This is a genomic window from Ornithinimicrobium flavum (assembly GCF_004526345.1).
Taxonomy (GTDB): domain Bacteria; phylum Actinomycetota; class Actinomycetes; order Actinomycetales; family Dermatophilaceae; genus Ornithinicoccus; species Ornithinicoccus flavus.
Genome location: NZ_CP038213.1, coordinates 1 through 55321 on the forward strand (window position 1 = coordinate 1; position 55321 = coordinate 55321).

53 protein-coding genes, 3 tRNA genes and 4 pseudogenes (1 of these 60 cut by a window edge) are annotated in these 55321 nt (G+C 73.3%); 31 read left to right on the plus strand and 29 right to left on the minus strand.

Going from position 1 to position 55321, the window contains the following annotated elements; translation table 11 throughout:
* Positions 1–99 precede the first annotated feature (99 nt).
* From dnaA to E3Z34_RS00040, 8 genes are all read left to right on the plus strand, one after another.
* Positions 100–1422, plus strand: a complete 1323-nt coding sequence (gene dnaA, locus E3Z34_RS00005; protein WP_238695265.1) for a chromosomal replication initiator protein DnaA — start codon at positions 100–102, stop codon at positions 1420–1422.
* Positions 1423–1966: 544 nt separating this feature from the next.
* Entirely contained in the window at positions 1967–3100 is a 1134-nt protein-coding gene (gene dnaN, locus E3Z34_RS00010; RefSeq protein ID WP_134774641.1) for a DNA polymerase III subunit beta, read from the plus strand.
* A 70-nt stretch (positions 3101–3170) separates the two neighbouring features.
* Positions 3171–4247 (plus strand): phosphogluconate dehydrogenase (NAD(+)-dependent, decarboxylating), encoded by a 1077-nt coding sequence (gnd, locus tag E3Z34_RS00015; protein WP_134771946.1) that lies wholly within the window; start codon positions 3171–3173, stop codon positions 4245–4247.
* 30 nt (positions 4248–4277) lie between these two features.
* The gene (locus E3Z34_RS00020; RefSeq protein WP_134771947.1) at positions 4278–5513 is read left to right on the plus strand and encodes a DNA replication/repair protein RecF; all 1236 of its coding nucleotides are present in this window, start codon (positions 4278–4280) and stop codon (positions 5511–5513) included.
* A complete protein-coding gene (locus E3Z34_RS00025) occupies positions 5506–6117 on the plus strand; it encodes a DciA family protein (RefSeq protein WP_134771948.1) in 612 nt (203 codons plus the stop codon). Before E3Z34_RS00020 ends, E3Z34_RS00025 begins: the two co-directional genes overlap by 8 nt.
* A gap of 290 nt (positions 6118–6407) precedes the next feature.
* Positions 6408–8546 (plus strand): DNA topoisomerase (ATP-hydrolyzing) subunit B, encoded by a 2139-nt coding sequence (gyrB, locus tag E3Z34_RS00030; protein WP_134774642.1) that lies wholly within the window; start codon positions 6408–6410, stop codon positions 8544–8546.
* Positions 8547–8590: 44 nt separating this feature from the next.
* Positions 8591–11290 carry a DNA gyrase subunit A gene (gene gyrA / locus E3Z34_RS00035; protein WP_134771949.1) on the plus strand — a complete coding sequence of 900 codons (2700 nt, stop codon included), beginning with the start codon at positions 8591–8593 and terminating at the stop codon, positions 11288–11290.
* Positions 11287–12021 carry a DUF3566 domain-containing protein gene (locus E3Z34_RS00040; RefSeq protein WP_238695266.1) on the plus strand — a complete coding sequence of 245 codons (735 nt, stop codon included), beginning with the start codon at positions 11287–11289 and terminating at the stop codon, positions 12019–12021. Before gyrA ends, E3Z34_RS00040 begins: the two co-directional genes overlap by 4 nt.
* 102 nt (positions 12022–12123) lie before the next feature.
* Here the strand turns inward: E3Z34_RS00040 and E3Z34_RS00045 are convergent, their stop codons facing one another.
* The 3 genes from E3Z34_RS00045 to E3Z34_RS00055 are packed head-to-tail and all read right to left on the minus strand — an operon-like array spanning position 12124 to position 14148.
* A complete protein-coding gene (locus E3Z34_RS00045) occupies positions 12124–12318 on the minus strand; it encodes a helix-turn-helix transcriptional regulator (RefSeq protein WP_202976987.1) in 195 nt (64 codons plus the stop codon).
* 46 nt (positions 12319–12364) lie between these two features.
* Positions 12365–13222: an ABC transporter permease gene (locus E3Z34_RS00050; protein ID WP_134771951.1), complete on the minus strand. Its 858-nt coding sequence runs from the start codon at positions 13220–13222 to the stop codon at positions 12365–12367.
* Entirely contained in the window at positions 13219–14148 is a 930-nt protein-coding gene (locus E3Z34_RS00055; protein WP_158288541.1) for an ABC transporter ATP-binding protein, read from the minus strand. Before E3Z34_RS00055 ends, E3Z34_RS00050 begins: the two co-directional genes overlap by 4 nt.
* Positions 14149–14289: 141 nt before the next feature.
* Between E3Z34_RS00055 and E3Z34_RS00060 the strand changes: the two genes are divergently transcribed.
* The 3 genes from E3Z34_RS00060 to E3Z34_RS00065 all read left to right on the plus strand — a co-directional run bounded on the left by E3Z34_RS00060 (position 14290) and on the right by E3Z34_RS00065 (position 14732).
* Positions 14290–14366, plus strand: a tRNA-Ile gene (locus E3Z34_RS00060).
* Positions 14367–14417: 51 nt separating this feature from the next.
* The gene (locus tag E3Z34_RS18360) at positions 14418–14549 is read left to right on the plus strand and encodes a DLW-39 family protein (protein WP_219977601.1); all 132 of its coding nucleotides are present in this window, start codon (positions 14418–14420) and stop codon (positions 14547–14549) included.
* 110 nt (positions 14550–14659) lie between these two features.
* Positions 14660–14732, plus strand: a tRNA-Ala gene (locus E3Z34_RS00065).
* Positions 14733–14869: 137 nt separating this feature from the next.
* Here the strand turns inward: E3Z34_RS00065 and E3Z34_RS00070 are convergent.
* The 3 genes from E3Z34_RS00070 to E3Z34_RS00080 form a co-directional block, all read right to left on the minus strand.
* Complete coding sequence (locus tag E3Z34_RS00070; protein ID WP_202976988.1) at positions 14870–15919, minus strand: Fic family protein; 1050 nt, start codon at positions 15917–15919, stop codon at positions 14870–14872.
* 265 nt (positions 15920–16184) lie between these two features.
* Positions 16185–17498: a HipA domain-containing protein gene (locus E3Z34_RS00075; RefSeq protein ID WP_134771954.1), complete on the minus strand. Its 1314-nt coding sequence runs from the start codon at positions 17496–17498 to the stop codon at positions 16185–16187.
* Positions 17495–17761 (minus strand): helix-turn-helix transcriptional regulator, encoded by a 267-nt coding sequence (locus E3Z34_RS00080; RefSeq protein WP_134771955.1) that lies wholly within the window; start codon positions 17759–17761, stop codon positions 17495–17497. Before E3Z34_RS00080 ends, E3Z34_RS00075 begins: the two co-directional genes overlap by 4 nt.
* Positions 17762–17967: 206 nt before the next feature.
* Between E3Z34_RS00080 and E3Z34_RS00085 the strand changes: the two are divergent.
* The 5 genes and pseudogenes from E3Z34_RS00085 to E3Z34_RS00105 all read left to right on the plus strand — a co-directional run bounded on the left by E3Z34_RS00085 (position 17968) and on the right by E3Z34_RS00105 (position 20881).
* A pseudogene (locus tag E3Z34_RS00085) lies at positions 17968–18608 on the plus strand (SDR family NAD(P)-dependent oxidoreductase).
* A 465-nt stretch (positions 18609–19073) separates the two neighbouring features.
* Positions 19074–19358 carry a ribosomal protein L7/L12 gene (locus E3Z34_RS00090; RefSeq protein ID WP_158288542.1) on the plus strand — a complete coding sequence of 95 codons (285 nt, stop codon included), beginning with the start codon at positions 19074–19076 and terminating at the stop codon, positions 19356–19358.
* Positions 19359–19560: 202 nt separating this feature from the next.
* Entirely contained in the window at positions 19561–19926 is a 366-nt protein-coding gene (locus E3Z34_RS00095; RefSeq protein ID WP_134771956.1) for an arsenate reductase family protein, read from the plus strand.
* Positions 19927–20060: 134 nt separating this feature from the next.
* Positions 20061–20657: a DUF2975 domain-containing protein gene (locus tag E3Z34_RS00100; protein WP_134771957.1), complete on the plus strand. Its 597-nt coding sequence runs from the start codon at positions 20061–20063 to the stop codon at positions 20655–20657.
* Complete coding sequence (locus tag E3Z34_RS00105; protein WP_134771958.1) at positions 20657–20881, plus strand: helix-turn-helix domain-containing protein; 225 nt, start codon at positions 20657–20659, stop codon at positions 20879–20881. Before E3Z34_RS00100 ends, E3Z34_RS00105 begins: the two co-directional genes overlap by 1 nt.
* A 2-nt stretch (positions 20882–20883) precedes the next feature.
* Here the strand turns inward: E3Z34_RS00105 and E3Z34_RS00110 are convergent, their stop codons facing one another.
* The 8 genes from E3Z34_RS00110 to E3Z34_RS00145 form a co-directional block, all read right to left on the minus strand.
* A complete protein-coding gene (locus E3Z34_RS00110) occupies positions 20884–21411 on the minus strand; it encodes a peptidase (RefSeq protein ID WP_134771959.1) in 528 nt (175 codons plus the stop codon).
* Between the two features lie 130 nt (positions 21412–21541).
* Positions 21542–22096, minus strand: coding sequence for an NYN domain-containing protein (locus tag E3Z34_RS00115; protein ID WP_134771960.1), 555 nt, complete (start codon positions 22094–22096; stop codon positions 21542–21544).
* A gap of 69 nt (positions 22097–22165) precedes the next feature.
* Positions 22166–23344, minus strand: coding sequence for an alpha/beta hydrolase (locus E3Z34_RS00120; RefSeq protein ID WP_134771961.1), 1179 nt, complete (start codon positions 23342–23344; stop codon positions 22166–22168).
* Positions 23341–23772: a hypothetical protein gene (locus tag E3Z34_RS00125; protein WP_158288543.1), complete on the minus strand. Its 432-nt coding sequence runs from the start codon at positions 23770–23772 to the stop codon at positions 23341–23343. The genes E3Z34_RS00120 and E3Z34_RS00125 overlap by 4 nt, the downstream gene beginning before the upstream one ends.
* Positions 23703–24341, minus strand: coding sequence for a hypothetical protein (locus E3Z34_RS00130; protein WP_134771963.1), 639 nt, complete (start codon positions 24339–24341; stop codon positions 23703–23705). The genes E3Z34_RS00125 and E3Z34_RS00130 overlap by 70 nt, the downstream gene beginning before the upstream one ends.
* Positions 24331–25548 carry an ATP-grasp domain-containing protein gene (locus tag E3Z34_RS00135; RefSeq protein ID WP_134771964.1) on the minus strand — a complete coding sequence of 406 codons (1218 nt, stop codon included), beginning with the start codon at positions 25546–25548 and terminating at the stop codon, positions 24331–24333. The genes E3Z34_RS00130 and E3Z34_RS00135 overlap by 11 nt, the downstream gene beginning before the upstream one ends.
* A gap of 304 nt (positions 25549–25852) precedes the next feature.
* Positions 25853–28246: an acyltransferase family protein gene (locus E3Z34_RS18045; protein ID WP_202976989.1), complete on the minus strand. Its 2394-nt coding sequence runs from the start codon at positions 28244–28246 to the stop codon at positions 25853–25855.
* Between the two features lie 245 nt (positions 28247–28491).
* Entirely contained in the window at positions 28492–29925 is a 1434-nt protein-coding gene (locus tag E3Z34_RS00145) for a hypothetical protein (RefSeq protein ID WP_134771965.1), read from the minus strand.
* A 136-nt stretch (positions 29926–30061) separates the two neighbouring features.
* Here E3Z34_RS00145 and E3Z34_RS00150 point away from each other — a divergent pair, with 136 nt between their 5' ends.
* Positions 30062–30577: a peptidylprolyl isomerase gene (locus tag E3Z34_RS00150; protein WP_134771966.1), complete on the plus strand. Its 516-nt coding sequence runs from the start codon at positions 30062–30064 to the stop codon at positions 30575–30577.
* 22 nt (positions 30578–30599) lie between these two features.
* Positions 30600–31514: a rhomboid family intramembrane serine protease gene (locus tag E3Z34_RS00155; protein WP_134771967.1), complete on the plus strand. Its 915-nt coding sequence runs from the start codon at positions 30600–30602 to the stop codon at positions 31512–31514.
* Between the two features lie 76 nt (positions 31515–31590).
* On the opposite strand, the gene E3Z34_RS00160 is transcribed toward E3Z34_RS00155, so the two are convergent.
* The gene (locus E3Z34_RS00160) at positions 31591–31854 is read right to left on the minus strand and encodes a cell division protein CrgA (RefSeq protein ID WP_134771968.1); all 264 of its coding nucleotides are present in this window, start codon (positions 31852–31854) and stop codon (positions 31591–31593) included.
* 63 nt (positions 31855–31917) lie between these two features.
* Here E3Z34_RS00160 and E3Z34_RS00165 point away from each other — a divergent pair, with 63 nt between their 5' ends.
* A complete protein-coding gene (locus tag E3Z34_RS00165) occupies positions 31918–32673 on the plus strand; it encodes a DUF881 domain-containing protein (protein ID WP_134771969.1) in 756 nt (251 codons plus the stop codon).
* Between the two features lie 9 nt (positions 32674–32682).
* On the opposite strand, the gene pknB is transcribed toward E3Z34_RS00165, so the two are convergent.
* The 9 genes and pseudogenes from pknB to E3Z34_RS00205 form a co-directional block, all read right to left on the minus strand.
* On the minus strand, positions 32683–34785 hold the full coding sequence (gene pknB / locus E3Z34_RS00170; RefSeq protein WP_134771970.1) for a Stk1 family PASTA domain-containing Ser/Thr kinase: 2103 nt from the start codon (positions 34783–34785) through the stop codon (positions 32683–32685).
* Positions 34782–35726, minus strand: a complete 945-nt coding sequence (locus E3Z34_RS19620; RefSeq protein ID WP_338043758.1) for a penicillin-binding transpeptidase domain-containing protein — start codon at positions 35724–35726, stop codon at positions 34782–34784. The genes pknB and E3Z34_RS19620 overlap by 4 nt, the downstream gene beginning before the upstream one ends.
* Before the next feature lie 171 nt (positions 35727–35897).
* Positions 35898–36239: pseudogene (locus tag E3Z34_RS20010) on the minus strand (penicillin-binding protein 2); the annotation flags it as partial.
* A gap of 7 nt (positions 36240–36246) precedes the next feature.
* Positions 36247–37635, minus strand: a pseudogene (locus E3Z34_RS00180) (FtsW/RodA/SpoVE family cell cycle protein); the annotation flags it as partial.
* Entirely contained in the window at positions 37626–39215 is a 1590-nt protein-coding gene (locus tag E3Z34_RS00185) for a PP2C family protein-serine/threonine phosphatase (protein ID WP_134771972.1), read from the minus strand. The pseudogene E3Z34_RS00180 and the gene E3Z34_RS00185, both read right to left, overlap by 10 nt.
* 3 nt (positions 39216–39218) lie before the next feature.
* Positions 39219–39686, minus strand: coding sequence for an FHA domain-containing protein FhaB/FipA (locus E3Z34_RS00190; protein WP_134771973.1), 468 nt, complete (start codon positions 39684–39686; stop codon positions 39219–39221).
* Positions 39686–40597 (minus strand): FhaA domain-containing protein, encoded by a 912-nt coding sequence (locus E3Z34_RS00195; RefSeq protein WP_134771974.1) that lies wholly within the window; start codon positions 40595–40597, stop codon positions 39686–39688. Before E3Z34_RS00195 ends, E3Z34_RS00190 begins: the two co-directional genes overlap by 1 nt.
* A gap of 198 nt (positions 40598–40795) precedes the next feature.
* Positions 40796–40879: transfer RNA gene (locus E3Z34_RS00200), tRNA-Leu, on the minus strand.
* Between the two features lie 101 nt (positions 40880–40980).
* A complete protein-coding gene (locus E3Z34_RS00205) occupies positions 40981–41931 on the minus strand; it encodes a diacylglycerol/lipid kinase family protein (RefSeq protein ID WP_134771975.1) in 951 nt (316 codons plus the stop codon).
* 87 nt (positions 41932–42018) lie between these two features.
* Between E3Z34_RS00205 and mgrA the strand changes: the two genes are divergently transcribed.
* Complete coding sequence (gene mgrA / locus E3Z34_RS00210) at positions 42019–43050, plus strand: L-glyceraldehyde 3-phosphate reductase (RefSeq protein WP_134771976.1); 1032 nt, start codon at positions 42019–42021, stop codon at positions 43048–43050.
* On the opposite strand, the gene E3Z34_RS00215 is transcribed toward mgrA, so the two are convergent.
* The 5 genes from E3Z34_RS00215 to E3Z34_RS00235 form a co-directional block, all read right to left on the minus strand.
* Positions 43051–44001, minus strand: a complete 951-nt coding sequence (locus tag E3Z34_RS00215) for an NAD(P)/FAD-dependent oxidoreductase (protein ID WP_134771977.1) — start codon at positions 43999–44001, stop codon at positions 43051–43053.
* Between the two features lie 43 nt (positions 44002–44044).
* Positions 44045–44530 (minus strand): SRPBCC family protein, encoded by a 486-nt coding sequence (locus E3Z34_RS00220; protein ID WP_134771978.1) that lies wholly within the window; start codon positions 44528–44530, stop codon positions 44045–44047.
* Between the two features lies 1 nt (position 44531).
* Complete coding sequence (locus E3Z34_RS00225; protein ID WP_134774645.1) at positions 44532–44825, minus strand: ArsR/SmtB family transcription factor; 294 nt, start codon at positions 44823–44825, stop codon at positions 44532–44534.
* A 136-nt stretch (positions 44826–44961) separates the two neighbouring features.
* On the minus strand, positions 44962–45846 hold the full coding sequence (locus tag E3Z34_RS00230; protein ID WP_134771979.1) for a hypothetical protein: 885 nt from the start codon (positions 45844–45846) through the stop codon (positions 44962–44964).
* Between the two features lie 32 nt (positions 45847–45878).
* Positions 45879–46322 (minus strand): MarR family winged helix-turn-helix transcriptional regulator, encoded by a 444-nt coding sequence (locus tag E3Z34_RS00235; protein ID WP_238695268.1) that lies wholly within the window; start codon positions 46320–46322, stop codon positions 45879–45881.
* Positions 46323–46452: 130 nt separating this feature from the next.
* On the opposite strand from E3Z34_RS00235, the gene E3Z34_RS00240 reads away from it, so the two are divergent.
* From E3Z34_RS00240 to E3Z34_RS18380, 11 genes and pseudogenes are all read left to right on the plus strand, one after another.
* On the plus strand, positions 46453–47082 hold the full coding sequence (locus tag E3Z34_RS00240; RefSeq protein WP_134771980.1) for a maleylpyruvate isomerase family mycothiol-dependent enzyme: 630 nt from the start codon (positions 46453–46455) through the stop codon (positions 47080–47082).
* 162 nt (positions 47083–47244) lie between these two features.
* Positions 47245–47751: a serine hydrolase domain-containing protein gene (locus E3Z34_RS00245; RefSeq protein WP_158288544.1), complete on the plus strand. Its 507-nt coding sequence runs from the start codon at positions 47245–47247 to the stop codon at positions 47749–47751.
* Positions 47748–48521 (plus strand): serine hydrolase domain-containing protein, encoded by a 774-nt coding sequence (locus tag E3Z34_RS00250; RefSeq protein WP_158288545.1) that lies wholly within the window; start codon positions 47748–47750, stop codon positions 48519–48521. Before E3Z34_RS00245 ends, E3Z34_RS00250 begins: the two co-directional genes overlap by 4 nt.
* A gap of 62 nt (positions 48522–48583) precedes the next feature.
* Complete coding sequence (locus tag E3Z34_RS00255) at positions 48584–48973, plus strand: DUF2237 family protein (RefSeq protein WP_134771983.1); 390 nt, start codon at positions 48584–48586, stop codon at positions 48971–48973.
* A gap of 96 nt (positions 48974–49069) precedes the next feature.
* Positions 49070–50095, plus strand: a complete 1026-nt coding sequence (locus E3Z34_RS00260; RefSeq protein WP_238695269.1) for an exodeoxyribonuclease III — start codon at positions 49070–49072, stop codon at positions 50093–50095.
* A gap of 148 nt (positions 50096–50243) precedes the next feature.
* The gene (locus E3Z34_RS00265; RefSeq protein WP_134771984.1) at positions 50244–50666 is read left to right on the plus strand and encodes a hypothetical protein; all 423 of its coding nucleotides are present in this window, start codon (positions 50244–50246) and stop codon (positions 50664–50666) included.
* 124 nt (positions 50667–50790) lie between these two features.
* Positions 50791–51333, plus strand: a complete 543-nt coding sequence (locus E3Z34_RS00270) for a pyridoxamine 5'-phosphate oxidase family protein (protein WP_134771985.1) — start codon at positions 50791–50793, stop codon at positions 51331–51333.
* Between the two features lie 34 nt (positions 51334–51367).
* Positions 51368–52714: a glycosyltransferase gene (locus E3Z34_RS19325; RefSeq protein WP_134771986.1), complete on the plus strand. Its 1347-nt coding sequence runs from the start codon at positions 51368–51370 to the stop codon at positions 52712–52714.
* Positions 52711–54033 carry a glycosyltransferase gene (locus E3Z34_RS00280; protein ID WP_134771987.1) on the plus strand — a complete coding sequence of 441 codons (1323 nt, stop codon included), beginning with the start codon at positions 52711–52713 and terminating at the stop codon, positions 54031–54033. Before E3Z34_RS19325 ends, E3Z34_RS00280 begins: the two co-directional genes overlap by 4 nt.
* A gap of 179 nt (positions 54034–54212) precedes the next feature.
* Positions 54213–54665, plus strand: a pseudogene (idi, locus tag E3Z34_RS18375) (isopentenyl-diphosphate Delta-isomerase); the annotation flags it as partial.
* A gap of 335 nt (positions 54666–55000) precedes the next feature.
* Positions 55001–55321, plus strand: partial view of a polyprenyl synthetase family protein gene (locus E3Z34_RS18380; protein ID WP_238695270.1) — the start only. 567 nt of this gene lie beyond the right edge of the window; only the first 321 of its 888 coding nucleotides appear in the window; the start codon lies at positions 55001–55003; its stop codon lies beyond the right edge, outside the window.

Here is a 55321-nt window from a genome sequence, read left to right on the forward strand (position 1 = left end):
CGAGCTCGAGGAGCACGGCACGGCCTGCCCGCTCGGGAACGGGCCTTCCTCCGCCTGACGCGACTGGTCGGTCTGCTGGACTCCACCGCCCTGCTGGCCGTGCCCTACGAGCACACCAAGGACATGCTGGAGACCACCCTGCGCGCCCCGATCACGGAGGCGCTGTCGCGGGAGATGGCCCAGGAGGTCCGGCTGGCGATCACCGTCGACGAGGACCTGCGTCGCACGGTGGAGGACGAGGCCGCCGAGCCCGGGCTGCCGGGCGGCGAGGCGGAGCCGCACGGGAACGGCATACCCCCGGACGCCGTCGAGGCTGGCTCCGATCTGCGCCCCCCCACGATCCCCACCACCCCCGCGGGCCCGGCCGGTCCGGCGGTCACCGGCATCGCCGACGAGGCCCGGCTGAACCCGAAGTACACCTTCGACACCTTCGTCTCCGGCGCCTCCAACCGGTTCGCCCACGCCGCGTCCCTCGCGGTCGCCGAGTCGCCGGCCCGCGCCTACAACCCGTTGTTCATCTACGGGGAGTCGGGCCTGGGCAAGACCCACCTGCTGCACGCGATCGGTCACTACGCCCGCAAGCTCTACCCCGGCGTGCGGGTGCGCTACGTGAACTCCGAGGAGTTCACCAACGACTTCATCAACTCCATTCGCGACGACAAGGCCGGCGCCTTCCAGCGCCGCTACCGCAACGTCGACTTCCTGCTCGTGGACGACATCCAGTTCCTCCAGGGCAAGGAGCAGACGCTGGAGGAGTTCTTCCACACCTTCAACGCCCTGCACAACAGCGAGAAGCAGGTCGTCATCACCTCCGACCAGCCGCCCAAGCGGCTGGGCCTGCCCGAGCGGATGCGCTCCCGCTTCGAGTGGGGGCTGCTCACCGACGTGCAGCCGCCCGACCTCGAGACCCGGATCGCCATCCTGCGCAAGAAGGCGGCCCAGGAGGGGATGCAGCTGCCGGACGAGGTGCTGGAGCACATCGCGACACGCATCACCACCAACATCCGCGAGCTCGAGGGCGCGCTCATCCGGGTGACGGCCTTCGCCTCCCTGTCCTCCCAGACCGCGGACACCGACCTGGCCGCCCACGTGCTCAAGGACATCGTGCCGGGCGACACCGCCCAGATCACCGTGCCGACGATCATCCGCGAGGTCTCCGACTACTTCCAGATCACGGCCGACGAGCTGTGCGGGCAGTCCCGCTCCCGCACCCTGGTCAACGCCCGCCAGGTCGCGATGTACCTCTGCCGCGAGCTCACCGACCTCTCCCTGCCCAAGATCGGCCAGGAGTTCGGCGGTCGGGACCACACGACCGTCATGCACGCCGAGCGCAAGATCCGGGCCCAGATCGGGGAGCGACGGGCTCTCTACGACCAGATCGCCGAGCTCACCGGCCACATCCGCAAGGCCTCCGCACGCTGAGCGGTCCCCCTCCGTCGTCCACAGCTGTGGATAACTCTGTGGGTTGTCACCCATCCTTCACCTTCGTCACATCCGGCACTCCCGCCGGCGTCGCTCCGGGCTGCCCGGGACGCCCGCAGGGGCTGTGCACACCCTGTGGGCGGGCTGCGGATCCGTGCAGGTCAGCATGGGGACGAGCGGTGGGCGGACGCCACGCTGCTGGGGATCCGCCGGCGCCGTCCACAGCCGGGGCCCGCTCGTCCACCGGGATGTCCCCCGCGTGCACACAGGATGACGGGAGGGTGCGCCACGCCGTCCCACCTGCGCCGACGACCCTCTTCTCCCCCGGTTGTCCACAGGATCCACAGGCCCTACGACGACGACTAACCTCTCTCTCCCAGATTCAGCTCGTCCTACATCCCTGCGGGCCGACCCCCTCGATCCCGGACCAGGAGCACGACGACCCTTCTGCACAGGGAGCGCACGCCCCGGAGCACCTGGAGGGAGGACGTGGCATTGTTGTCCTCCCATCCCCATGTCCGCATACGCCGAAGGGCCGAAGATCGTGAAGTTCCGTGTCGAGCGCGATGTGCTCTCCGAGGCGGTCGCCTGGGTCGTCCGCGGCCTCAGCAACCGTCCCCCCGTGCCGGTCCTGGCCGGTGTCCTGCTGACGGCCGACGAGGAGGGCACGCTGACCTTCTCCGCCTACGACTACGAGGTCTCCGCCACGGTGACCGTCGAGGCGGACGTCGAGGAGGGCGGGCAGGTGCTCGTCCTGGGGCGGCTCCTGGCCGACATCGCGCGCAACCTCCCGGGCCGGCCGGTCGAGGTGGCCACCGAGGGCGCGAAGGTGCAGATCACCTGCGGGTCGAGCCGGTTCTCGCTCATCCAGATGCCGGTCTCGGACTACCCGCAGCTGCCCAGCCAGGCCGACCCGAGCGGCTCGATCGCCGGCGACACCTTCACCCAGGCGGTCCACCAGGTCTCGATCGCCGCCGACCGTGGCGACACCCTGCCGATCCTCACCGGGGTCCGGGTCGAGATCGACGGCGACAAGGTCTCGATGCTCGCGACCGACCGCTACCGCCTGGCGTTGCGCGAGCTGACCTGGAGCCCCGGCTCCCCCGACGCCAGCCACGTCTGCCTGATCCCGGCGCGCACGCTGTCCGAGACGGCCAAGTCGCTCGGGGCCGCCGGCTCGGTCGACATCGCCTTCGGTGACGCCTCCCGCAGCGACGGCCTGGTGGGCTTCGAGGCGGGCCAGCGGCGCACCACGACGCGGCTGCTCGACGGTGAGTACCCCAAGGTCACCTCGATCTTCCCGACCTCGGTCGACACGGTCGCCGTGGTCGACACCCAGGCGCTGGTCGAGGCCGTGCGCCGGGTCGCCCTCGTCGCCGAGCGCAACACCCCGGTCCGGCTCCGCTTCACCGACGGGCAGGTGGCCATCGAGGCGGGCACCGGCGACGACGCCCAGGGCAGCGAGGCGGTGGAGGCCACCCTGACCGGGCCGGAGATCGAGATCGCCTTCAACCCGCAGTTCCTGCTCGACGGGCTCGGCGTGCTCAACGCGCCCTTCACCCGGCTCGCCTTCACCCAGGCCTCGCGGCCGGCCGTCATCTCGGGCCAGGCGGAGGCCGACGGCGAGTCCGACGAGTCCTACCGCTACGTCCTGATGCCGGTGCGGTTCGCCGGCTGACGACAGGCACCACCACCTGGTGGCCCCCGGCCGCCGAACGTCATACCCACCCACGCAGGAGGAGCACGCGATGAAGATCGGCATGATCGGCCTGGGCAAGATGGGCGGCAACATGCGGGAGCGGCTGCGCCGCGCCGGCCACGAGGTCGTCGGCTTCGACCTGGACGAGTCCCTGCGCGACGTCGACTCCGTCGAGGCGATGGTCGAGGCGCTCGAGCCCCCGCGGCTGGTGTGGGTGATGGTCCCGCACGGCAAGCCCACCCGCTCGACCGTCGAGACCCTCGGCGAGCTGCTGTCCGAGGGCGACCTGGTCGTCGAGGGCGGCAACAGCAAGTTCACCGAGGACGTCGAGCTGGACGCGATCCTGGCCCCCAAGGGCATCGGGTATGTCGACTGCGGCGTCTCGGGCGGGATCTGGGGCCTCGACAACGGCTACGGCCTGATGTGCGGCGGGCGGCCGGAGCACGTGGAGGTCGCGATGCCGATCTTCGACGCGCTGCGCCCCGAGGGGCCACGCGAGGAGGGGTTCGTCCACGCCGGCGAGGTCGGCGCGGGCCACTACGCCAAGATGGTGCACAACGGCATCGAGTACGGCCTGATGCACGCCTACGCAGAGGGCTACGAGCTCCTCGCGGCCAAGGACATCGTCACCGACGTCAAGGGCTGCTTCCAGGCGTGGAGCCGGGGCACGGTCGTCCGCTCGTGGCTGCTCGACCTGTCGGTCAAGGCGCTGGAGGAGACCCCGGAGCTGGAGGGGATCAGCGAGTACACCACCGACTCCGGGGAGGGCCGCTGGACCCTCGAGGAGGGCATCGAGATGGCCGTCCCGATGCCGGTGCTCGCCGCGGCGCTCTTCGCCCGCTTCGCCTCCCGGCAGGAGAACTCCCCCGCCATGCAGATGGTCGCCGCCCTGCGCGGCCAGTTCGGCGGGCACGCGGTGCGGATGCTCGAGGACGACCTCGGCGAGGGCCAGGTCGAGGTGCACCGGGCGGCGGAGCCGAAGGACGACACAGGCGAGAAGCGGGTCGGCGACGAGGGTGGCGCGGCGCCGGACGCCGATGACGCGGGCCCCTCCTCGGGCAGCGGCTCGACCGGTGGCCCCGAGGGGCCGACCTCGGGCAGCGGCGACGTCGACGACCGGGGCTGAGCCGGACCCCCGGCCCCCTCGCCCGCCCCGGTGCACCTTCGAGCCCTGGAGGTCACGGACTTCCGCAGCTACCCCTCCGCCGTGGTCGAGCTGACCCCCGGGGTGACGGTGCTGCTCGGGCGCAACGGGCAGGGCAAGACCAACCTCGTGGAGGCCGCCGGGTATGTCGCCACCCTCGGCTCCCACCGGGTCGCCCAGGACGCCCCCCTGGTGCGGGCCGGGGCGAGCTCGGCCATCGTGCGGGCAACCGTGGTCCGGGAGGGCCGGGAGTCCCTCGTGGAGCTGGAGATCGTCCCGGGCCGCGCCAACAAGGCGCGGCTGAACCGGCAGCCGGTCCCCCGCCAGCGGGACGTGCTCGGCACGCTGCGCACGGTGCTCTTCGCGCCCGAGGACCTGGCGCTGGTCAAGGGCGACCCGTCGGAGCGGCGGCGCCTGCTCGACGAGCTGCTCGTGGCCCGCCAGCCACGGTGGGCCGCGGTGCGCCAGGACTACGACAGGGCGGTGCGGCAGCGGGGGGCGCTGCTGAAGTCGGCGTCCCACCTGTGGCGCGGGCGGGACGCCCGCCGCGGCCCGGCGCGCGGGGGCGGCCCGCGGCTGGCCCCCGGCGAGACGCTGGAGGAGGCCCGGGCGGGGGCGCTGGCCACGCTCGCCGTCTTCGACGAGCAGCTGGCGCAGATCGGGGGCGCGCTGCTCTACGCCCGGCTCCGGCTGCTGCGCGACCTACGGCCCTACCTCGCCGACGCCTACCGGACGATCAGCGACAGCGACATGGTGGCGCAGGCCGCATACCGCAGCAGCCTGGCCGAGGACCTGCCGGCCGCGCGGCAGGTGGCCGAGGGCGAGGTGCCGGAGCAGGGTGAGCTGGTCGAGGCGCTCCTGGCGTCCCTGGAGCGGGTCCGGACCCAGGAGCAGGAGCGGGGCGTGTGCCTGGTGGGGCCGCACCGTGACGACCTGCACCTCACGCTCGGGGAGCTGCCCGCCAAGGGCTACGCGAGCCACGGCGAGTCCTGGAGCCTGGCGCTGGCCCTGCGGCTGGCGGGCTTCTCCCTGCTGCGGCACGATCTGGGCACCGACCCGGTGCTCGTCCTCGACGACGTCTTCGCCGAGCTGGACGTCGGGCGCCGCGAGCGTCTCGCGGACCTCGTCGCGGACTGCGAGCAGGTGCTCGTCACGGCTGCGGTGGCCGAGGACGTGCCGGCCCGGCTGCTCGAGGCCGACGGGACGGTCCTGGACGTGGTGCTGGGGGCGGTGACCGCCCGTGGCTGAGCGCCCCGACGAGCTCCCGGGCCAGGACCGAGCACCCGACCCGCTCGGGGCCGCGCCCGACCCCCTCGAGACCGCGCCCGACCCGGCCGCACCAGACCCCCTCGAGACCGCGCCCGACCCCCTGGAGGCCGCGCACGACGCGCTGGCGCGGGCGCGCCGGGCGGCCCGCGAGAAGGGCCTGCGCCCGGGGTCGCCCGCCGGCCGGGGCCGTCGGCGCGAGCTCGCCCAGCCCTCGTCCTCCCGCCAGGACCGCGACCCGCACCTCGTCGGCGAGGAGGTGGCCAAGCTCGTCGCCAGCCGCGGGTGGGACGCCGACGTGCAGGTGGGGGCGGTCGTCGGCCGGTGGCAGGCCCTGGTCGGGGACCAGGTGGCCGCCAACGTCGAGATCGTCTCCTTCGAGGGGACCGTGCTCACCGTCCGGGCACGCTCGACCGCCTGGGCCACGCAGATGCGGCTGTTGCTGTCCACCGTGCTCGCGCGCATCGAGGAGCAGGTCGGGGAGGGTGTCGTGACCGAGATCGTCGTCCAGGGGCCTGCCGGGCCGAGCTGGCGCAAGGGCCCGCTGTCGGCGGGCGGCCGGGGGCCGCGGGACACCTACGGATGAGCCCGCGCGACACCGACGGTTGAGCCTGACGGGTGGATCGGTGGGCCGCCCCCGGCGGGAGGCGCCGCATCCCGGCCGGACCCTGGGTCGCGAGGGGGGACTCCTGTGCGGGGGTGCGCGGCGGCAGAGCCGCCCTCACGGGCCGCAGACGGCCGGGCACCCCTGTGGGCAAGTCGGAGATCGGCGCCCGAACAGGTAGACTGAGACGTCTTTGCCCATCCTCGTGAGGAGACCCCTTGTCCACGGTCGGACCAGACAACGGACCCACCCTCGAGCCGGGCGACCCGGCCATGCCGGAGCTGCCCGAGGTGAGCCCCGAGGAGGGGCAGCCGGAGTCCCTGGCCACCGCCACCGCCTACGACGCCTCCGCCATCCAGGTGCTGGAGGGCCTCGAGGCCGTCCGCAAGCGCCCGGGGATGTACATCGGGTCCACCGGGGAGCGCGGCCTGCACCACCTCGTGTGGGAGATCGTCGACAACTCGGTCGACGAGGCGCTGGCGGGGTATGCCGAGCGGATCGACGTCACCCTGCTCGCCGACGGCGGTGTTCGGGTCCGGGACGACGGGCGCGGCATCCCCACCGACCTGCACCCCGTGGAGAAGAAGCCGGCCGTCGAGCTGGTCCTCACCCAGCTGCACGCCGGCGGCAAGTTCGGCGGTGGCGGCTACAAGGTCTCCGGCGGCCTGCACGGCGTCGGCTCCTCGGTCGTCAACGCGCTCTCCGAGCGGCTCGACGTCGAGGTCCGCCAGCGGGGCAAGGTCTACCGCCAGACCTACCACCTGGGCGTCCCGCAGGCGCCGCTGGCGGAGTCCGACCCCGAGGGTGAGCGCGACCACGAGACCGGCACGACCATCACCTTCTGGCCCAGCGCGGACATCTTCGACACCGTCGTCTACGACTTCGAGACCATCCGCGCCCGCTTCCAGCAGTACGCCTTCCTCAACAAGGGCCTCACCATCGCCCTCACCGACGAGCGGCCCCGGGAGGCGGCGCCGGTCGACGCGATCGAGGACGACCCGATCGACGGGCTCGGCGAGGACGACGTCGACGGTCCCACGCAGGGGCTGGAGGCCGACGGCGAGCAGGACGGGGCCGAGGGGGCCGGCGAGGCCTCCCGCCCGCGGTCCCGCACCCTGGTCTACCGCTACGACAACGGCCTGCTCGACTACGTCACGCACCTCAACAAGAGCAAGCGCACCGACCCGGTGCACCCCGAGGTCATCGCCCTGGAGGCGACCGACGAGGAGCGGATGCTCTCGGTCGAGATCGCGATGCAGTGGACCGGCGCCTACACCGAGTCGGTCCACACCTACGCCAACGCGGTCAACACCCACGAGGGGGGCACCCACGAGGAGGGCTTCCGCGCGGCGCTGACCCGCCTGGTCAACGACTTCGCCCGGGAGCAGAAGCTGCTCAAGGAGAAGGACGTCAACCTCACCGGCGACGACGTGCGCGAGGGGCTGACCGCGGTCATCTCGGTCAAGCTCGGAGAGCCGCAGTTCGAGGGGCAGACCAAGACCAAGCTGGGCAATTCCGAGGTTCGCGGCTTCGTCCAGTCGGCGATGACCGACCAGTTCGGCCACTGGCTGGAGGCCCACCCGCGCGAGGGCAAGGAGATCGTCGGCAAGGCGGTCCAGGCCGCCCACGCCCGGATGGCCGCCCGCAAGGCGCGCGACGCGACCCGGCGCAAGGGCCTGTTGGAGTCCGGCGGCCTGCCGGGCAAGCTGAAGGACTGCCAGACCAAGGACCCGGCGAGGTCCGAGGTGTTCATCGTCGAGGGTGACTCCGCCGGCGGGTCCGCCGTGTCCGGGCGCGACCCCTTCCACCAGGCGATCCTGCCGATCCGGGGCAAGATCCTCAACGTCGAGAAGGCCCGCATCGACAAGGTGCTGGCCAACCTCGAGGTCCAGGCGCTGATCAGCGCCTTCGGCACCGGGATCGGCGAGGACTTCGACCTTGACAAGGCCCGCTACCACAAGATCGTCCTCATGGCCGACGCCGACGTCGACGGCCAGCACATCCGGACCCTGCTGCTCACGCTGCTCTTCCGCTTCATGCGGCCGCTCATCGAGGCGGGCTACGTCTACCTCGCCCAGCCGCCGCTCTACCGGATCAAGTGGTCGAACGCCGAGCACGAGTTCGCGTTCTCCGACCGGGAGCGCGACGGGCTGGTCCAGGCCGGTCTGGCGGCCGGGCGCCGGCTGCCGAAGGACTCGCCGGTGCAGCGCTACAAGGGTCTGGGCGAGATGAACGCGCAGGAGCTGTGGGAGACCACGATGGCCCCGGACAGCCGGGTGCTGCTGCAGGTGTCCCTGGACGACGCGGCCAAGGCCGACGAGGTCTTCTCCATCCTCATGGGCGAGGACGTCGAGTCCCGGCGCAGCTTCATCCAGCGCAACGCCCGCGACGTGCGCTTCCTCGACATCTGAACCGGCTCGCGGCATACCCCCGAAGACGACTCCCAAGGTGAACTGTGGCTGACGACGAGACCCCCGACCTGCCCGAGACCGAGAACCCCGACCCCACGACGGCCAGGGTCGACCGCTCCCCCGGCGAGACCGACAAGGTCGACATCGTCGACCTCAACACCGAGATGCAGCGCAGCTACATCGAGTACGCGATGAGCGTCATCGTCTCGCGTGCGCTGCCGGACGTGCGGGACGGCCTGAAGCCGGTGCACCGGCGGGTGCTCTACGCGATGTACGACGGCGGCTACCGCCCCGACCGCGGCTTCTCCAAGTGCGCCCGCGTCGTCGGCGACGTCATGGGCAACTACCACCCGCACGGCGACTCCGCGATCTACGACGCGATGGTGCGCCTCGTCCAGCCGTGGTCGCTGCGCTACCCGCTCATCCAGGGCCAGGGCAACTTCGGCACCCCGGGTGACGAGGGCGCGGCCGCGCCCCGCTACACCGAGGCGCGGATGGCGACGCTGGCCATGGAGATGGTCCGCGACATCCGCGAGGACACCGTCGACATGGTCGACAACTACGACGGGCGCAACAAGGAGCCCTCCGTCCTCCCGGCGCGCTTCCCCAACCTGCTGGTCAACGGCTCGGCCGGCATCGCCGTCGGCATGGCCACCCAGATCCCGCCGCACAACCTGCGCGAGGTCGCCTCCGGCGCCCAGTGGCTGCTGGAGCACCCCGAGGCCACCCGGGAGGAGCTGCTGGAGAAGCTGCTCGAGCTCATCCCCGGCCCGGACTTCCCCACCGGCGCGCTCATCATGGGCAAGAAGGGCATCGAGGACGCCTACCGCACCGGCCGCGGCTCGATCGTCATGCGGGCCGTCGTCGAGGTCGAGGAGATCCAGGGTCGCACGTGCCTGGTGGCGACCGAGCTGCCCTACCAGGTCAACCCCGACAGCCTGGCGAAGAAGATCGCCGAGCTGGTCAAGGAGGGCCGCATGTCGGGCATCGCCGACCTGCGGGACGAGAGCTCGGGCCGCACCGGCCAGCGCCTGGTCATCGTCCTCAAGCGGGACGCCGTGGCCAAGGTCGTGCTCAACAACCTCTACAAGCACACCCAGCTGCAGCAGAACTTCGGCGCCAACATGCTGGCGCTCGTCGACGGGGTGCCGCGCACCCTGCCCCTGTCGGCCTTCATCCGGCACTGGGTGGACCACCAGATCGAGGTCATCGTCCGGCGCACCCGCTACCGCCTGCGGGACGCCGAGGAGCGCATCCACGTCTTCCGGGGCTACCTCAAGGCCCTGGACCAGCTCGACGAGGTCATCGCCCTCATCCGCCGCAGCCCGAGCGCCGACGAGGCCCGCGCGGGGCTGATGACGCTGCTCGACATCGACGACGTGCAGGCGCGCGCCATCCTCGACCTGCAGCTGCGCCGCCTGGCCGCGCTGGAGCGCCAGGAGATCCAGAGCCGGCACGACGAGCTCCAGCTGATGATCGAGGAGTACCAGGCGATCCTGGCCTCCCCCGAGCGGCAGCGGCAGATCGTCTCCGAGGAGCTCGCCGAGATCGTGGACCGCTACGGCGACGACCGGCGCTCCAAGATCGTGCCCTTCGGCGGCGACATGTCGATGGAGGACCTCATCCCCGAGGAGGACGTGGTCGTCACGATCACGACCGGGGGCTACGTCAAGCGGACCCCGGTGCGGGAGTACCGCGCGCAGAACCGGGGCGGCAAGGGCCGCAAGGGTGCCTCGCTGCGGGCCGACGACGTGGTGGAGCACTTCTTCGTCACCAACACCCACGAGTGGATGCTCTTCTTCACCAACCAGGGCCGGGTCTACCGGGCCAAGGCCTACGAGTTCCCCGAGGGCGGGCCGACCGGCAAGGGCCAGCACGTGGCCAACCTCATGGCCTTCCAGCCCGAGGAGCGGATCCGCCAGGTCCTGACGATCGGCAGCTACGAGCAGGCGCCCTACCTGGTGCTCGCCACCCGCAGCGGCAAGGTGAAGAAGACCCGCCTCACCGACTACGACTCGCGGCTCTCGCGCGGCCTGATCGCCATCAACTTGCGCGACGACGACGAGGTGGTCGGGGCGGCGCTGGCCTCGCCCGACGACGACGTGCTCCTGGTCTCCCGCGGGGGGCAGTCGGTGCGGTTCACCGCGACCGACGAGGCGCTGCGGCCGATGAGCCGTGCCACCTCGGGCGTGACGGGTATGAAGTTCAAGGGCGAGGACGAGCTGCTCGCCATGCGGGTCGTCCCCGCGGGGGCGAACCCCTTCGTCTTCGTCGTCTTCGAGACCGGGATGGCCAAGCGGACCCCCGTCGACCACTACCGCGTCCAGGGGCGTGGCGGCACCGGCATCAAGGTGGCCAAGACCAACGGCAAGGGCGGCACCCTCGTCGGGGCCCTGACCGTGGACGAGGGCGACGAGGTCATGGTCGTCATGGAGCGCGGCAACGTCGTGCGCTCCCCGATCGACCAGGTCCGGGTCACCGGCCGCGACACCGCCGGCGTCATCTTCGCCACCCCGGGCCGGAACGACTCCATCGTCGCCGTGGCCGTCAACCCCGAGGCCGCCGAGGAGGCGCAGGAGGAGCTGGAGGCCGCCGTCCAGGAGGCGGAGGCTGCCGCGGACGACCTCGCCACCGACGGCGCGGATGACGGCGCGGGAAGCGACGATGGCGTACCGTCGGAGGAGCCCGCGGACGACCTGACCGCCGGTGACCCTGACGACACGGCCCCAGGAGACGAAGCATGAGCACCACCCAGGACTCGTCCTCGGGCCGGCCCTCGTCCTCCGGTGACGAGACCCAGGTCCATCCCACGGGAACGCCGGAGGAGAAGGGCGAGGGGTCGCGCTCCACCGCCGAGCGGATGCGGGACGGCGCGATGGCCCGCACCGCCCAGGGCCGTGACCTCGCGGCCCGCAAGGCGCGGGCCCTGCGCGGCGCGACCGCCGGCCTGGCCTCGGGCTCGGCCGCCGGGGCGACCGCAGGCCGCAGCGGTGCCGGTGCCCCGGCCCGCTCCTCGGCCGGCCCGACCCGCAGCTCATCCCGGCCCACGTCCCCCCAGACGACCGCCCGCACCGGCCAGCCCCGCCCGGCCCCCCGGCGCGGCGGCCCGCGGCGGGTCCGCCTGACCGCGCAGCGCATCGACCCGTGGTCGGTGCTGAAGATCAGCTTCCTGGTCTCGGTCGCCCTCGGCATCGCCGGCGTGGTCATGGTCGCGGTGCTGTGGACGGTGCTGTCGGGGATGAACGTCTTCTCCACCCTCAACGACTTCATCACCCAGGTCACCAGCGGGGAGACCAGCGGCCCGAGCATCGACCTGCAGGACTACCTCGGCTTCAGCCGGGTCGTCGCCATCTCCGCGGTCCTCGGTGTCCTCAACGTCTTCCTGCTCACCGCGCTCGCCACCCTCACGGCCTTCCTCTACAACATCTGCGCCGCCCTCGTCGGTGGCGCCCAGGTGACCCTCTCCGACGAGTAAGCACCCTCGGGGGCTCCGCCCCCGAGCACCCCCGCTGGGGCTCCGCCCCAGACCCCGAGTCCCGCCTCGGGGGCTCCGCCCCCGAGCACCCACTGCCGGAACTCAGCTCCCCAGGCGAGGGAAGGGGTCGAGGGAGAAGACCACCTCGACCGGCACCTCGAAGTAGCGTGCGATCGCCAGCGCGAGGTGGAGGGACGGGCTGTACTCCCCCCGCTCCAGGTAGCCGATCGTCTGGTAGTGCACGCCCAGGGCCTGCGCGAGCTCGCGCCGGGAGATGCCGCGCTCGGCTCGCAGCATCGCAATCCGGTTGTGGATCGTCTCCGCAGGGGTCGGTGCGGGCACGTCAGTAGCCCCGGTTGAGCACGCGCTCGCGGGCGGCGGCCACGGCGCTGCCGGACTGCCGGCGGGCCATCCGGCGCAGCAGCAGGGGCGCCACGAGCAGACCGACGACCGCCCACGCGAGCAGCACCGCCAGGGTGAGGCCGAGGGACCACTGCCCGCCGATCTCCGCCGCGGCCGCCGACTCGGGCAGGAGGACACCGCGGAAGGCACGACCGATCCAGTAGAGGGGGGTGGCCTGCGCGAGCCACTGCAGCCAGGTCGGCATCGCCGTCGCCGGGTAGAACAGCCCGGAGACGACCGCGACGGCGTAGATCGTCAGGGTCACCCAGGCGAAGGTGATCATGGAGCGGAAGACGGCACCCAGGACCGCGCCCCACGGGAGCATGGCCGCCACGGTGAGCAGGAAGACCACGACCAGCAGCAGCCACCGCCCGGGCTGGGTGGGCATGGTCCCCGGCAGCAGCAGGACCGCCCCGACGACGACGGGCACCATGGGGACGACGGCGTCGACGGGAGCCACCACGAGCTTGGCCAGCAGGTGGCCCGACATCCCGTGGGGCACCGCCTTCGCGCGGAGCAGGGTGCCGTCCTCCCGCTCGGTCTGCAGCTCGCCGGCCACCCCGAGCACCGCGGCCGCGATGACCCCGAAGGCGAGGAACCCGGTGAAGATCCACCCCCCGGCGGCGACCATCCCGTCGGCGAACTCGAGGTCGCGCAGGAAGAAGAGGACGACCAGGAAGACCGTCGAGAAGAAGAGGGTGCTCAGGCCGCCCGCGGAGGTGTACTTGCGGACGAGGGTGGTCCGCGCCTGACGCAGCGCGGCGTGCACCACGGCCGTGGGGATGCTGCGGGCGCTCATCGGGCCACCTCCTGCAGGCTCGTCAGGTCGCCGAGGTCCTCGCCGGCCTCGGCGCGGCGGACGATGTCGAGGTAGACGTCCTCCAGCGAGGCCGCGCGCACCTCCACCACCTGCACCTCACCGGGGCGGGAGGTCAGCACCTCGGTCAGGTATGCGGTGGGGTCGGGCTCGGCGTGGACGCTCACCTCGCCCGTGACCGTGTCGCGCAGCCGCACCTCGCTCATCCGGGACAGCTGGAGACGCAGGGCGTCCGGGCTGCCGTCGGCCACGATCGAACCGCCGGCGAGGATCAGCAGCCGGTCTGCGATCTTCTCCGCCTCGGCCAGGTCGTGGGTGGTGAGCAGGATGGTCGTGTCGAGGTCGACGAGGTCGGCCAGGAGGTCGTGGACGTCCCGTCGCCCCGCGGGGTCCAGGCCGGTGGTGGGCTCGTCGAGGAAAAGCAGCTCCGGGCGGCCCACGAGGCCGATGGCCACGTCCAGCCGGCGTCGCTGGCCGCCCGAGAGCTTGTCGATGCGGGATCCCGCGTGAGCCCCCAGCCCGACCCGTTCGAGCAGCTCGTCCGCGGCCCAGGGTCGGCTGACCCCTTCGGTCGAGTAGGGGGCGTAGTAGCGCCCCATCACCTCGAGCAGGTCCCGGACCCGCCAGGTGCCGTGGTCGCGCCAGCTCTGCAGGACGACACCGACGCGGGAGCGCCACGCCTCGGGCGCCGTCGCCGGGTCGTGCCCCAGCACCTGCACCTCACCGCCCGAGCGGCGGCGGAAGCCCTCGAGGATCTCCACGGTGGTGGTCTTGCCCGCACCGTTGGGCCCCAGCAGGGCCACCACCTGCCCGCGAGGGACCTCCAGGTCGATGCCGTCCAGGACCAAAGTGTCGCCGTAGGCCATCGTCAGCCCGGCACAACGGATGATCAGAGGGTCAGCGTCCATACCTCTGAACGTAGTAGGTCTGCTATCGAATGTGCAAGAGGTGCGGCGGTCCGGCGGGTGCGGGCCGGGCGCGGTTTTGGTCGTGTCCCCGCGATCAGGTAATCTCGGGCGTCGCGAGCCTCCGGTGAGGCTGCGCATCGCGGGCCTATAGCTCAGTCGGTTAGAGCGCTGTCCTGATAAGACAGAGGTCACTGGTTCAAGTCCAGTTAGGCCCACCACCGCAGGCGTGTCGTCCCCGACCACCACGAGGCTCCGAGGAGCTGATCGACATGAACCGCTTCCTTCTCCTGGCCGCAGCCGCCGCCGGCCTGGCTGCCCTGAAGAAGATGCAGGCCCAGCAGGCCGAGCGCGAGCTCTGGGCCGAGGCCACCGACGACGTCCCCACGACGCCCGGCCAGTAACCACCCAAGTTCCACCACCGACCGCCTTCTCCACCGACCGCCTCGAGTGGTTGCCCTCGGAGGCACCGGACGCGCGGTATGGTGGGCGGTCGCACAACTGAACACCCCTCGGGGGCGTGGCGCAATTGGTAGCGCACCTGCTTTGCAAGCAGGGGGTTAGGGGTTCGAGTCCCCTCGCCTCCACCCCAGGTCAGAGGCCCTTTCCGGCATCCGGGAGGGGCCTCTTTCGTGCCCCGTACCCCAGGAAAGTACGGCTGCAAACGCGTCGATTGTGGCCGTGACCTGCAGGTATGTGGTTACGCGAAAGGGCTGCAACGCCGTCAGGCGCTGAGAAGGACGTCGAGGACGGCAGGGGCGAAGAAGCGGCGGCGGTAGGTCTGACCCGTTGACGAGAGGACGCCGAGGTCGACCAGCTGACCGACGAGGCCGTTGGCTCGGCCGTAGGAGAGCTCTAGGTCGCGTTGGACCTGCCGCACCGTGAAGGAGGGGTGTGCGACCGCGTAGTCGACGAGAGTGTGGGCCTTGTCCGCGCGGAGAGACGAGGCGCGGATCGTCTCCTTCAGCTCGGACTGGACGTCGACGAGCCTCAGCATCTGCCCACGGGTGGTCTGGGCCGACTCCTCGAGTCCCTGGGCGAAGAAGGAGATCCACTGGTCCCACTCGCCGGCGCAGCTCACCGCAAGCAGGCGGTCGTAGTACTCGGTGCGGCGTGCCTCGAACCAGGGCGACACCGTGAGGGTCGGCTCGCTGAGGAGCCCAGAGGCGTGGAGCTGCAGGACGATGAGAAGGCGGCCGATGCGTCCGTTGCCGTCGTGGAAGGGGTGCAGGGTCTCGAACTGGTAGTGCGAGAGCGCCGAGACGACCACCGGGTCCATGGTGTCCTTGTGGTTCGCGGTCATCCAACGCACCAGGTCGCGCACGTTCGCCTCGAGGTCCAACCCGGGAGGAGGGGGGACGAACCTGGCGGCCTTGACCGGGAGCTCCCCGACGACGGCCGTCCGGCGTTGCCCGATGACGACCTGGATCGTCCTGATCTGCCCGGACGAGGGGCTCTCCGCCGGGGTGCCGCGGACCAGCGTTTGCTGCAGCTCGGCGAGCATGGGGACGGACAAGGTGCGCCCTTCGCCCACCCAGCCGAAGGCCAGGTCGGCCATCCTCACGAAGTTGAGCACCTCGCGCATCGAGAGGCTCACCGGACCCTCATCGTCGGCGGTCAGCACCGCGTGCAGAGGCTCATACGTGCCTTCTAGCGCCGAGGTGCTCTGGGCCTCCCTCTGCAGCGAGGGTCGCCGGAGCAGCTGGGGGTTGGGCAGCTGACGCGCCGTACTGTCCAGTGCCGCGAGGGCGGCGCGCGCGTCGGCGACTCGCATCCAGGTCTGAGAGCTCAGGGCGGGCAGGTCCTCCGTCAGGGGCGAGGGAACGAAGGCGGAGTGTGTCCACTCCCCGGATCGTGGGTGGACACCCGAGATCGGCACGAGAGTCCCGGTTCTCTTGGTTCCGAACATGGCGATGTCCACAATGTCAATCTACACGGACTTCACAGCAACTTCGTCGGTGTGATGTGCAGTAAGCGAACATGTCTCGCCCACAGCAGCAGTGATCGGGGCGTTCCCAGCAAGAGTCCTGTTCACAACCCTAGTCAGCCGAGTTCCGGGTGGCCTGGGAGGCGCGTGTAAGCCGCGAAGCCCGCAGGTGGCCCTGCTCAGCGACGGCGGTCGCGACACGGCGGGCATCCTCGGCGAAGGGTGCGGGTGCTTCCTCAGCCGCTGCGAGGACTGCTTCGTGCAGGCCCGTGCGCAGGCGCTCCACGCGATCCACGGCCTCGGTCGCCTCCAGACCCAGGGAGAGGCCGACAGTCACCCAGTCCTCGACGGTCACGTCGCGGACGAGCCAGGTGCGCCCCACCTTCATCGAGCTCCGCACCGCCTCGCCCTTCTTGAGGTACGGGGCGTAGGACGCTACGTCATAGAGGGGTGCCATGGCCACGCGCTGCCCGCGCAGGAGCAGGGAGTAGTTCTTCGCGTGGGCGTCGGTCCCGCCCACCAGGACGTTGAAGGCGAAAGCGTCGAAGAAGGCCGACCGCACGGCATCGCGGTCCGCGAGGGCCAGCGTCGACAGGAGCGAGGCGACGTTCTTGACGCTGGGGCCGCCGTCGGACTGGTACTTCCTGGTCGGTGGGTAGCTCATGGCCTGCAGCAGGTCTTCCTGATGCAGGCGCAACCACACCCCGTCCTGCCCGCGGCCTCGGTCGTAGCGGGTGGAGACCAGCGTCTTGGCCCCACCGGCGTCGACCAGGTCCACCCGGGCGACGCGCAGGCCCAGGAGACCAGCGGCGCGCAGGCAGACGAACTCGTTGACGTGCAGGTCCTCGAAACGGGTGTCAGCGCGGGTCGGCTTGAGGATGTGCGTCGTCGGCGTCGCGTCCTGGGGAACACCCCACCCGCCGTCGTCCAGGCGGTGCAGCGCCACCTTGTTCTGCGCTCCCGCCAGGCTCCATCGCCCAGAGCCGGCACCGACCTCCCAGCCGTGGTTGCGGACCGTCAGCCGCAGGAGAAGGTCCGACAGCTCGTCGTGGGTCAGCCGGCGGACGTCCCCGGTGCGTTGAGCTGCATCGGGCGTTTCGACGTCGACGGGGAACACCTGCACGGCCCCGGCGGCGTCGCGCCCCACGTGGCGAAGCAGGGCGAACGGGTTGCGCGGTGACACCTCGAACCTGCGCGCCCATTCCTCCCGGACGGCAAGGTTGTCCGGGAGCAGCCCCTCGAGCCAGGCCGAGACGACACGGTTCGAGTGCCGCGACCCGCTCAGTGGCATCGACAGCGAGAGCGGTGTGGGGCTGGCACGGGCGGTGTAGGCCCCATCGTAGGCAAAGGCCAGCGCCCCGCCGGGGGCTTGCGCCAGCTGTCCGGCCAGGATGCCGTCGAGGTAGACGTTCAGGCATGCCGTCATGAGCCGTCCTCGAAGAGACCGGCAAACGGGTCATCGTCCAGGGCCTCGGGCCGGGGTGCGGCGACCAGGTCGACCGCGAGGCCGAGTGCGGCTAGGACGTCGAGCGCCTTGCCCAGCTCGGCCGACGGGCCCTTCCCCGACTCCAGGCGGGACAGCCACTGGCGGGAGACCCCCGCCCGATCCGCAAGGGCCTGCTGGCTGAGCCCAGCCACCCGGCGTGCTCGGCGCACGGCGGCGCCCAGGTCTCGCACCGTGCTGAGCATGGGACCACCTCTAAGCTTTTGGATGTCACGTTCGTGTGACATTTATGGATGTCACGGTACCACGACATTCTAGTTTGTCGTCGAACCATGACATTCGCGTTGGACGCGCAAGTGTGACGCATCGGGATGCGGTCCTCGCGGATCGCCCACACGCGTGCGCCAGGTCGCGCAACTCTCGCGCCCCGCCGGGGTGCCAGGATGGGAGCATGAGTTCCCATCCCTCCCGCGGCGTCCTAGTCACCGGCTCCTCCCGGGGCGTGGGGGCCGCGGTGGCCCGCGCCTTCGCGGCGCGGGGCGACCGGGTCGTCGTCCACTACCTGGGCAGCGAGGCGGCCGCGCACGGGGTATGCCGTTCTCTTCCGGGCGACGGGCATCGCGTCGTCCAAGCAGGCCTCGCCAACCCGGACGCCGTTCAGCGGCTGGCGACCGAAGCGATCGCGGCCCTGGGCCGGGTCGACGTCCTGGTCAACAACGCGGCGATGCTCACCGCCCCGTGGGAGGGCAGAGGCCGGCGCGGCGACCACCCGCTGGAGGAGACCTCCTACCCCGAGTGGGTGGAGATCTGGCGGCGCACCCTGGAGACCAACCTGCTCGGCCCGGCCAACCTGACCTGGCAGGTGGCCCGCCACATGATCGACGTGCCGCCCGCGGACGGCGTCCCCGTGGGGCGGATCGTCAACGTCGGGAGCCGCGCGCCTACCGCGGCGAACCGGACATCCCGGCCTACGGCGCGAGCAAGGCCGGCCTGCACTCCTTCGGCCAGTCGATGGCGCTGCGTCTGGGTCGGTACGGGATCGCGGTGACCTCGGTAGCACCGGGGTTCATCGAGACCGAGATGGCCGGGTAGGCGCTGACAGGGGACCGGGGGGCGGCCACCCGGGCGCAGAGCCCGTTCGGCCGGGTCGCCCGGCCCCACGAGGTGGCCGATGCCGTGCTCGCGCTGGCCGACCCGCGGGTGGAGTGGGCTTCGGGGGCGGTGCTCGACCTCAACGGGGCCAGCCACCTGCGCTGACCCCACTCCGGCCCGGGCGTGGTCTGTCTACCCACCGTCCACCGAGCTGCCGCAGTGCCTTCACGCGTGGCCTGCGACGAGACCGGGGCGTAGACCTCAGATTACGTTCGCACGTGCGATGGACGGCGAGGCCCGCCGCTGTCACGAACCGTTCGGTCCTGCAGGGGGTTGTCCGTCAAGTTTGATCGGCTCCACCGGGGCATGAGAGCCTCCTGGTGGCCGGGGAAAGTGTCCTCCTTATCGCCACCCCGCCGGCGGCGAGGACCGCCCGGGAGCATCGTCGAGCAGGAGGATCAACGGGTGTTCGGACGGACCAGGCAACTGCAGCAACGGGTCACCACGCTGCAGCAGGAGGTGCGGATCCTCGACGAGATGGTCGGCCAGCTGGCAGATCGCGCAGGGGTGGACGCCGCGGAGCTGGCCAAGCTCCGCGGGAGCACACAACCGGGCATCACCCCGGAGATCCGGCGCCTGGTCGAGGACGGGGAGCACATCGCCGCGATCAAGGCCTACCGGCAGCGGACCGGGGCCGGCCTCAAGGAGGCCAAGGACGCCGTCGACGCCTACCGCGACGGCCGGGCCTAACCGGTATACCCACGTCAGTCGTCCCAGCGATCCTGTGCCGGCGGACCTGGTGCGCTCGCACGCCGACCAGGTGACAGTCCGGCACATGACCCAGCGCCGAAACCCGCCCGGCGTGGCCGACGGCCCGGGGACCGCTCAGCGGGGCGCTGCTCGCCGCCTGCGAGCGGGGTGGCTGCCTCTGTGCCGCGATAGCCTCGGCCACATGCCTGAGGTCACCGTGCTGCACAACCCCCGTTGCTCGACGTCCCGCGCCGCGATGGACGAGGCCGCACGGGCGGGCGTGCCCGTCCAGGAGGTGCGCTACCTCGACCACCCGCTGGACCACCACCAGCTGCTCGAGCTGGTCGACCGGCTGGACGACCCCGTCACCGACCTCGTGCGCCGCGACGCCTACTTCACCTCGCTGGGACTCACCGACGACGACGTGCGGACGGCCGACCAGGTGGTGGCGCTGCTGGCCGAGCACCCCAGGCTGATGCAGCGGCCGGTCCTCGTCCGCGGCGAGCACGCGATCGTGGGACGGCCCAAGGAGCGGGTCGCGGAGTTCCTCGCGGAGTCGGCGCTGTAGGCCTCACGGGGCGCGACCCGGCGGTGGGTCGGGCACAGGCACTCGGCAGGGTCTTGCCAGGCCCATCGTTTTTCGATAGCATCGACAAACGATAAGGGCCGTCCGGTCCTGCGTTTCTCGACCAGGGGGCCACCATGACCACCACTCCGCACCGCGACCGTCTCCGCTTCGACCGGGCCGACCGCTGGGTGACGATCGTCCTGCTCTGGCTCGTGGTCGGCGCGGCGGCCGCCTATCCCCTCTTCGTTGCGCTCGACTGGGCGCTGCGTCGTCAGGTCACCCTCACCGGCGTCCCGGTCGAGGTCGACCCGGGGGCGGCCGGGGCCGGCCAGGTCGTCAGCGGCGTGGCGGACGCCCACGTGCTCGTCGGCGGGGTGAGCGCCGCCCACCTCGCCCTGCTCCTCCTGGCGCCCGTCCTCACCGTCGCTGCCGCCGTCTGGGGCGCCGTGCTCCTCAGCCGGTTCCTGCAGGACCTGGCCGCCGGCACCCCCTTCGCCCGGGCCAACGTCAGGCGGCTACGGGTCATCGCCCTGCTGCTCCTGCTGGTGCCGCCGGTCGCGGGTGCCGTCTACGGCGCGGCCCGGGCGCTCATCATGGACCAGGCGGGGGCCCCGGGCTTCCTCGTCACCGTCACCCCCGCCTGGCTGGTGGCGGGCCTGCTGGTGGCTGCCGTGGCCCAGGCCTTCGCCGCCGGCGCCCGGCTGCAGGACGACGTCGACGGGCTGGTCTGATGCCGGTCGAGGACGGTCACCGGGTGGTCTGCCACCTCGACGAGCTCCTGGCCGCCCGGGGTATGACCGTGGCGGCGCTCGCCGACGCCGTGGGGGTCACTCCGGTGAACATCTCGGTGCTCAAGAACGACCGCGCCAGGGCCGTCCGCTTCTCCACGCTCACCGCTATCTGCGACGTGCTCGACTGCCAGGTCGGTGACCTGCTGAGCGTCGAGCCGCGCTGACCTCAGGCGGCCAGCAGCAGCGCCAGCGCGGCCGTGTCGACGTCACCGGCTGGGTCGACGTTGCCCCGGCTGGTCATCCGGGTGACGTGACCCGCGGCGTCGGCCTCGACCCATGCCGCGCGGTGGTCCAGCCCCAGGTCGGGCAGCCCGGGCAGCAGCAGGCACCCGGAGGCCGTCGCATACTCCGGCACCGACGCCAGGGTCAGGCCGGGCGGGTGGAGCACCGCCAGACCGGGCGGCGGGTGCTCGGCATACCGCCCCGGCACCATCTGCGCCGCGTCGGCCACCTGCACCTCGGCCAGCACCAGGCCCACCGCACCCTCGGCGCCCTCGGGCGGCTCCTCGATGACGCGGAAGACGGTGCTGCCGCCCAGCAGGCCGGGCACGGCCGCCATCCGCACGGCGAGCAGCAGGAAGTTGGTCCACTCCAGGGTGTCGTCCGGCCACCGGTTGGAGATCACGAAGCCCATGAGCTCGCCGCCCCTGGTGCACGGGGCCACCTCGACGGGCGGCACCTCACGATCCGACATCCCGACCTCCTCAGCCACCTTGTGTGATGCAGGTCACCTCTTGGTCGTTCACAGCCTGCCACGCCGGCGGCCCGGAGGGAAGCACCGGCAGGTCACGATGCGGTCGCGCCGGCCCGCCGGCCGCCGCTCCTCAGAGGAACTGGACCGGGTCGAACTCCTCGATCGGGATGATCCGCAGGCGCGGCAGCGGCGTGTTGAAGGCCTTCGTGTCGTGCTCGAGGTCGAAGAACTCCATACCTCGCCGCACCAGCTCGTGGAAGCCGGAGTTGCGGAACTCCTCGAAGGCGATGAGCCCCACCCGGCGCACGCCGTCCATGAGCGGCGTGATCGCCTCGAGGAAGTCGCCGTCGTGGCTGACGAGCATCACGTCGTCGTCGCGCTGCCCGAGCGCCTCCAGGGTGCGCTGGATCGCGATGTCCACGACCTTCTCGTCCGAGGACCCCGACAGCGGCACGGGGGTGTAGCCCAGCGCCCGCAGCGCCTGGACGAACGCCATCGGCAGCCCCGAGCTCGCGTTGAGGAAGAACAGGCCCCTGGCCGGCTGGCCCCACACGTCCTGGGTGAACCCGAGCAGTCGGTCCCACCGCGGTCGCTCGTCGGGGTGCGGGCGCCGCCCGAGGATGGAGTTACCCAGGGTCGCGTCGATGTTCTCCCCGTCGACCAGCAGGTATGACGTGCCGCTCATGTGCTTCTACTTTCTCTACGTGTCTTAACGTGTCGCTAGACCGCGGGAGAGACCGCGATCACCCAGAGCCTATTCGTAGACCAGCTTTTGCGGGCCGGGGAAGATCCAGGACAGGCCGTCCCCGAGCCGGTCGCGCCAGTTCTCCCACGAGTGCCCGTCGCGCGACTCCACATACCGGACCTGCGCCCCCGTGCTCTCGAAGACCGGCACCATCGAGCGGTTGGGCACGATGAGCGGCTCGTAGACCCCGCACGTGATGAACATCCGCTCGGCCACCATCTTCGGCTTGGCGCGGTAGGCGTTCATGAACTTCACGACCGGGTCGAAGGCCGGCCCGCCGCCGTGGTCGCTGCCGATGTCGGTGAAGACGAACGACCCCGACTGCAGGAAGAGGTTGCCCCACGTGCCCTTGCTGCGGGCCGCCGTCGACAGCGACGCGACCCCGCCGAAGCTCGCACCCATGAGGCAGCGCGCGTCGGGGCGCCGGACGAGCGGCAGGCTCTCCTCCAGGTGCGGCAGCAGCTCGCGGGTGAGGTGCCGGGCGTGCGGGGCGTAGTTCGGGTACTCCCGCAGCCGGTCGCCGGGGTTGGAGAAGACGACGACCGTCTCGGCCATGTCGAGCTCGTGGATGAGGTTGTCCAGGACGGTCCGCATCGCCGAGTAGGTGAGGTAGTCGTCGCCGTCGTGCACCACCAGCAGCGGGTAGGTGCTGCTGCGCCGGAAGCGCGCGGGCAGGTAGACGCGGTTGTGCGTCGTCCGCCGCAGCGCCTTGCTGGGCAGGATCAGGTCGATCAGCTCGCCGGGGCGGGCGTCGGCCTGCGGGTAGACCCACTCCGGCACCTCGTACCCTGCGGCCTGGCAGACACTGGAGGACCCCACCGGGCTGTGCGCCACGTGCGGGTTCAGCGGGTCGTTGAAGGTCTCGACCGCGGCGCCGAAACGCACCTCGATCTGGTACTCCACCCGGCTTGCCGCGGGCAGCTCGATGGTGACGTACCACAGGTCCGTCCCCTCGATCCGCTTCATCGGCACGTGCTGCGGCTGGTTGACGATGCGGTGCCGGACGGCGACCCCGTCGGCCTCGCCGCGGTGCAGGAAGGTGCACTTGGCCCCCTCGACGATCGGCACCTCGTGCTGGGCGAGGAAGGCGCTGACCTCCTCCGCGGTGACCGACCGGGCGCGCAGCTCGTTGATGGCCAGCTTGCCCTTGTGCCGCGGGGTCATGGGGTATGGGGTGGGCTGGCTCACGAGGCCACCTCCGTGAGCTTGGTGGCCCGCCCGTCCGCGGTGAGCACCCGGGCCTTGCCGGTCCCGGGGAGCTCGCCGTCGGCGGTCAGCGTGACCTGGGCCCCCTCGTCGAGCAGGACGGGCACCCTGGGGGTGCACCGACTCACCAGCGACCGGGTGCTCGGGAGGTCGGTGAGGTCCAGCCGGTCCTTGGCGTTGGGGAAGGCCACCAGCCCCCGCGTCAGCCCCATACCGTCCATGAGCAGCTCGGAGATGCCGGGCGCCACGACGCTGAAGTCGTGGAAGAGGACGACCCGCTCGGTCAGCGCCATCGCGCCCGCCCCCCAGGCCAGGACCGGGCGGTAGACCCGGGCGGTGGTCACCACCTCGCCGTCCTGCTCCTCCTCGTGCGGGGCGGCCAGGGCCGGGGCGAGGTTGAAGATGTGCATCGCCCCCAGCAGCACACCCACGTGACCGCCGGGGATGGCCACGGCGTCGCACTCGGCGATGAGCTGCCCCACCGGGCCCGGCCCTCCAGGACCGCGGGCCGGTGCTGCGGCTCGTAGCGGGCGTAGAAGTCCAGGTGCACCTCGTGGACCCGCTGCCGGTGCCGCTCGTCCATGTCGCGCAGGATGTCGAGCACGTCGTGCAGGGCCATCTGCTGGATCTCCGGGAGGACCGGCCGGCGGGCCGTGATCCGGTGCGCGGCTTCGACCGCCTGCTGCAGCCCGATGACGTAGAGCTCCTGCATCTCGGCCAGGCGGCGCCGGCGCTCGCGGTCCCCGTGCGCGAGCTCGGGGTCGGCCTCCCACAGCTGTTGCATCCGGCTCCACAGCTGGAGGTTGACGGTCCTGCCGCCGAGCAGCTCGGACAGCAGGGCGTCGTCGTTCTCCCGGTCGCGCCAGCCCGCGGTGACGGTGGCGAAGCGCGCGTCCCGGAGCCCCAGCTGCTGCCGGACACGGGGCAGGCGCGGGTTGCGCTGCGGGCCCAGCAGGGTGATGCGGGGCTCAGCCGGCATGGACGTGCACCGTGCGCCCCACGTCGTCGAGCATGTGGCGCAGGGTGTCGTAGTCGGGGTGGCGCATCCGGACCCACGCGTTGGCCATGAAGCCCGCCTCGATCGGCTGCGTGCCCGTGCCCGGGTGCGGGAGGTGCGCGTCCATGATCCAGCGGCCGTAGCGGTTCTCGATCTCCTCCAGCCCGCTGTAGCCTTTGATCACGCCGTCCCGGTCGGGCCGCAGGGCGATGATCCCGGCGCTGTGGCTGCGGGAGGGCTGACGGCGCAGCGCGCCGTGCACGATCGCGTCGGCCCAGGCGGCGTAGACGTCCATGTCGTTGGCCGCGCAGTAGAGGTCCCAGCACCCGACGCCCGGCGGCCGGCACCCGATCTCGGAGAACTTCAGCCCCTTCGGCCCGTGGAACCACTCCATGTGGGTGGCGGACGTCCCGATCCCGAGCGCGGCGTTGACCCGGTGGCCCATCTCCCGGATCTCGTCGTAGAGCCCGCCACCGTCGATCCGGTTGGTGGCGATGAACTGCGGGCTGATCCACCGCGTGCGCATCGCCTCGAGGACCCCGGGGTAGTAGTGGGAGGCGAAGTCGACCGCGATCTGCCCGTCGATGCTGATGGTGTCGTAGAAGCCCTCGTGCCCCTCGATGAACTCCTCGACCGCGATGGAGCGGTAGCCGCCCATCCGGTCCAGGGCCTCGCGCAGCTCACCGTCGTTGTCGACCCGGCTGGTGCCGGCGGCCCCGGCGGCGTCACGCGGCTTGAGGATGAGCGGGTAGCCCACCGCCCGCGCGAACGCCCACACCTCCTCCGCGCTGTCGGCGCCCGTCGACGCGGCTGTCGGCACCCCGGCCTGGCGCAGCGCCTCCTTCATCGAGGGCTTGTCGCGGCACAGCCAGGTCGTGCGCACCGACGTGCCCGGTATGCCGAGCGCCTCGCGCACCTGCGCGGCCACCAGCTGGTGGGCCTCGATGGTGGACTCGAGCCGGTCGACCCACACCATCCCCTGGACCTTGCGCACCGCCTCGGTCATCTGCTGCAGGTCGGTCACCGACCCCACCTGCTCGTAGTGGACCATCCAGTCCCGCAGCTGCTGGTCCAGGTAGTCCCAGGGGGTCTCGCCGATGCCGATGACGTTCGCCCCCGCCTCCGCCAGGGCCCGCGGGAACTCGCGCTGGTTCTTGGGGAAGTGAGGCTCGACGAAGACGATGTTCACGCCGCCGAGCCTGCCACAGGGAGGTGTCGCACCGCTATCCACCACGCGCCCGACGTGCGCCCGGGAGGGGGTCGCCCTCGCGATCCCTACGGATGACCCTGTGCGGACGGGCACCGGCGGCGCCCATGCACGCTTGTGCACGTGATGCACGGTTGTCCAGCGTGCATGTGGTGCATTTCGGTGCATCGGGCAGGGAGGGTCGGCGGGGGCGAGGCCCATGCACGGTGATGCACGTGATGCACGGTTGTCGTGCGTGCATGTGGTGCATTTCGGTGCATCGGCCGGGAGCGGCCGGCGCGTGACGTCAGCGGCGGGCGAGCTCGTCGAAGGCCCGGGCGACGACCTCGGCGTAGACGTGCATGCCGTCCAGGTCGGGGTGGACGCCGTCGCTCTGGAGCGCCTGCGGCTGCTGGGAGATCGTGGCGTTCCACTGGCCGACGACCGCGTTGGGGTAGTCGGCGACGACCGCGCGGATCGTCTCGTTGGAGGGCTCGAGGAAGGAGGCCTGCACGTAGAGGTCCATGACGACGACGTTGCGGCCGGTGCCGAGCGCGTCCAGCGCGTCGCGCAGACCCTGCTCGTCGACCCCGGCGTTGGTGCCGAGGTGGAGCACCACGTTGTCCTGCACCTGGCCCGCGGCCAGCGCCTCGCTCAGGATCGCGGGGGCGTCACCCCACTGCCGGTTGGACTTGGCCACGAAGCCGATCTCCGGGAAGCGGAAGGCCAGTCCGTCGGCGCTGGTCACGACCAGCGAGTCCCCGAAGGCTGTGATGGCGCTGCTCTCCGGGACGAGCAGGCCGTCGGCGTCCGGCGCGAACGTGGAGCCGTTGATCTCGACCGCGCCCTCGACGTCGGCGGGCGGGTCGGCCTCGGCGGCGTCCTCGGAGCCGTCGTCCCCGGCCTCGTCATCCGTCGTGTCACCCTCGGTGCCGGCCTCAGCCTCACCCTCGGCGACAGTCTCACCACCGTCGCTGTCCGGAGCGGCGTCGCCACCGTCCCCGGCAGCCTCACCCTCGCCGGCAGCCTCGTCTCCAGCGGCCCCGTCGGCGGCGGCCCCGTCGGCGGCGGCGCCCAGGCCGAGCAGCGAGCCCAGCTGGGCGGCGGGCCGACCGGCGCCCTCGGCACCGGCGCTCGCCCCGTCGGCGCCTTCCCCGTCGGCGCCTTCCCCGTCCCCGTTCTCCGCGCCAGCGTCACCGTCCTCACCCGACCCGGCACCGAGGCCGAGCCGCTCCTCGGTCTGCTCGATCTGCCGCTGGGTCTGCGACTTCTCGGGGGCGGTGGCGAGCGCGACGGCGGTGCCCAGAAGCATCAGGGCGAGGCCGGCGGCGACCAGGCGGGGCAGCCGGCTGTGCTCCCAGGGGGTGGTCACCCAGGACGAGAAGGCCCGGATGCTGGCGCGGAAGCCGCGCCGGCGCACCGGCCGCTCCACCAGGCGCAGGGACAGCTCGGACAGCACGAGGGTCACCGTCAGCGCGCCCAGGACGACCATGACCGCGCGGGTCGTGCCCGGGGCGTACGGCACGAGCGCGCCGGCGATGACGATGACGGGCCAGTGCCAGAGGTAGATGCCGTAGGAGCGCTCGCCGATCCAGGCGAGCGGCCGCAGCGACATCAGACGCCGCCAGCCGGACGGGCTCTCCAGCAGCCCCGCGATGAGCACGACCGTGGCCAGGCTGGCCAGGGCGATGCCGCCCCGGAAGGTGAAGGCGGAGCCGTCGCCGAGCCAGCGCATGAGGGCCACCAGGACGAGCAGCGCGGCGAGCACGGCGGGGGCCCGCCAGCGGCGCCATACCCGGGTCCGCAGGCCGGCCCGGTGCTCGGGGTCGGCCCAGGACAGCGCGAGTGCCGCCCCGAACATCAGCCCCATGAGGTGGGTGTCGGTGCCGTAGTAGACGCGGGTCGTGTCGGCGCCGCCCAGCGACAGGATCGCCATGAGCAGCGTGGAGGCGACACCGATGCCGGCGACGGCGAGCACGCGCTGCTTGGTGGTGCGGGTCAGCGCCAGCGCCAGGATGAGGCTGATCGGCCAGAGCAGGTAGAACTGCTCCTCGACCGCCAGGCTCCAGAAGTTGACGAAGAGGATCGGCGAGGTGCTGTGGAAGTAGCTGGCCCCGGCGGCGATCTCCAGCCAGTTGCTGGTGAACGTGAGGGCCCCGAGGGTCTGCCGCCCGATGCCGACCAGCAGGTCGCCGCCGACGAGCCGGGCGACCGCGACGCTGGTGACGACGACCAGGAGCAGGGCGGGCAGGAGCCGGCGGGCCCGGCGTCGCCAGAAGCCGAGCAGGTCGACGCGGCCGTGCTGGTCGACCTCGCGGAGCAGGAGGGTGGTGATGAGGAAGCCGCTGACGACGAAGAAGACGTCGACGCCCAGGAACCCGCCGGGCAGGGAGGTCGGCCAGTAGTGGAAGAGCAGGACCGCGATGACCGCCAGGGCCCGCAGGCCGTCCAGCCCGGGGATGTGCCCGGGACGCGGGGAGACACCGGTGGGTCCGCGGCCGCCCCGGCGGGGACGACGGGCGGGGCGGCGCTCCAGGAGGGTCGTCGTGCCCTCGTGCCGCGTCGCGGCCGGCGGTCTCACCTCGTATGCCGTGCGCCCCGGGTCCACGAAGGCCCGCTCGTCGCCGGCGTGGTGCGGCGGGTGGTGCGGCTCGGGCTCCTCCGGGAGCGGGAGGTGTTCACGGTGCGCGGGCACGGACATCGGCGGACCCACCTCCTTCACCCACAGGTCGAGGTCTCGACGTCAGGGTAGGTCGGCGTCCGGGCTGGTCGAGGGAGGTCGTCGGTGTGTCGCCCGAGACGCTTGTGACCTGGGTGGGGCGGCGGTACCGACGCCTGGGGGTGCCACCGCGGAGGGAGGGGCTGACCGGCCTGTGACACGCCGACGGGCGCCGCCCCCGGAGGGACGGCGCCCGCAGGTGGCGCGTGGGTCAGCCGGTCACGGGGTCAGGCCCGGGACCCGTCCTCGTCGGTGCGGTCCGAGGAGCCGAGCATCGGACCGTCGCCGCGCTCGCGGGCGGCCTCGATCTCCTCGGTGGGGGACTCGCCCTCGCCCTGCTCCTCGATGGCCGGGGGCTCCTCGGCGCCGAGCTCGTCGATCTCCTCGGAGTCGAGCATCCGCACGTCACCCGGGTCGCCCGCCGCGGCGGGCGTGCCCGTGGTGCCGGAGGTGTCGGTGGCCGCGGTGCCGGTGCCCGCGGCGGCCCCGGCCAGGGGCGCGTCCGTGACGGAGGCATCGGTGACACCGGCATCGACACCGGCGTCAGTGGCCGCGGACCCGGTCGTGGCGGGCACGACGGGGTCGGTGGTGGCCATCTCGGTCGCGACCGGCGTGGTCCCGACCGGGGTGGTCCCCACGGCCGTGGTGTCGGCCGCGGCGGTGCTGGCCCACGGGTCGGCGGCCGGGGCCGGGGTGGCCCACGGGTCGGTCGCGGGAGCCTTCTGCTGCTGCGACAGCCACCAGGCCACGCCCGCGCCGACGGCGGCGAGCAGGCCCAGGGTGATCAGGGCGCCGCCCTTCTTCTTCCGCTTCTTCGGGGAGCCGGTGATCGCGGCGACGACCCCCTCGTCGCGGGTGAGGACGCGGTCCTTGCCGGCCTGCACGTCACCGAGCATGGCCTGGATCTTCGGCAGCAGCTCCTCGTTGATGACGTCGCGCAGGTGGTCGACCTTGGGCGCCATCGCGGCCACACCCTCCTGGGCGCGCGGCACGGCGGAGTCGATGCCGTGGTCCACACCGGCGACGGCGCGGTCGCGGGTCTCGGTCGCCCGGTCGCGGGCGGCCGCCGCGAGCGCCGCCAACAGGGCAGCACCGGCACCGGCGGTCTCGCCGGCGCGCTCGCCGAGCGGGCCGGTCTTCTCGCGGAGCAGGTCGGCGCCCTCGCGCAGCGCCTCGGCGGCGTGGGCGCTCTGCGCGCGCGCCTCCTCGGCGGCCTTGTGCGACAGCTCGCTCGCGCGGGCGGACGCCTTGTGGGACACCTCGCCCGCCCGGGCGGAGGCCTTGTGGGTGGCCTCGGCGGCCTTGCCCCCGGCCACGCCGGCGAGCGCGGCCACCGCGCCGCCGGCCTTGTCGGCACGCCGGTCGAGGTCCTTGCGGCCCAGCCCCGCCGCCTTGCGGCTGTGGCCACGGGCCTTCTCCGCAGCCTTGGCGGCGGTGTCGCGGTCCTTGGTGGCGGCGCGCAGCGCCTTGGCCTTGGCCTTGCGGGCGTGGCGCTTGCCGCTCTTGTCGTCCTGCGGGGCGGTCACCTCGGCCAGGGTCGCCAGCACCGCGGCACCGAGGTTACGGGCGCCGGAGGCGGCGCTGGCGCCAACCTCTCCGGCATCCTTGCGGGCCTTGGCGGCCTGGGCCGCGGCGCGCTCGGCATCGGTCTTGAAGAACACGTCTGTCCCTCCTTCGTGGGTTGGCTCCATCCTCGCACTCCCACCAGCGCAGGACCACCGGGGGACCCGCGTGACCGCATACCCGGGTCCGGTCGCCCCGCCCGGTCCATCCACCCGCGCGTGCGAGGATGAGGGCATGAACGTCACGTTGCACACCAACCACGGCGACATCAACGTCGAGCTCTTCGAGCACGCCGCGCCCAAGACCGTCGCCACCTTCGTCGGCCTGGCCACGGGTGAGAAGGAGTACAAGGACGAGGCGGGCCGCACCAACCCCCAGCCGTTCTACGACGGCCTCACCTTCCACCGGATCATCCCGGGCTTCATGATCCAGGGCGGCTGCCCGCTGGGCGAGGGCTTCGGCGGCCCCGGCTTCCAGTTCGACGACGAGATCAGCCCCGACCACAACTTCAACCAGCCCTACATGCTCGCCATGGCCAACGCCGGCAAGCGGATGGGCAAGGGCACCAACGGCTCGCAGTTCTTCATCACGGTGGACGCCACCACCTGGCTGCAGGGCAAGCACACGATCTTCGGCCAGGTCGCCGACCAGTCCTCCCGCGACGTGGTCGACGCGATCGCCGCGGTGGAGACCGGCCGCAACGACAAGCCGGTCGAGCCGGTCGTCATCGAGCGCGTCTCGGTCTCCTGACCCGAGCGCTCACCCCTCGCACGTGAGCAGCGCCCCCGCACCCGGGCCGTCCGGCTCCCCGCCGGACGGTCCGCCGGTGTGCCCGCGGCACCGCGACCGCGTCAGCTACGTCAGCTGCCAGCGGTGCGACCGCCCGACCTGTCCCGACTGCCAGCGGCCGGCCGCGGTGGGCATCCAGTGCGTCGACTGCGTCAAGGAGGCGGGGCGCTCCACCCCGACGCCCCGGACCCGGTATGGCGCTCCCGCCCGGGCGGACGGCCGGCCGCTGGTCACGTGGACCCTCATCGGCCTGTCCGTCGCGGTCTTCCTTGGGCAGGTCTCGCTGTCCGGCGTCACCGAGCGGTTGTCCTTCATCGGGGTCCTGGCCGGCTCCGAGCCGTGGCGGTTCCTCACCTCGGCCTTCGTGCACTCCCCGACCCAGCTGCTGCACATCGCCTTCAACATGTACATCCTCTACGCCTTCGGCCCCGTGCTGGAGCAGGCGCTGGGTCGGGCGAAGTTCCTCACCGCCTACCTGCTGTGCGCCGTGGGCGGGTCGGTGGGCGTGCTGCTGCTGGCCCCGCCCCGGCCCGGCTGGTTCGTCAGCGTCGTCGGCGCCTCGGGGGCGATCTTCGGCCTGCTCTTCCTCTACGTCGTCATCGCGCTGCGCCGCGGGCAGGTGCCGACCGCGCTGCTGGTGATGATCGGCATCAACCTGGCCCTGCCCTTCTTCGTCGGCGGCATCGCCTGGCAGGCGCACATCGGCGGGGCGGTGACCGGGGCGGCCATCGGCGGCCTGCTCACCCTGCTCGCCGCCACGGGCCGCTCGGCGCAGGCCGAGCGACGCCGCCGGCTCATCTGGCCGGCGCTGGGTGGGGTCGCCGTCGTGCTCGTGGGGCTGGCGGTCTGGCGGCTGCTCGCCGTGCTCGGGCCGGACGCCTTCTCGCTCTCCCTCTGAGCACCCCGGGGTTGTCCCCAGGGTGCGAGTTACACCCGTGTAGTTATCCCCATACTGGGGACAACCTGTGGATAACTCAGCGCCAACGGGTGGCCATGACGAAGCCGACCATGATCAGCCCCATCCCGATCCCGAGGTTCCAGTAGCCGATGGACCCGATCGGCAGCGCTCCGCTGCTGATGTAGAAGGTGGCGACCCACAGCACCCCGAGGATCATCAGCCCGGTCATGACCGGGACGTACCACGACGGGTTGCTCGGCAGGCTCTGGGTCTGGGGGGCGACCTCGCTGGTGCGCTGGGCCCGCTGACGGGCACCCTTTCGTCCGCGGGACTCGGGCACGGGGGATCTCCTTGGAACGCCGGTCGGTGGTTCCGGTCAGGATACGCGGATACGCTGGCCCGGATGGACTCCGACGCTCCCGACCGGGCCCCGAGGACCGGGCGCCAGCGCGCCCGGGTCGTCGGGGTGACGGTCGTGTGCCTGCTCGCCGGGATCCTCTTCGGCACGAGCGCGGCCCTGGCGCGGCAGGACCGCGACGGCTCGCCCACCGACCTGGTCGAGCTCATCCAGCAGCGCGACCAGCAGGTCCAGGAGCTGGCCGAGCAGGCGGACGGGATCGGGGACGAGGTCGCCGCCCTGCGGGCCGAGTGGGCGAGCAGTCGGACCGGCCGCATCCTGCAGCAGACCGACGAGCTGGCCGCCGGCGTGGGCCTGGCCAGGGTGAGCGGCCCGGCGGTGTCGGTGACCCTCGACGACGCCGGCTACACCCTCGCCACCATCCCCGAGGGCTACTCGGTGGACGACGTCGTGGTGCACCAGCAGGACCTCCAGGGCGTCATCAACGCGCTGTGGGCCGGGGGCGCCGAGGCCGTCATGGTCATGGACCAGCGGATCGTCTCGACCAGCTCGGTGCAGTGCGTCGGCGCGACGCTCTACCTGCAGGGCCGCGTCTACTCCCCGCCCTACACCGTGACCGCCGTCGGCGACCCCGAGGAGATGCTCGCCGCCCTCGACGCGGACCCGGTCGTCACGACCTACCGCGCGTGGGCCGACGCGGTCGGGCTCGTGTATGCCGTGGAGGAGCTCGGCGAGACCGAGCTCCCCGCCTTCGCCGGGACGTCCCGGCCGCAGCACGCCCGGGTCATCCGGGAGGGCTGAGCGCCGACCTCACTCGTCGTCCGGCGGCGGCTCGGGGATGGTGGGGTCCGGATCCGTCGGCTCGGGGGTGGTGGGCTCCGGGGTGGTGGGCTCGGGCGTGGTCGGGTCGGGGGTCGTGGGCTCCGGGGTGGTGGGCTCCGGCGTCGTCGGCTCCGGGGTCGTGGGGTCCGGGGTCGGCTCGGGCGCCGGCTGGGTCACCGTCTCCCGGACCGTCTCGGTCGCCGTCTGGATCGGCTCGAGGGCGACGGTCAGCACGACCTCGGTGCCCTGGTCGACGACCTCCCCCGCGTCGATCGACTGCGCGATGACGGTGCCCGGCTCGGCCTCGGACGTCCGGACCTGCTCCATGGTGAAGGTGAGCGTCTGCTCGTCGAGCATGATCGCGGCCGTCGTCTGGTCCTCCCCGACGACGTCCGGGACCTCCACCTGGCCGGAGGAGACGGTCAGCACGATCTCCGCGTCGAGCCGGACCTCCTCACCGGCCTCGGGGTCGGTCGAGATGACCCGGCCCTCCTCCCAGCCGGGGTCGTCCTCCTCCTCCGCCTCGTCCCGGACGTTGGTGAAGCCGGCCCGCTCCAGGGTGTCCCGGGCCGCCTGCTCCTCCATGCCCTGCACCGACGGGATCGCCCGCGCGTCCGGGCCGGAGGAGATGACGAGGAGCACCTCGGACCCCCGGGGCGCCTCCCCGCCGGGCGGGTCCTGCTCGACGACGTTGCCCACCGGTTCGTCGCTGGCCCGCTCCGAGGCGTCCACCGTGAAGCCGGCGCTGGTCAGGACGGTCCGGGCCTGCGCCTCCGGCCGCCCGATCGTGGAGGGGACCACGACCATGTCGGGCCCCGGGTCGTCGTCCGGGCCGAAGACCAGGAAGAGGACCCACGCCATACCGGCGATCGCCAGCAGGGTCATGGCCCCCAGGAGCAGCAGCGCCCCCCGGTGGCGGCGCTCGCGGACCGGCAGCTCGTCGGTGCGTTCGTAGCCGTCGTCGCGCACGGCCGGGCGGGCGACCGGCGCGGCCCCCATCCCCGCCAGCGGGCTGCCGGTCGCGTCCAGCTGGTCGGCCGGGGAGGTCCTGGGCGTCTCGGCCCACCCGCCCCCGCCCGCGGGGACGGCCTGGGTGGCCCCGGCGTCCTGGGAGCGGGCGATCGCCGCCGCCCCGGCCCCCGCGGCCCCGATGCCGAGGACCCGCTGGTAGGTGGCCAGCGCGGCGTCGGACACCGGCTCCTCGGCGCGGGCGGCGTTGAGGTCGGCGCGGAAGTCCGCGGCGCTCTGGTAGCGGTCCTCGGGTCGCTTCTCCAGCGCGTGCAGCGTGACGGCGTCGAGGGCCTGGGGCAGCTTGGCGTGGGTCGACGGGGCCTTCGGGGCCTCCCCGAGGTGCTGGTAGACCAGCGACACCGGGTCGCCCTGGAAGGGGGTGCGCCCGGCGAGCAGCTCGTAGAGCAGGCAGCCCACGGAGTAGAGGTCGGACCGGCCGTCGACGTCCAGGCCCTGGGCCTGCTCGGGGGAGAGGTAGCGGGCGGTGCCCATGACCGCCTGCGTCTGGGTCATCGTCGCGGCCGTGTCGGCCAGCGCCCGGGCGATGCCGAAGTCCATGACCTTGACGGCCCCGGCCTCGGTCACCATGACGTTGGCCGGCTTGATGTCGCGGTGCACCAGCCCGCGCTCGTGGGCGTACTCCATGGCGGAGAGCACCGCGGCGGTGATGCGGGCGGCCTCGTCCGGGTCGAGCGGGCCGCGCTCGTTGAGCAGCTCGCGCAGGGTGGACCCGTGGATGAACTCCATGACGATGTAGGGCACGTGCAGGGGCGCGCCCCCGCCCTGGTCGGCCACGAGCTGCTCGCCGGAGTCGAAGACCCCGACGATGCAGGGGTGGGACAGGCCCGCCGCGGCCTGGGCCTCCCGGCGGAAGCGCGCGAGGAAGGAGGAGTCGCGGGCGAGGTCGGTGCGCAGGATCTTGATGGCCACCGTGCGGCCGAGCCGGAGGTCGTGGCCCACGTGCACGTCGGCCATCCCGCCGCGGCCGACGAGCTCGCCGACCTCGTAGCGGCCGCCGAGCGTGCGCGGCTCCTGGGGCTCGAGGCGGGGGGTCGCCTGCGTCCGGTCCGGGTCGCTCATCGGTCCACTCCTGCCTCGAGCATGGCCCGCGCCACCGGTGCGGCGACGCTTCCACCGGTCTCGCCGGTCCAGTTGTCGGTGGCCGACTCCACGACGACCGCGACCGCGATCTGCGGGTCGTCGGCCGGGGCGAAGCCGGTGAACCAGGCGTGGGCGGCGCCGTTGGTGCCGAACTCGGCCGTGCCCGTCTTGCCCGCCACCGGCACCCCGGGAAGCGCGGCGCCCTGCCCGGAGCCGCGCTCAACGACCAGCTGCATCATCTCGGTCAGCGCCTGCGCCGTCGACCCGGAGACGGCCCGGCCCAGGGTGCGCGGGTCAGTCTGGTCGATGACCTCGAGGTCGGCGTTGCGGGTGGTGTCCACGAGGTAGGGGGTCATGACCACCCCGTCGTTGGCGATGCCCGCCGAGATCAGCGCGACCTGCAGCGGGGTGACCCGCACCTCGTGCTGGCCGATGCCGGTCAGCGCGAGCTGCGCGTCGTCGATGCCCTCGGGGTAGGACGAGGCGGTGACGTCCATCGGCACCTGCAGGGTCTGGCCGAAGCCGAAGGCCTCGGCCTGCTCCCGCAGCGCGTCGGCGCCGAGCTCGCCCGCGAGCCAGGCGAAGGAGGTGTTGCACGACACCTGCACCGACTCGGCCAGGGTGGGTCGGTCCTCGGGGTCGCAGGCGGCCCCGCCGAAGTTGGGCAGCGTGGTGCTGGTCCCCGGCAGGGTGTAGGTGACCGGGCCCTCGAGCTCGGTGTCGGGGGTGAAGTCCCCGCTCTCCAGGGCCGCGGCCGCGGTCACCAGCTTGAAGACCGAGCCGGGCGGGTAGAGGTCGCCGGCGATGGCGCGGTTGACCAGCGGACGCTCCGGGTCCGCCTCGAGCGCGCGGTAGGCCTCATCCACGGCGGTGAGGTTGTGGCTGGACAGCGCGTTGGGGTCGTAGGCCGGGCGGCTCACCATCGCCAGGATGGCGCCGGTCCGGGGGTCGATGGCGACGGCGGCGCCGCGCCGTCCGTCGAGCGCGGCCACGGCGGCGTCCTGGACGGCCGGGTCGATCGTCAGCTCCAGGGTGGCCCCGGCGGTGGGGCGGCCGGTGACGACGTCGACGAGCCGCTGGTAGAAGAGGCTGTCGTCGGTGCCGGCGAGCACGGCGTTGCGTGCGCGCTCCAACCCCTGGCCGGCGCCGTAGGTGAAGGAGTGGTAGCCGGTGACGTGGGAGTAGCGGTTGGGGCTGTCGTAGACGCGCAGCCACTCCAGCTCGTCGTCGACCCGCTCGGAGCGGGCCACGGCCGTCCCGTCGACGAGGATGGCCCCCCGGTCGCGGCTGTAGCTGTCGATGAGGGTGCGCCGGTTGCCGGGCCGCTCCCGCAGGTCGTCGGCCTGGACGAACTGGATCCAGGTCGTGGCGACCATCAGGGCGGTGAACATGGCCAGCACGACGACGGCCAGGCGACGGATCGGGGTGTTCATCGCCCCCCTCCGCGGCCTGGGCGCGGTCGATGCTCGCGTCCTGCCGGCGCTCGGAGATCGGGCGCCGGGCGTGGTCGCTGATCCGCAGCAGCAGGGCCACGATGATCCAGTTGGCCAGCAGCGAGGACCCCCCGGCGGACAGGAAGGGCGTGGTCAGACCGGTGAGCGGGATGACCCGGGTGATGCCGCCGACGATGACGAAGATCTGCAGGGCCATGGTGAAGGACAGCCCGACCGCGAGCAGCTTGCCGAAGCCCTCCCGGGAGCCGATGGCCGTCCGCAGCCCGCGCTCGACGAGCAGGGCGTAGAGGGCGAGCAGGGCGAAGAGCCCGATCATCCCGAGCTCCTCGCCGAAGCTGGCGACGATGTAGTCGCTCCCGGCGAAGTAGGTGATGTAGGGATACCCCTGCCCCAGGCCGGAGCCGAAGATCCCGCCGTGGGCCAGGCCCATCAACCCCTTGGCGATCTGGTCGGACTGCTCGGGGGCGAAGGGGTCGAGCCAGAGGGTCACCCGGCGCTGCACGTGGTCGAAGAGCCGCCAGGCGAGCACCGCCCCGCCGAGGAAGAGCGAGATCCCGATGACGATCCAGCTGGTCCGCTCGGTCGCGACGTAGAGCATCGCCACGAAGAGGCCGAAGAAGAGCAGCGAGGAGCCGAGGTCGCGCTGCAGGACGAGGATGAGCACCGACAGGGCCCACGCGACCAGGATGGGGCCGAGGTCGCGGGCGCGCGGCAGCTGCAGCCCCAGGATCCGCCGGCCCACGAGAGAGAGCGCGTCGCGGGTGGTGACGAGGTAGCCGGCGAAGAAGATCGCCAGCGCGATCTTGGCCAGCTCACCGGGCTGGAAGGACAACCCGAAGACGCTGATCCACAGCCGGGAGCCGTTCTCCTCCCGCCCGATGACGGGCAGCATCGGCAGGAGCAGCAGGACGAAACCGGCGGCCATCGCGATGTAGGTGTAGCGCCGCAGCAGCCGGTGGTCGCGCACCACGACCACCACGGCGGCGGCGATGACGACGGCGAGGCCGGTCCACATGAGCTGCCGGGAGGCGACCCCCTCGGTGCCGCCCGCGACGTCGACGAGGTCGATCCGGTGGAGCATCACCAGACCCAGCCCGTTGAGCAGGGTGGCCAGCGGGAGCAGGAGCGGGTCGGCATACCGGGCCCGCCAGCGCAGGACCCCGTGGAGGAACAGGGCGAAGCCCCCGAAGATCCCCACGTGCCACCAGGCGTCCGCGGGCATGACCCCGTCGACGGCGAGGTTGACGTTCGCGTAGGCCAGCGCCACGATGCCCACGGCCAGCAGGAGCAGCACCAGCTCGAGCGTGCGGCCGCTGCGGACGCGGAAGCTGGTCACCGTCGACGGGGACGGCGTGGTGGCGGTGCTCACGGGCATCCCTCCGGCCAGACGACGACGGCGGTGCCGACGGGCGAGGTGGGGGTCGGCGTCGCCGCGTCGGTGGTCGCCGACGGCGTCGGGTATGCGGTGCCGCCGGCCCGGTCCGTGCCCAGGTCGCCGGCCAGGGGCCCCAGCCCGACCTCGAGCGCCCGGCGCATGATCTCGTCCACGTCGGCGGTGCCCGCGGCGAGGTCGCCGGCGGTGGCACCGGTCGTGGTCGCCACGTCGTCGCGGGCGGCGTCCTCCTCCTCCTGCAGGGCCCGGGCGCGGGCCAGGCTGTCGGCGGTCAGCAGGGCCAGGTCGTCGGGGATGGCGGTCGTGGTGGACCCGTCGGGCAGCAGCACGATCGGGGAGCAGGCGCCCCGGGCGAGGGCGCGCAGGTCCTCGACGAGGCGGTCGGCGCCGGCGCGGTCGTCGGCGCTGAGCGTGCGCCGGACCTGGTCGCGGTAGTACGCCGGCAGGGCCTCGACCCGGATGTCGGTGCGCTCCTCGGCGGTGGACAGGGACAGCGGCCCCAGGTCCTGGGACAGGCCGCGGAAGACGGTGACCTGCCCCTCGTCCTCACCGACGAAGTACTGCTGCTGGCTCCAGGTCCACCCCGCCCAGCCACCGGCGCCCAGCACCGCCAGCACCGCCAGCGAGACCACGGAGGCCCGCAGCGCCCGCACCCAGGGCCGGGTCTGCTCCTCCGCCAGCAGCGGGGCGTCGGGCGGCTCGGCCCGGCCGCTCGCCTCCCGGGTGAGCTGGGCGGCCTTCTCGGCCGGGGTGGGCGGGCTGATGACCTGGGTGCCGCGGCGCTCGCTCGCGGCGCCGACGACCTGCGGCCGGGTGGTGCCGTCGCCGGAGGGGACGACGTCCACGACGACGACCGTCACGTTGTCGCGCGTGCCGGCCCGCAGCGCGGTCTGGATGAGGCTGTCGGCCACCTGGCCGGGGGTGCGGTCGGGGTGCCGGAGCAGCTCGCCGACGGTCTCCTCCGTCACGTAGTCGGTGAGGCCGTCGCTGCACAGCAGCAGGCGGTCGCCGGTGCGCACCTCGCGCAGCGACAGGTCCGGCTGGTCCTCGGGCCGCCCGGTGAAGACGCGGGTGACCAGGGAGCGCTGCGGGTGGTGCAGGGCCTCGTCCTCGGTGATCCGGCCCTCGTCGAGCAGCTTCTGGACGAAGGAGTGGTCCTTGGTGATCCGGGTCAGCCGGCCGGCCCGCAGCAGGTAGGCCCGGGAGTCCCCGATGTTGGCGACGGCCAGCTTGCTGCCGCTGCGGACCATCGCGATGCAGGTCGTCCCCATGCCGTCGGAGTCGGGGTAGACCTCCATAACGTCGGCGAGCCGGTCGTTGGCCTCCTCCAGCGCCTGCCCCAGCACGTCGAGGACGTCGTCCGCGCCGTGGGACTCCCCGTCGAGGTGCACCAGCTCGCCGATGACGAGCGAGGAGGCGACGTCGCCGGCCGCGTGCCCGCCCATGCCGTCGCACAGCACCAGCAGCTCGGGCCCGGCGTAGGCGGAGTCCTCGTTGCGGGACTTGCTGCCGAGCCCGACGTTGGTGCGGGCCGCGTAGCGGAAGGCGACGAAGGTCGGCATGGATCAGCGGCGCAGCTCGATGACGGTCTGCCCGATCCGGATCTGGGCCCCCGGGTCCAGGCGGGCGCCGGTGGTGATCCGCCGCCCGTCGACCTCGGTGCCGTTGGTCGAGTCCAGGTCGTCGGCGTACCACGCGCCGGCCCCCGCGTAGATGCGCAGGTGCCGCCCCGAGGCGTAGTCGTCGGTGAGGACCAGGGAGCACTCCGGGTTGCGCCCGATGAGCACGCCGGCGTCGTGCAGGGGCACGGTCGTGCCACGCAGCCGGCCCTCGGTGACCACGAGGCGGGTGGGGGTGTCGCGGCGCTGGCGTCGCTCCCCCCGTGACTCCCGGGAGCGGGGCGGGCCGGCGTTGCGGCTGAGCACCCGGGTGCCGTAGAGGTCGCCGCGCAGGACACCCACGACCGAGAAGACGAAGGCCCAGAGCAGGACGACGACACCCAGCCGGATGAGGTTGAGCGTGAGCTCGCCCATCACCCCTCCAAATGGACCACGATGTGGGTGCGGCCCATGGTGATCCGGTCGCGGTCGCGCAGCTCCTCGCTCCCGACCTGCTCGCCGTTGAGGTAGGTGCCGTTGGTGGAGCCGAGGTCGCGCAGGACCACCTGCAGGTGCGGACCGTCGTGGCTGATCCGGATCTCGGCGTGCCGGCGGGAGGCGCCCGCGTCGTCGACGACGACGGTGCAGCCCTCGTCGCGGCCCAGGGTGGTGACGGCCCCGGTCAGCGGGATGCGCCTGCCCTCGATCTCCAGCGTCACCGGCGAGCTGCCGGAGGAACGTCGGCGGCGGGGGGCGGCGTCACCGCCGGCGTCGACGGCGCGGGTGCGCTCGACCAGCGGTGCACCTGCCGCACCGGCCGCGGCGGCGCCGCGCTCGGGCCGGTAGGCGGCCATCGGGTCCGCACCCCGGGCCGCGCCGCGCGGGTCGGCGGGCCCGCCCTGCTGCCGGCGGCGGTCCAGCTCGCGGGAGGCGTCGGCATACTCCCGGGCGCTGCCCCCGCCCCGTCCCTGGCGACCGTCCTTGGCGGCCGGGCGGACGCGGAAGATGCCGGTCTCCAGGTCGTCGCCGGAGACCAGCCGGACCTCGAAGGGGCCGGGCGCGACATACCGCTGGGCGTCGGCGTGGTCCTCCGCCGCGGCGACCAGCTCGTCGGTCAGCGCGCGGTCGTAGGAGTCCAGCCGCTCGAAGTCGGTGGGGGCCAGCTCGATGGTGAAGACGTTGGGGACCATGGTGCGGCCCGGGCCCAGGACGGCGGCGCGGTCGTCCATCGACCTGCGCATCGCCGAGGCGATCTCGACCGGCTGGACCTCGGCCTTGAAGACCCGCGCGAACGGTTGCTTGACGGCACGCTCGAGCCCCCGCTCGAGCTTGTCGAAGACTCCCACGGCGCTCCTCCTGGTCGGTTGGTGCCGGCAGGGCGTCACTCCTGCCCCACTGGATCGTACTGTCCGGCGCTGGCAGAAGCCTGCAGGCCGACCTGCGCCCCGCCCCGCCCGGTGAGGGGCGGGCCCGGGCGGTGGACCGGCCTCGACACCAACGCGAACGGTCCCGGTCAGAGTGCTCTGACCGGGACCGTTCCTGTGTGCGCGAGGGGGGAGTTGAACCCCCACGCCCTTTCGGGCACACGGACCTGAACCGTGCGCGTCTGCCTATTCCGCCACTCGCGCGAGTGCCGGGCAACATTAGCACGGGGGCGACCTGGCCCCGAAATCGCCGCCGGTCTGTCAGGAACGCGCGTCCGGTCTGTCAGGAACTCGCGTCCGGTCCGTCAGGAACTCGCGTCCGGTCGGTGGGGGTGCCGGCCGTCCGGCACCCGCAGCGTCCAGGCGCGCGGCTCGTGCCGCCACGTCCGGTCCAGCGACCGGTCGTCCTCCACGTCGCCGTCGGCGTTGACCCGGAAGGCGTCCTGCGGCGTGCGCGCCTCGACGCGGACCTCCCGCCCCCGCGTCGTAACGACGTCGGACCGGCGGGTGTGCCGGCCCCTGCGCAGGTCCCGGGCGAAGCCGATCCTGGCCCACGGGGTGGCGCTGAGCGCCACGACGACCTCGACCTCGTCGTCCCCGGGGTCGGCGCCGGGCGCGATGGGGGTGCCGCCCCCGACCGAGGAGCCCACCGCCACGCTCACCATGAGGACGCGCTCGGACCCGTCCGCCACCACCTCCCCGTCGACCACGACCCGCAGCTGCCAGCCGGTCGAGGTCAGACCCGCGCGCAGCGCACCGACGAGGTACGCCGCCCGCCCCAGCACCCCCTTGACCTCGGCCGCGTGCGCGGTCGCCTCGGCAGCGACCCCGCAGTGGACGGCGTTGACGACCACCGCCCCGCCCGGCTCCCGGAGCAGCCCTCGGGCCGCCGGGCGCCCCGACAGCGCGACCTGCGCCGCCGCGTCCGGGGACAGCGGGAGGCCCGCCCCGCGGGCCAGGTCGTTGCCCGTGCCCATCGGCACCACCCCGACGGCCCCGCACCGGCTCAGCAGGTCCAGGTCGGCCAGCTGCTGGAGCAGCCGGTGGACCGAGCCGTCCCCGCCCAGCACGACCACGTCCCGGCCCTCGGCGGAGGCGACCGCCGCCGCATACTCCTCGTCCGTCGCCGGCGCTAGGACCTGCGTCCCGGACGGGCTGCGCGCGGCGAGCGCACGGCATACCCGGTCCACCACGTCGTCGTGCGCGGTGCCGGCACCGGGGCTCGCCAGGACCAGGACCGGGCGGTCGGTGCTCACGTTGCCTCCAGGTGCAGCCTCGGACCGAGCCTACGCCCCGCCCCCGTCACGGGGCCGGCGACGGCCGGCCACGGCACACTGGGAGGTATGACGTACACCCCCTCCCCCTCCCGCTACGACTCGATGCTCTACCGCCGGGTGGGCCGCTCCGGCCTCGACCTGCCCGCCGTGAGCCTGGGCCTGTGGCACAACTTCGGCGACGACGTGCCCTTCGAGCGCCAGGAGCAGGTGCTGCGGACGGCGTTCGACCTGGGGATCACGCACTTCGACCTCGCCAACAACTACGGCCCGCCCTACGGCGCCGCGGAGGAGAACGTCGGGCGTCACCTGCGCCGGAGCTTCGCCGGGCTGCGGGACGAGCTGGTCATCTCCAGCAAGGCCGGGTGGGACATGTGGCCGGGCCCGTACGGCCAGGTGGGCGGCTCGCGGAAGTACCTCGTCGCCAGCCTCGACCAGTCGCTGCGCCGGATGGGCCTGGACTACGTCGACATCTACTACCACCACCGGCCGGACCCGGAGACCCCGCTCGAGGAGACGATGGGGGCGCTGGACGCGATCGTGCGCTCGGGCAAGGCGCTCTACGTCGGCATCTCCTCCTACTCGGCGCAGGACACCCGCCGCGCGGCCTCGATCCTCGCCGACCTCGGCACGCCGCTGCTCATCCACCAGCCGTCCTACTCGATGCTCAACCGCTGGACCGAGGAGGAGGAGCTGCTCGACACGCTGGAGGAGGTCGGGGCGGGCTGCATCGCCTTCTCGCCCCTGGCGCAGGGGATGCTCACCAGCAAGTACCTCGACGGGGTGCCCGAGGGCTCCCGCGCCACCCAGGGCAAGAGCCTGTCCACCGACCTCATCACCGACGAGGTCGTCGAGCACCTGCGCGCCCTGGACGCCATCGCCGGCGAGCGGGGGCAGACCCTCGCCCAGCTGGCGCTCGCCTGGACGCTGCGCGACCCGCGGATGTCCTCGGTGCTCGTCGGGGCCAGCAGCCCCGAGCAGCTGGAGCAGAACGTCGCCGCCCTGCAGCGGCTCGAGCTGTCGGCCGAGGAGCTGGAGCGCATCGACGCCCACGCCGTCGACGCCGGCATCGACCTGTGGCAGGGCGCCCGGGTGGGCTGACTAGCCGATCTCGTCCTCGACGAGGTCCTTGACGGCGGTGGAGCCCGCCAGCATCCCGGAGGCGATCGCCTGGGCCACTGAGGTCATCGGCATCGGCAGGGCCTCGACGTGGGCCATGTCGCCGGCCGCGTAGACCCGGGGCAGGCTGGTCCGGCAGCTCTCGTCGACGCGCGTGCAGCCCGACTCGTTGAGCCCCAGCGCCAGCTGCTCGGCGAAGGGCGCGGCCTGGCGCATCGTCGTCGGCGTGAAGAGCCCGTCCACCCGGACGGGGTCCCCGGCGGCCAGCCGCACCTCCAGGCCGTCGCCCGCGCGGCCGACGCCGGTGACCCGCTCGGTCCGCACGGTCGTGACGAACGACGGCAGGTCCGCCGGCGGCTCCTCGCCGTGGGTGAGCACCACGAGCTCGGCGGCCACCGGGCGCAGGATCCCCGCGAGGTGGGTCGCCGGCTCCGCGCCCAGGATCGCGACCCGTCGCCCGGCGAACTCGTGCCCGTGGCAGAACGGGCACTGCGCCACCAGGTCGCCCCACAGCTCCGCGATCCCGGGGATCTCGGGCAGCCTGTCGCGCACCCCGGTCGCCAGGATCACGCACCGGGTCCGCAGGCTGGTCCCGTCCTCGAGCTCGACGAGGTATGCCGTGCGCCCGCTCTCCCCGGTCGTCCCCTCCGCAGGGCGCAGCGAGGTGACCCGGCCCTCCCGGACCTCGACGGTGGGGTAGGCCCGCAGCTCCTCCCGGGCCAGCCGCCGGAACTCCGCGGGGTCGGTGCCGTCCCTCGTGATGAGGTTGTGCAGGTGGGAGGCGGGGGCGTTGCGGCCCTGCCCCGCGTCCACCAGGACGGTGTCGCGGTGGACGCGGCCGAGGGTGAGGGCGGCCTGCAGGCCGGCGGGCCCGCCGCCCACCACGACCACCTCGTGCTCCGGCGGGTCGGTGTCGCGTGCGCTGTCGGTCATGGGGGCGATGCTGCCCTGCCCGGGCCCGCCACGCACGCCGGGGTCAGGCGGCCAGCAGGTCGTCGATCTGGTTCAGCGCCCCGGTGGCACCCTCCTGCACGCCCATGTCCACGACCTGCTGCAGCGCCTCGGCGCTGTCGTAGACCGAGACGTACACCGCCCGCGTGCCCCCGTCGGCCTCCTCGAAGGTGTAGGTGCTGACGGAGACCGGCATGTCCTCGACCGGGCGGAGGTCGTCGTCGGCGAAGCCGTCGCGGAAGCTGAAGCGGCGGGGCGCGTCGACCTCGGTGACCTCCCACCACCCGCCGTAGCGCTCCCACTCGGGGCCGGTCATGTAGTAGGTCATCCGGCCGCCGGGCTCCAGGGCGTGGTCCACGAAGGTGGCGGGGTGCGTCGGCGGGCCCCACACCTTCTCGAGCTGACGCGGGTCGGCATACAGGGCCCACACCCGCTCGACGGGGGCGGCGAAGTGCGCGGTGATGGTGATCGTGCGGGTGTCGGGGTCGATGGTGACGTCGGTGACGGGCATGTCAGGTCTCCTCCAGGAGTGCGTCGATGCGGTCGATGCGACCGCGCCAGATGTCCTCGAGCTCGGCGAGCATCGAGGTGACGGAGCGGACGGCCTCCACGTCGCCGCTGGCCAGCTGCTGCCGGCCGGCGCGACGCTTGGTGATCAGGCCGGCCCGCTCGAGCACGGCGACGTGCTTCTGCACCGCGGCGAAGCTCATGTCGTAGCGCGCCGCCAGGGCGGAGACGGAGTGCTCGCCCGCCAGCACGCGGCGCAGGATGTCGCGCCGGGTGCGGTCGGACAGGGCGTGGAACATCGCGTCCGCGCGCTCCTCGCTCGTCCCGTCCACGGGGACAACATACAACCGAGTGGTTGTATGTTGTCAAGAGGTCGGTGGGGCGACCCACCCGGGACAGTCGTGGATGGCCGCCCCGGCTCCCGTCAGGACCGGCTCAGGGCCGGCTCAGGCCCGGGGTGTCGGGACCACCATGATCGGGACCGCCGGCGCTCGCACCGGGCTCTTCCGGGGCGGCCTGACGTGCGAGCTGGAACATCAGCCAGCCACCGATGAGGTCGAAGGCCCCGATGCCCAGGACGAACCACGTGAGGACGCCGGTGTCGCCCGCGAGCCAGCGCTGCAGGCCGAAGACGGTGAGGACCAGGCCGATGATGACGTAGAGCCAGCCCCGGCGGCGCAGCGTCCTCGGCGAACGTCGTGGGTCGGGCTGCGCCGGCGCCGCACCGGGAGCCGTGGCGTCCGTCGCGCCGTCGGCGCCGCCCTCGCCGGCGCCCGTCGCGCCGAACCCCGCCCCGCCCGGCCCCGCTCCGTCACCGGCGCCCGCCGCATACCCCTCGGTCATGCCGCCCGACCCCGGTCCGGCGCCCTCCGCGCCCAGCCGACGGGTGAGCTCGCGACCGGCCTGGTCGTCGAAGGTGCCGTCGAAGGTCGACCCGGTCTGGTTGTCGTAGGCCTGGTAGCCGGTCTCGTCGGCGACGATGGCGACGGTGCGGCGGACCAGGTCGTGGAAGGCGGGCAGGTCCTCGCGCCCCCAGTAGGGGAAGCTGACGGAGGCGGACCGGTCGTAGAGCTCGACCTGCATGCCGCTGTCGAGCGCCGTGAGCTCGCCGACGACGTCGCCGTCGGTCTCCTCGGCCACCCAGACCTCGACCGGCTCGGTCAGCTGCTCGCGCAGACGCGCCTCGATCCGCCGGAAGGTCGCCACCCCGGAGTCCAGCTGGGCCCGGTCCATCTCCGGGCCCTCCTGCTGGTCGGCCTCGATCACGCTGTCCCAGTCCTGGCCGGGGGTCCGCGGGTAGAGGGAGATGTCGTAGCTCATGGCCCCATCCTGCCCGCCGGGCCGGGGTGGACCTAGTCGGCGCGCGTGCCGGCGAACGGGTCGGTGATCTCCCGCAGCGAGCCCAACGCCTCGTGCAGCGCCGCCATCCGCGCGGGGCCCAGGTGCGCGGTCCACTCCGCGTCGAGCCGCGCCTCCATCTCCCGGGCCGCGGCCCCCGCCGCCCGTCCGCGCCCGGCCAGCACGACGAGACGGGCGCGGGCGTCGGTCGGGTCGGGCCGGCGCTCGACGTAGCCCGCCCGCTGCAGCTGGTCCACGAGAAAGCCGGCGGTCTGCTTGGTGACCTGCGCGGAGGCGGCCAGGGTCGTCAGCCGGCTGCCCCCCTCGTCGAGCCGCGCGGCGATCCGCAGCTGCGCCAGGGTGAGGTCGGCGAAGCCCCGCTCGTGCAGGTGGTCGAGGATGCGCTGCTCGGCGTGCCGGTAGGCGACGAACATCAGCATCGGGGTCCCCAGCGGCACGGTCTCCTCCTCGGCGCACGGTCCTGGCGCTGGCTCGGGCGAGGGGCCCTGGCACCGGACTCTTGACAGGGATGGTCAGTCAGACTGACCATATAATGGTCAGATTATCGTACGACAGGCAGGTCGAGCCATGGACCGCGAGCAGCTCTGGGACACGATCGTCGGCGAACGGCAGGCCCTGGCCGCCGAGCTGGCCACCTTCACCGAGCAGGACTGGGCCACGCCCTCCCTGTGCGAGGGGTGGACGGTCAAGGACGTGGCCGCCCACGTCATCTCCTCGCCCCAGATGACCTGGCGCGCGACCGCGCGGCTGCTGCCCTCGATGGTCCGGCACGGCTACAACGGGATGATCCTGCGGGACGCGCTGCGGCGGGGGGCGGTGCCGACCGAGCAGCTGCTCGCCGACTTCGAGCGGTGGGCACCGGTGCGGCGCGGGCCGGCGACGGTCACCGACGTCGAGCCGCTGATCGACGTGCTGGTCCACACCCAGGACATCCTGCGGCCGGTCGGTCGTCACCATGCGATGCCGGTGGAGGCGGTGCCGGTCGCCGGGCGCCGGGCCCGGACGCTCGCGGCGCTCATGGGAGGGGCCCCGGTGCGCCGGCTGCGGCTGGTCGCCACCGACACCGACTGGTCGATCGGGCCGGAGCGAGGCCCGCGGGTCGAGGGCCCGGCCGAGGAGCTGCTCCTGCTCCTGTGCGGCCGGCCCGTCGACCGGGCGAGGGTGCACGGGGCCGGGCTGGAGCGGGCGCGGGCCTGACGGCATACCCATCTCCGGGCCGGTCCGCCGGAGGTGGGCTCGCCGGGTGAGGCCTCTCCCCCGCGCGACGGAGGCGCGATCTCGCCCCCGCGGTGGATGACCGCGGCGTCCGGCCCTGCCGAGGATGGGGGCACGACGTCCGACTCCGAGGGGAACATCGTCATGCACCGCACCGCCCGCACCGTGTCCGTCACCGGGATCACCGGCCTGCTCGCCGCGGCGCTGCTCGCGCCGACCGCGGGGGCGGCCCCCGGGCGCCCCGGGGCCGCCGGGCACACCGACGAGGAACTGCGCCAGCAGGTATGGCGTGCCGTCGAGCAGGCGAGCGAGCAGAAGGACCGGCTGCGGGTCAAGGGCACCCCGCCCGGCCGGTCCACGCCGGTCACCGACGCGCTGGACGCCGGGATGGCGCAGGCGGTCGCCGACGGCGCGGTCGGAGTGACCGTGCGGGTCGAGACCCCCGAGCTGAGCTGGCGCGGCTCGGCCGGAGTCCGCGACCGGGGCCGCGCCGCCCCCGCCGGCTGGCAGGACCGCTTCCGGGTCGCCAGCAACACCAAGACGATGGTCGCCACCCTGGTCCCTGCAGGAGGTCGAGGCCGGGACCTGGACCCTCGACACCCTGGTGGAGGACGTCATACCCGGGCTCTTCCCGGACCACCCGGCGGGTGACGATCCGCCAGCTGCTGGAGCACACCTCCGGCGCCCCGAACGGCTCCCTCGAGCTGCTGCTCCGCCACATCGAGGACCCGACCTCGCTGGAGCAGCAGCTCGAGGCCCTGGGCCGGGACTACGCCGACCAGGAGCACATCGACGCGATCAACGACGTGCCCTGGACCGCGCCGGGCCAGTTCGTCTACTCCAACGCCGGCTACGTCGCGCTCGGCATGCTGGTGGAGGAGGCGACCGGGCGCAGCGTGGAGGACCTGCTGCGCGAGCGCGTCTTCGGCCCGGCCGGGATGCGGCACTCGTCCTACCCCGACGAGCCGGGGCTGAACGGGCCGGTGCTCCGCGAGGACGCGTGGGTCGGCGAGACCTGGGAGGGCGGCTGGTGGGACCTGGACGGCTTCGACCCGGACGTCTTCTCCCACGCGGGCGCGGTGGTGAGCACGACGGCGGACCTGGCGGCGTTCAACGAGGCGCTGCTCACCGGGGAGCTCGTGGGGCCGGAGGTCCTGCAGGAGATGCTCACGCCCACGGCGGCCAGCGGCTTCTACGGGCTCGGGGTCTACGCGGTCCTCGACCCCTGCTCCACCCCGGAGGACCCGCAGCTGCTGTGGGGCCACGACGGCGCGAGCTTCGGCACGCTGAGCATCGTCCTGGGGTCGGCGGACGGCACGCGGCAGATCGCGATCGGGGCGACCGGACGCGACCTGTCGGCGCTGGTGCCGCGGTGGGACGTCGGCGACCTGCTGGTGCCGGCGCTGCTCGCCACCTGCTGAGCGGGGCGGTGGTCGACGACCAGGGGTTCCCGGGGTGGCCCGGGGCTGCCAGAATCGGCGCCATGCGCAACGTGCTCGGCGGCGAGCTCCAGGAGTGCAGCACCGACCCGATGACCGGGTTCACCCGCGCCGGGCGGTGCGAGGTCACCCCGGAGGACCACGGCGTGCACGGGATCTGCGCGGTGATGACCGAGGAGTTCCTCCGCCACCAGGTGGCGGTCGGCAACGACCTGGTCACGCCGCGCCCGGAGTGGTCCTTCCCCGGCCTGCGGCCCGGCGACCGCTGGTGCGTCGTCGCGGTCCGCTGGCTGCAGGCCTACCAGGCCGGGGCCGCCGCCCCCGTCGTGCTGGCCAGCACGCACGAGTCCGTGCTGGCGGTGGTCCCCCTCGAGGTGCTCCGCCCCTTCGCCGTCGACGTCCCCGACGACATCTCCGACCTCACCGCCGGCTGACCGGACGCGCGTTCCTGCCACACCGGCCGCGCGTTCGTGACGGACCGGACGTGGGTTCGTGACGGTTGTCCACAGGCGCAGACCGGAAGTGCCCCGATGGGGTATGACGCGGCCGCCCGCCCGCGGCGGGGAGCCGCATACCCTGACCCGGTGCTGCGGATCGCGACCTTCAACGTCAACGGGATCCGGGCCGCCCAGCGGCGGGGGTTCGAGAGCTGGCTGGCCACGACCGACCCGGACGTCGTGGCGCTGCAGGAGGTCCGCTGCCCGCCCGAGGCGCTGCCGGAGGGCGTCTTCGGCGACCGCCACCTGGCCTACGACCCCGGCACCCTGGCCGGCCGCAACGGCGTCGCCGTCCTGACCCGGGAGCCTCCGGCGGCCGTCCGCACCTGGGGGGCTCCGGTCGTGCTGCGCCCACCCGGAGGCCCGTCGGTGCACGTGGGGCGGTCCCACGACGAGGCGGGTATGCCGTCCCCCGCCGGTCCGCCCGCACCGCGCGCGCAACCCGGGCTGGCGCGGGGGCTGGCCCGGTTCGCGCAGGAGGGGCGCTACCTCGAGGTCGACCTCGCGGACCGCCCGGTCACCGTCGCCAGCCTCTACCTGCCCAAGGGGGGCCTGCCCGCGCACCTGCAGGAGGCCGGGAGGATGCGTGAGGCCCCGGACGGCGGGGCGCGGCACGCGCGGAAGATGCGGTTCCTGGACTCCTTCGGGCGCCAGCTGGCCCGGTCCCGACGGGAGGCGCGGGCGCGCGGGCGGGAGTTCCTCCTGCTGGGGGACCTCAACATCGCCCACACCGAGCTCGACCTCTTCTTCTGGCGCCGCAACCGGGAGGCCGTGGGCTTCCTGCCCGAGGAACGGGCCTGGCTCGACGCCCAGCTCGGTCCCCGCACGCTCGTGGACGTCGTCCGTCGTCTCCACCCCGGCCGACCCGGCCCGTGGTCCTGGTGGAGCTGGCTCGGGGGGACCTACGCGCGGGACCAGGGGTGGCGCATCGACTACCAGCTGGCGACGCCGGGCCTGGCCCGGCGTGCGGTCTCGACCCACGTCGACCGGGAGTCCGCGACCGGGGTGCGGATGAGTGACCACGGGGCGGTGACGGTCGACTACGCCTGGGACGGCTGAGGCCCGCTTGTGGAAAAGCGTCAGGAACGCGCGTCCGGTCGGGGTGGGGGTGGCGGGGCCTGTGGAGAACCGTCAGGAACGCGCGTCCGGTGTGGCAGGAACTCGCGTCCGGTTGCTGCGGGGGGCGCGAGGGGGCACGGTGGGGGCCATGAGCGACCAGCCCTTCGACGACCGGCCCGACACCCACCACCACCACCGGGAGGACCAGCCCGACCGCGACGGCTTCGGTGCCTTGGACCGCACCGAGGAGCAGCGCGAGGTCGCGGACGTCAACCTCGACGACCCCACCGCCACCGACGACGTCCCGTGGAGCCCGCCGGACAAGATGCCGATCCACTCCGAGTTCCCGGACGAGCGGGAGGAGGAGACGATCGACCAGCGGATCGCCCAGGAGGAGCCCGAGGAGGGCACCGCGTACGGCGCGCCCGAGCCGGAGGGCATCCTCGGCGGCGCGGACGACCTGAGCGGCGAGGGGGTGGACGGCCGCGGGCCGGACGACCGGGACATGGTGGGCGGCGACGACCCCGACGCCATCCCCGCCGACCGGGACGTCCTCGACGGCGGCGTCTGACGACCCGCGGCCCCACCACGACCCGCGGTCCGACCGGCCCTGCGTGCCCCCTGCCGGGGCACTAGCCTGGGGATCTACCCCAGCGCCACCCCCGGCGCCGCGGGTCACCGGCACCAGGAGAGCGATGAGCCAGCACGAGCACGACACCAGCCCCGCCGACCCGGTGCGCGTCAGCGACGACCCGGCCGACGTCCAGAAGGTGCACGAGCTCATCTCGGGCATGGACATCGCGATGGTCACCACCGTCGACTCCAGCGACGCCGGCGGGCGGCTCACCAGCCGGCCCCTCTCGACCCAGGTGGCCGAGGAGGACGGCGACGTCCTCTTCCTGGTGCGCCGGAGCAGCCCCGTGGCCGCGGACGTCCGCGCCGACCCGCGCGTCAACGTCGCCTACTCCTCGATGAAGGCCTGGGTCTCGCTCGCCGGCACGGCCACCCTCGTCGAGGACCGCGCCCTCGTGGAGCGGCTGTGGTCCAAGGGCGCCGACATGTTCATGGAGGGCGGCCCGGACAACCCCGACAACGTCGTCCTGCGCGTCAACGGCGACACCGCCCACTACTGGGGCGGCGAGTCGCTCGTCGGCACCGCGGTGAGCACGGTCAAGGCGCTCACCGGGCGCAAGGACGACCAGGACGGCGGCTCCTCGACGGTCGTCGAGCTGCCCTGACGCCCCTCCCCCAGACGACCTCCGGCCCCGCACGGTGACTCTCGTCGACGATCCGGGCGGGGCCGGCGTCGGCCGTCGGGTGCTCCTCGTCGGCATCGGGACCCGCGGTGACGTCGAGCCCCTCGTCCGCCTCGGGTCGGCGCTGCGGCGACGCGGGGACGACCCCGTCGTGGCCGTGCTGGCCGACGGGGAGGACGTGGTGGCGGCGGCCGGTCTGCGGCCGCTCGTCGTCGGCCCGCCCGCCGCCGAGGCGATGTGGTGGCCGTCCCCGCTCGCCCGCAGCCTCGCGCTGACCCACCCGGGCGCGATGTACCAGCAGACCCGCACCCGTCTGGCCCGGCACGCCGAGGAGATCGCCGCCGGGCTCTCGCCGCTGCTCGCCCCTCCCGCGGCGGACGGCGCGACGCCCGAGGACACCGCTGACCTGGTCGTATGCGGTCTGGCCGCCGCCGGTCTCGTGCCCGTCCTGCGCCGGGCCGGCCTCCCCGCCCGGCTCGCCCTGCACGCCCCGCTCCTCCCGCACACCGCCGGCACCTCCGCCTGGCGCACCGGGATCTCCGCGCTCCTCCCCGAGCCGGTCGAGGCGGGCCGGCAGAGCCTCATGTGGAGCCTCACCCAGGGGCTGTCGTCGGCGCTCGGGCGCGCCCAGGCCCGCCGGTGGGCCGACGTCGCGCCCGCCGACCCCCCGCTTCCGCCCGCGCCCCCGCTGCTCTCGACCAGCCCGGTCCTGGACCCCGACCCCTCCCCGGACGTCGTGCAGACCGGGTGGTGGGACGACCCGCACCCGGTCCGGCCGCTGCCGGAGCAGGTCGACCGCTGGCTGGACGACCACCCGGACGCCGTGCTGCTCAGCGTGGGCAGCCTGGCCCAGGTCGACCCCGAGGAGGAGGTCGCCCAGCTCGCCGCCGTCGCGGCCCGGGTCGGCTCCCCGGCCGTCGTGCAGGTGCACGAGGCCGCCCCAGGCCCCCGCCCGCCAGCCGGTGGCTCGTCCCACCACGTCGCGCCCCCGGACGTCCTCGTCGTCGGCGACGTCGACCACCGGGCCCTGCTCCCCCGGGTGCGCGCGGTGGTCCACCACGGAGGCTCGGGCACCACGCACGCCGCAGCCGCCGCGGGGCGGCCGCAGCTCGTCGTGCCCCGCCTGGGCGACCAGCCCCACTACGGCCGCCAGGTCCACCGGGCCGGGCTCGGGCCGCTGGCGGTGCCGCATACCCGGGCCTCCGTGCGCTCCCTGTCCGAGGCGCTGCTGGACGTGCTGACCGAGCCCTCCTACGCCCGCGCCGCCACCGGGGCGGCGCACCTCCTGGCGGCCGAGGACGGCCTGGGGCGGGCCGTGGACGAGCTGGCGGCGACGGGGGACAGAGCGGGGGCGGCCCGGTGAGGATCCTGGCGCTGAGCAGCCCGATCTACGCCCACACCGTCAACACCGTCCCCTTCCTCGAGGGCCTCGCCGCGCGCGGGGCCGAGGTGCACTGGGGCGTCGCCGACGACCTGAGCCACGTCGCGGCGCACGCCCCCGCCCGCCGCTGGGGTACCGGCCCGACCCGCCCCTTCGTCCCCGCGCGGGGACGCCTGCGGGAGGTCGCCGGCCGCTACGCGTGGCTCCTGGAGGACGCGGGCGCCCGCCTCGCCCCCACCCTGGAGCTGGTCCGGACGCTGCGCCCCGACGGGGTGCTCACCGACTCCCTCGGGTATGCCGCGGCCCTGGCCGCCGAGCGCCTCGACGTCCCGTGGGTGACCTTCGGCGACGGGCCGCTGCACTTCCCGGACGAGCTGACCCCGCCGTTCGGCGCGGGCCTGCCCTACCGGACGCCGCGCCCGTGGGTCTGGCGCAACACCGTCGTCCAGGCCGCCAGCCGCCGGGGGGTCATGGGCCGGGCGCAGGCACGGTATGCCGCGCTCCGCGCCGAGCTCGGACTCCCGGTCAGCACCCGGCCGGTCCTCGAGGCGGCCCTCTCCCCGCTCCTGCACCTGCACTGCGGGGCCCCGGAGCTGGAGTACCCCCGGGTCGCGCTGCCCGACCACGTCCACTTCGTCGGTGCGCTGCGGCCGCCCGTGCCAGCGGGGTGGGTGCGGCCCGCGTGGTGGGGGGAGGTCGTGGGCGAGGACTCGGGCGGTGCGGGGACGACCGCCCCCAGCGCCGGCACGAGCACGCACGGTGCGGGGACGACCGCCCCCGGTGGCGGTCTCGTGCTCGCCACGCAGGGCACGCTGCGGGCCGACCCCGCCGAGCTCCTCGCCCCGGTGGTGAGCGTGCTGCGGCAGGCCGGGCTCCCCGGTGTGGTGACGACCGGTGCGGGGGACCCGGCCGACCTGGGCGGCCCCGGCCTGGTGGGGGGCCGGGTCGCGGTGGAGCGGTTCGTGCCCTACGAGCCGGTCCTGCGGCACGCGCGGGTGATGGTGACCAACGGGGGCTGGACCGGGTCGCTCCTGGCCCTCGCGCACGGTGTGCCGGTCGTCCAGGTCGGCCGCACCGAGGAGAAGGCCGACATCGGCCGTAGGGTCGAGTGGGCCGGGGCGGGGCTGCACCTTCCCTCGGCAGGACCGGCGCGCGACCCCCGCCGCCTGCGGCGGGCCGTGGAGCGCGCCGCCTCGGACCCGGGCCTGCGCGCCGGCGCCGCCCGGATCGCCGCCTCGCTCGCCACCCGCGACCCGGGCCGGGACGGTGCCGCGCTCGTGGCGGCGGCTGTGAAAGTCTAGGAGCAGGCGACCAGGCAGGGTCGTCGCCGCGACCGGGCGACCGGCACGGTCGAGGAGGCCGGCGCGGCCGGTGCGGAGACGAAGGGCGACATGGACGGACGAGCTCGGGGCGGCACCGCGGACGGCAGCGGGCGATCAGGTCGATGACGGCGCTGACGAGACAGGGACGCGGAGGAACGATGACGGTGGACGAGGTCGTCCTCGTGGACGACGACGGGACGCCCCTGGGGACCGCCCCCCGCACCACCGTGCACACGACCGACACCCCGCTGCACCAGGCGTTCTCCCTCTACCTCTTCGACGACGAGGGACGGGTGCTCATCACCCGGCGGGCGCTGGGCAAGGTCACCTGGGCGGGGGTGTGGACGAACGCGTGCTGCGGGCACCCGCGCCCCGGGGAGCCGCTGACCGACGCCGTCCGCCGGCGGCTGGGTGAGGAGCTCGGGGTCGAGGTGCGCGACCTGCAGGTCGTGCTGCCCAACTTCCGCTACCGCGCCGTCGACGCCAGCGGGATCGTCGAGCACGAGCTGTGCCCCGTGCTGGTCGGTCGGATCGAGGGTGAGCTGCGGCCCGACCCCGAGGAGGTGTGCGAGCACGCCTGGGTGACCTGGGAGGGTCTGGTCACCTCGATGCGCTCCACCCCGGGCGTCTTCAGCCCCTGGTCGGCCCTGCAGGTCCCCCGGCTGGAGGCCGCGCCGGTGCTCCTGCCGCCCCCCGCGACCACGCCCGGCACCTCCGGCGACCGGGCCGCCATACCGGCGACCGCGTCCACCGCGTCCACCTCGCCCGAGGCGACCCTGCAGGCGGTGGACGACCTGCTCACCTCCCAGCTGACCTGGATCCGTCAGGTCTGGGGCTCGATGGCCCCCGCCGGTCGCCCGGACGTGCTCGGCGACGACCCCGGCGACCTCCCGGAGTGGCTCCAGCGGCTGCTCGTCGGCGGCGGCAAGCGCCTGCGCCCCCAGATGTGCCACTGGGGCTTCGTCGCCGGCGGTGGCCGGCTCGGCACCCGTCACCACGAGCACGTCGTCCGCGCCGCGCGGCGGCCCTGGAGACCCTGCACGTCTTCGCGCTGCTGCACGACGACGTCATGGACCAGTCGGACGAGCGCCGGGGCCGCTCCTCCGCGCACGTCGTCGCCGCCCAGCGGCACCGGGCGACCGGCGCGCACGGCGACGCCGACCGCTTCGGCGAGAACATCGCGCTCCTGCTCGGCGACCTGGCCCACAGCGAGGCCGACCGCCTCGTGCACACGCTGCCGCCGGAGATGCGCGACTACTGGTACGAG

Excerpts from the sequence above, each read along its gene's own strand:
- E3Z34_RS00075 (WP_134771954.1), bottom strand. The coding sequence starts at position 17,498 with ATGACGGCATGCCTGAACGTCTACCTCGACGGCATCCTGGCCGGACAG.
- E3Z34_RS00220 (WP_134771978.1), bottom strand. The coding sequence starts at position 44,530 with ATGCCCGTCACCGACGTCACCATCGACCCCGACACCCGCACGATCACC.
- E3Z34_RS00190 (WP_134771973.1), bottom strand. The coding sequence starts at position 39,686 with ATGGGCGAGCTCACGCTCAACCTCATCCGGCTGGGTGTCGTCGTCCTG.
- E3Z34_RS00050 (WP_134771951.1), bottom strand. The coding sequence starts at position 13,222 with ATGAGCGCCCGCAGCATCCCCACGGCCGTGGTGCACGCCGCGCTGCGT.
- pknB (WP_134771970.1), bottom strand. The coding sequence starts at position 34,785 with ATGAGCGACCCGGACCGGACGCAGGCGACCCCCCGCCTCGAGCCCCAG.
- E3Z34_RS00040 (WP_238695266.1), top strand. The coding sequence starts at position 11,287 with ATGAGCACCACCCAGGACTCGTCCTCGGGCCGGCCCTCGTCCTCCGGT.
- E3Z34_RS18045 (WP_202976989.1), bottom strand. The coding sequence starts at position 28,246 with ATGTCCGTGCCCGCGCACCGTGAACACCTCCCGCTCCCGGAGGAGCCC.
- E3Z34_RS00105 (WP_134771958.1), top strand. The coding sequence starts at position 20,657 with ATGCCGGTCGAGGACGGTCACCGGGTGGTCTGCCACCTCGACGAGCTC.
- E3Z34_RS00245 (WP_158288544.1), top strand. The coding sequence starts at position 47,245 with ATGCACCGCACCGCCCGCACCGTGTCCGTCACCGGGATCACCGGCCTG.
- gyrB (WP_134774642.1), top strand. The coding sequence starts at position 6,408 with ATGCCGGAGCTGCCCGAGGTGAGCCCCGAGGAGGGGCAGCCGGAGTCC.
- E3Z34_RS00265 (WP_134771984.1), top strand. The coding sequence starts at position 50,244 with ATGAGCGACCAGCCCTTCGACGACCGGCCCGACACCCACCACCACCAC.
- E3Z34_RS00230 (WP_134771979.1), bottom strand. The coding sequence starts at position 45,846 with ATGAGCTACGACATCTCCCTCTACCCGCGGACCCCCGGCCAGGACTGG.
- mgrA (WP_134771976.1), top strand. The coding sequence starts at position 42,019 with ATGACGTACACCCCCTCCCCCTCCCGCTACGACTCGATGCTCTACCGC.
- E3Z34_RS00130 (WP_134771963.1), bottom strand. The coding sequence starts at position 24,341 with ATGCCGGCTGAGCCCCGCATCACCCTGCTGGGCCCGCAGCGCAACCCG.
- gnd (WP_134771946.1), top strand. The coding sequence starts at position 3,171 with ATGAAGATCGGCATGATCGGCCTGGGCAAGATGGGCGGCAACATGCGG.
- E3Z34_RS00080 (WP_134771955.1), bottom strand. The coding sequence starts at position 17,761 with ATGCTCAGCACGGTGCGAGACCTGGGCGCCGCCGTGCGCCGAGCACGC.
- E3Z34_RS00255 (WP_134771983.1), top strand. The coding sequence starts at position 48,584 with ATGCGCAACGTGCTCGGCGGCGAGCTCCAGGAGTGCAGCACCGACCCG.
- E3Z34_RS00095 (WP_134771956.1), top strand. The coding sequence starts at position 19,561 with ATGCCTGAGGTCACCGTGCTGCACAACCCCCGTTGCTCGACGTCCCGC.
- E3Z34_RS00055 (WP_158288541.1), bottom strand. The coding sequence starts at position 14,148 with ATGGACGCTGACCCTCTGATCATCCGTTGTGCCGGGCTGACGATGGCC.
- E3Z34_RS00270 (WP_134771985.1), top strand. The coding sequence starts at position 50,791 with ATGAGCCAGCACGAGCACGACACCAGCCCCGCCGACCCGGTGCGCGTC.
- E3Z34_RS00225 (WP_134774645.1), bottom strand. The coding sequence starts at position 44,825 with ATGTTCCACGCCCTGTCCGACCGCACCCGGCGCGACATCCTGCGCCGC.
- E3Z34_RS00165 (WP_134771969.1), top strand. The coding sequence starts at position 31,918 with ATGGACTCCGACGCTCCCGACCGGGCCCCGAGGACCGGGCGCCAGCGC.
- E3Z34_RS00260 (WP_238695269.1), top strand. The coding sequence starts at position 49,070 with ATGGGGTATGACGCGGCCGCCCGCCCGCGGCGGGGAGCCGCATACCCT.
- E3Z34_RS00240 (WP_134771980.1), top strand. The coding sequence starts at position 46,453 with ATGGACCGCGAGCAGCTCTGGGACACGATCGTCGGCGAACGGCAGGCC.
- E3Z34_RS18360 (WP_219977601.1), top strand. The coding sequence starts at position 14,418 with ATGAACCGCTTCCTTCTCCTGGCCGCAGCCGCCGCCGGCCTGGCTGCC.
- E3Z34_RS00070 (WP_202976988.1), bottom strand. The coding sequence starts at position 15,919 with ATGCGAGTCGCCGACGCGCGCGCCGCCCTCGCGGCACTGGACAGTACG.
- E3Z34_RS00150 (WP_134771966.1), top strand. The coding sequence starts at position 30,062 with ATGAACGTCACGTTGCACACCAACCACGGCGACATCAACGTCGAGCTC.
- E3Z34_RS00110 (WP_134771959.1), bottom strand. The coding sequence starts at position 21,411 with ATGTCGGATCGTGAGGTGCCGCCCGTCGAGGTGGCCCCGTGCACCAGG.
- E3Z34_RS00115 (WP_134771960.1), bottom strand. The coding sequence starts at position 22,096 with ATGAGCGGCACGTCATACCTGCTGGTCGACGGGGAGAACATCGACGCG.
- E3Z34_RS00185 (WP_134771972.1), bottom strand. The coding sequence starts at position 39,215 with ATGCCGACCTTCGTCGCCTTCCGCTACGCGGCCCGCACCAACGTCGGG.
- E3Z34_RS00045 (WP_202976987.1), bottom strand. The coding sequence starts at position 12,318 with ATGCTGCGAGCCGAGCGCGGCATCTCCCGGCGCGAGCTCGCGCAGGCC.
- E3Z34_RS00125 (WP_158288543.1), bottom strand. The coding sequence starts at position 23,772 with ATGCACATCTTCAACCTCGCCCCGGCCCTGGCCGCCCCGCACGAGGAG.
- E3Z34_RS00215 (WP_134771977.1), bottom strand. The coding sequence starts at position 44,001 with ATGACCGACAGCGCACGCGACACCGACCCGCCGGAGCACGAGGTGGTC.
- E3Z34_RS00100 (WP_134771957.1), top strand. The coding sequence starts at position 20,061 with ATGACCACCACTCCGCACCGCGACCGTCTCCGCTTCGACCGGGCCGAC.